The following is a 57,671-nucleotide window of genomic DNA, read 5'->3' as shown; positions in this document are numbered from 1 at the left end:
AAATTTCTGGTTAACATCCTTTTGTAAGCTATCAAATTTCTGGTTAACATCCTGTTGCAAGATGTCGATTTTTTGGTTAACCTCCTTGATGCTGTCTTTGATTTCCTTGAGGACGGATTCAAGACTATAAGTAACGGTTTCGTTAGACATTTTGGTAACATCCCTGGGAGTAATGATAGTATAATAATTTTATTTTAATCCTAAATCTGGTTATTAAAGACTGATTACCTATTGCCTAGGATTTAGTATTAAGTAGGTAGGCGTTAAAAATTATTAGATGCCCCCCTTATTAAGGGGGGATTAAGGGGGGATCGAACCTAAAATCCATTTTTAATTTAATTATAACCAGCTACTTATGCTAATATTTCTAAGGATTGCCAGAAAAGAAAGAGCGCCACGCTGCCGTTCCGATCGCTCCTCCTAAAAGAATAATTAACGTCCAAACTTGATTTTTTTGGGTTCCTTCCACCTTTTCTAGTCTTCTATCCATCCCATCGACTTTCTCAGTTAGTTTTGCCTGTCCTACCTCTAGCTTAGTTAGCCGTTCGTCGATTTTGTCAAATTTCTGGTTAAAATCCTTTTGTAGACTATCAAATTTCTGGTTAAAATCCTTTTGTAAGCTGTCAAATTTCTGGTTAACATCCTGTTGGAAGGTATCGATTTTTTGGTTAACTTCCTTGATGCTGTCTTTGATTTCCTTGAGGACAGATTCAAGACTATAAGTAACGGTTTCGTTAGACATTTTGGTAAAATCCCTGGGAGTAATGATAGTACAATAATTTTATTTTAATCCTAAATCCGGTTATTAAAAACTGATTATTTATTCTCCGTATAATACTAAATCTGGTTATTAAAAACTGATTATTTATTTCTCCTTTTGCCTTTTGCATGAGTAGAAAACGGGTTTCTCCGAGAAACCCGTTTTCTGTGGGTTACTCAAAGGATTGGGATTGAGCCGTGCTTTTATGATCAATCATAAACAAAACCCCCCACCAATGGGCGGGGGGTTTTTTAGTTACCTAATTCAAGGTTTAGCCGAACTTGCCGGCAGTGGAAGCGATCAAGAAGGCGGCGTAGGTGAAGATATAGCCAACGGTGAAGTGAGCTAAACCAACCAAACGAGCCTGAACGATCGAGAGAGCCACGGGTTTGTCTTTCCAACGAACGAGGTTCGCCAGAGGAGTGCGTTCGTGGGCCCAAACGATAGTTTCGATCAACTCTTGCCAGTAACCACGCCAAGAGATCAGGAACATGAAACCGGTTGCCCAAACGAGGTGTCCAAAGAGGAACATCCAGGCCCAGACAGAAAGGTTGTTAACACCGTAGGGGTTGTAACCGTTGATTAACTGAGCCGAGTTAGCCCAGAGGTAATCGCGGAACCAGCCCATCAGGTAGGTGGAGTTTTCGTTAAACTGAGCCACGTTACCCGACCAGACACCGAGGTGTTTCCAGTGCCAGTAGAAGGTTAACCAACCCAAGGTGTTCAACATCCAGAACATGGCTAGGTAGAAGGAATCCCAAGCAGAGATGTCGCAAGTACCGCCACGGCCGGGACCGTCGCAAGGGAAGGAATACCCGAAGTCTTTTTTATCGGGCATTAATTTGGAACCACGAGCGTCTAAAGCACCTTTAACCAGGATTAGAACGGTGGTGTGTAAACCAAGAGCGATCGCATGGTGAACGAGGAAGTCGCCAGGACCGATGGTTAAGAAGAGGGAGTTAGTGCCGCTATTGATCGCGTCTAGCCAACCGGGTAACCAAACATCACCGTAGTTAGGATAGGCGGTGTAAGCGATACTATCGGGGTTAGACAACAGTACGTTCATGCCGTACAGGGTTTTACCCGAAGCTGCTTGCACGAATTGAGCGAACACAGGTTCGATCAGGATTTGTTTTTCGGGAGTACCGAAAGCGACGACCACATCGTTATGAACGTAGAGGCCGAGGGTGTGGAAACCTAAGAAAAGGGAAACCCAGCTTAGGTGAGAGATGATCGCTTCTTTATGCTCCAGCATCCGCGCCAGCACGTTATCTTTGTTCGCTTCGGGATCATAGTCACGCACGAAGAAGATAGCACCGTGAGCGAAAGCACCCACCGCTAGGAAACCAGCGATGTATTGGTGGTGGGTATAAAGAGCCGCTTGGGTAGTGTAGTCCTTAGCGATAAAGGCATAAGGGGGTAGCGCGTACATATGCTGCGCCACCAGAGAGGTGATCACGCCTAAAGAAGCCAGGGCCAAACCGAGTTGGAAGTGGAGAGAGTTGTTAACCGTGTCATAAAGATTTTTGTGACCGGCTCCTAACTTACCACTGGGGGGTCTGTGGGCATTGAGGATGTCCTTGATGCTGTGACCGATGCCCCAGTTGGTGCGGTACATATGACCAGCCACAATGAAGATCACAGCGATCGCCAAGTGGTGGTGAGCCATATCGGTTAACCAGAGGGACTCGGTTTGGGGATGGAAACCACCTAAGAAGGTGAGAATCGCAGTTCCCGCGCCTTGGGCGGTACCGAAAATGTGGTTAGCAGTGTCGGGGTTTTCCGCATACACACCCCAGTCACCGGTGAAGAAGGGTAGTAAACCCGCCGGGTGGGGGGGAGTGGAGAGGAAGTTGTCCCAACCAACGTGCTGACCGCGGGATTCGGGGATAGCAACGTGAACGAGGTGTCCGGTCCAAGCCAGAGAGCTAACACCGAACAGAGCGGCGAGGTGGTGGTTCAGGCGAGATTCAGCGTTTTTGAACCAAGCGAGGCTAGGACGGAACTTAGGTTGTAAGTGTAACCAGCCAGCAAAGAGGAAAATCGCCGAGAGAATCAGCAGGAACACCGCACCTTGGTATAGGTCTTGGTTGGAGGTCATACCGATGGTGTAGAACCAGTGGTAAACCCCGGAATAGGCGATGTTAACCGGATTAGAAGCGCCAGCTTGGGTGAAGGCATCTACCGCGCCTTTACCGAACTGGGGATCCCAAATCGCGTGGGCGATGGGACGGATGTTTAAGGGATCTTTGATCCACTGCTCGAAGTTACCTTGCCAAGCGACGTGGAATATCGTACCGGAAGTCCACAGGAAAATGATTGCAATGTGGCCGAAGTGCGACGCGAAAATCTTTTGGTAGAGATTCTCTTCCGTCATGCCATCATGACTTTCAAAATCGTGGGCTGTGGCGATCCCGTACCAAATCCGACGGGTGGTCGGATCTTGGGCTAGATCTTGGCTAAATTTAGGGAATTTAGTTGCCATAGCTGTTTAGGAAATTCTCCTCTCTAAATAACTGAGGCTCTTACACGAGTGCTGGTTATTTCCTTTTTTAAATTCACCCACTGTAATAGGAAACGCTTACAGTGGTATCGGTCAATCGACGCTGGTTCAGCCTAGTCTTGCCAATCCCCGGGGGACTGGCAAGCCCTTATAGGCAAGTTTAGCCAATCGAGAGACTTCTGGCCAAGAAGAATGCCCAAGTGGTGACAATACCGCCTAAGAGGTAGTGAGCCACACCAACGGCACGACCTTGAATGATGCTCAGGGCGCGAGGTTGGATAGCGGGGGCAACTCTTAACTTGTTGTGCGCCCAGACGATCGACTCGATTAATTCTTGCCAGTAGCCGCGACCACTGAACAGGAACATCAAGCTAAACGCGAAGACGAAGTGACCGGCTAGGAACATGATTCCGTAGGCAGACAGGGCAGAGCCATAGGAGTTAATCACTTGAGCTGCTTGCGCCCAGAGGAAATCGCGTAACCAACCGTTGATGGTGATGGCACTTTGAGCGAAGTTACCGAGGGTAACGTGGGTGACAGTGCCATCGGGGGCGACGGTTCCCCAGACATCGGACTGCATTTTCCAGCTAAAGTGGAAGATTACGACCGAGAGGGAGTTGTACATCCAGAACAGGCCGAGGAAGACGTGATCCCAACCCGAAACTTGGCAGGTACCGCCGCGACCGGGACCATCGCAGGGGAAACGGAAACCGAGATTCGCTTTATCGGGAATCAGACGGGAACCGCGAGCGTAGAGAACCCCTTTGAGGAGAATCAACACGGTTACATGGATGGTGAAGGCGTGGATGTGATGCACGAGGAAATCGGCAGTACCGAGAGTGATCGGCATCATGGCCACTTTGCCACCCACTGCTACTACGTCGCCACCGAAAGCATAACTAGCGGTAGTGAGAGCGTTAGGAGCGGTGTTGCCGGGGGCTAGGGTGTGGAGACTTTGTACCCATTGGGCAAAGATGGGTTGTAGTTGAATTCCCGTATCCGAGAACATATCTTGGGGACGACCAAAAGCCCGCATGGTGTCGTTGTGAATGTATAAACCGAAGCTATGGAAGCCGAGGAAAATACATACCCAGTTCAGGTGGGAGATAATTGCGTCGCGATGACGGATCACCCGATCGAGCAGGTTATCGACGTTTTTGGCCGGATCGTAGTCGCGTACCATGAAGATCGCTCCGTGCGCTCCCGCACCGACGATTAAGAAGCCACCGATCCAAGTGTGGTGAGTGAACAAGGATAGTTGGGTGGCGTAGTCCGTCGCCTGATAGGGATAGGGCGGCATGGCGTACATATGGTGGGCCACGATGATGGTTAGCGAACCTAAGAGAGCAAGGTTAATCGCTAACTGGGCGTGCCAAGAGGTGGTCAGGATTTCGTACAGTCCTTTGTGACCTTGACCGGTGAAGGGACCTTTGTGGTTTTCGAGGATTTCCTTCATGCTGTGACCGATACCCCAGTTGGTACGGTACATATGACCAGCAATGATGAATAATACAGCGATCGCCAAGTGATGGTGAGCGGTATCGGAAAGCCAGAGACCACCGGTCACGGGGTTCAAGCCACCTTTGAAGGTGAGGAAATCCGAGTAAGCACCCCAGTTAAGGGTAAAGAAGGGGGTCAAACCCTGGGCGAAGCTGGGATATAAATCCGCCATCTTGCTCGGTTCGAGAATGAACTCGTGGGGCAAGGGGATGTCTTGGGGAGCTACTCCAGCATCGAGGAGTTTGTTCACCGGTAAAGAAACGTGAATCTGATGACCGGCCCAACCTAGGGAACCTAAGCCGAGTAAACCCGCCAAGTGGTGGTTCATCATCGATTCCACGTTTTGGAACCATTCCAGTTTCGGTGCGCTTTTGTGGTAATGGAACCAACCGGCAAACAGCATCAGGCCCGCCATAACTAAACCACCGATAGCGGTGCAGTATAGCTGATAGCTGTTGGTGAACCCGGAAGCCCGCCAGAGGTAGAACAGACCAGAGGTGATCTGAATACCGTGGAAGCCGCCGCCCACATCGCCGTTGAGGATGCCTTGACCGACGATCGGCCAGACCACTTGGGCGCTGGGTTTGATGGCCAGCGGGTTGGTTAACCAAGCTTCATAGTTAGAAAATTTCGCGCCGTGGAAGTACATTCCACTCAGCCAAACGAAGACAACGGCGAGATGTCCGAAGTGGGCGCTGAAGATTTTCCGAGAAATATCTTCTAGATCGCTGGTTTGACTATCAAAATCGTGGACGTTGGCGTGTAGGTTCCAAATCCAGGTGGTGGTTTTGGGTCCTTTGGCTAAAGTGCGATCAAAATGCCCCGGTTGCCCCCACTTCTCAAAGGAAGTAGGTACTGGGTCTTTATCTACAATCACTTTAGCTACCGCCTCTTTGGGGGGGAGTGCCATGAGGATTCTCCTCTCTCGACAATAGACTTAGCGTTTTATTTGAGGATAGATTTTTTAACCTAAAAAAGGCAAGTTGAAATCTGACCCACCTTTTGTTAATGTCGCTTGACTTTCCTCTTGGGTGAGATTCCAGTCGAAAGCATCAATAGTAGATGATAAGTCTTTGTTCTCTTGTCTGTTCGTTATGCTTAACAATAATTAAAATTCTCTTAATCCTTGATAGGAGAGACGTTTTCTGCTATGGACGGTCTTAGTCAGTGTCTGACTGGTGATTTTTCTTTACAAAAGTTTATCAATTGTCGCTCCGGAAGCCAATTTCCCCTTTTTCTCCCTCACCAGACCATATAGAAAATTCAATAGATAGATTCTCAAAAAACAATCAAACAATTCTGTAAAATTGAGGCCATAACCTCATCTTCTCGCGCTTTTGCTGACACCGGAGCATTCAATGACTCTAGCAAAAATCAATGGTTTGTATAGATTTTGGCCTTGGCTCTAGGAGGAACGTGCTATCCCTACTACATAAATTAATCCCAGTCAAAACCCTTCATATATGTCTTGTGATTGGTTTACTGACCACCCTGTTAACTGCCTGTGGCGATCGCCTGACGGCTACCAATCTCCCCAGTTCCGAAACCCCTCATCTTCCCGTCGTTCGAGGCCGCATTTCTGAGGTGGCCCCCCCGGTCCTAATTCAGGAACTGCGCCCCAGTTTAGAGCGTTACGCTCCCCAAGTAACGATTCTCAGTCCTCTGGCCGAACAAGTTTTCGATGACACTCAGGTGACAGTTAAACTACAAGTGTCGGATCTGCCAATTTTCCAAGACGATACCCTGAAATTAGGACCCCACTTGAGCCTAATTGTCGATAATGAACCGGCAGCAGCCATTTACGACCTCAAGCAACCGATTATCCTAGAAAATCTTGCCCCCGGTACTCACACCCTGCGCGTCTTGGCCCTGCGTCCTTGGCAGGAAAGTTTTAAAAATGATGGGGCATTTGCTGAAACAACCTTTCATATTCTGACAAAAACAGGCAAAAATGACCCCGATAACAACTTACCCCTATTAACCTACAGTAGTCCGCAGGGAATCTACGGTGCAGAACCGATCCTGCTCGATTTTTATCTGAGTAATGCTCCTCTACGTCTGTCCAATACTGCCAACGGGGATAATAATCTTCAAAATTGGCGCATTCGTGTCACTGTCAACGGTGAAAGTTTTCTGCTTGATACTTGGGAACCAATCTATCTCAAGGGTTTTGCCAAGGGCAATAACTGGGTACAACTAGAATTCATCGATGGTAAGGGAAATAAAGTCGAAAACGAGTTTAATACCAGCGTGCGCGTGATTAGCTTTGATCCCTCTTACCAAGACGGCCTCAGTCAATTGGTCCGCGGCGATTTATCCCCTACAATTGCCCGTAGCATTGTTGATCCCAACTATAAAACCATTCCCCGTCTAGAGGAAGAAACCCCCGTTATTGAGCCAGAAACCCCTATAGTTGAGGAAGAAGAAACCTCTATAGTTGAGGAAACCCCTGTAGTTGAGGAAAGCCCTATAGTTGAGGAAGAAACCCCTATAGTTGAGGAAAGCCCTGTTATTGAGCCAGAAAGCCCTATAGTTGAGGAAAACCCTGTTATTGAGTCAGAAAGCCCAATCGTGGAAGAAAAACCAGTGGAGACAGAAACAATCGAAAAGGTCGAGGAAACCCCTGAAGCGATCGAATCTCCCCTAACCACCATACCAGAGACAAAAGAGATTAACGAACCTGCCCCCGGTATTCAGCCTCCGCTAGAAGTGGAACCTATTCCCGAACCCCAGAACAATAGCGAGCAAAAAATCAGCATTTTTGATCGCGTTCAACAAACCTTCAATCGCTTCCAGTTGGCCTCTTCCTCAGCAGAAAAAGATATCGAACTACCCACCCTCGATCCTCAATTATTCAGCAATGTCGAGCGGTCTTAGAGCCTAGCTTAATCCAGTTTTCAGGGGAAGTGGGGAGGTGGGGAGGTAGGGAGCGGGAGAATGGGGGAATTTCAACTAACACCCTAAAACCCCAACACCCTAAAACCCCAACCTCCAACCCCTCGATCGAGAAATTATTAAACAAATATTTCGCAATATAGACAAAATCAGGAACTAAGTTATAATCTAAAACGTCTATAGAGAATTTACTAACTTTTTGCTTGAGGTAATTGTGTTTAACAAAATTTCCCTTGTCGCTGGTTTTGCCGGTTTAGTTGCCCTAACTACCGTTGGCGCTGTACCCGCACAAGCAGGACCACAAAATAACGAAATCTTGATCAGTCAACTGCGCGGCCATGACACCTACAGAGGTGAGCCGCAACTCAACCCCGGTGACTATATACTCGGTCGCGTCCGGGGAACCGTGGGTGGCATTATGTCCATCCAATTGATCAGACTTGTAACAGTGGATGGCAAAGAAATTTTCAACGGCGACTTTGCTGACGGAACCACCGCTCGTATTGTTGGGGATGGCACTGGTGGTGACGATGTACTATTGCAAGTGGTAGATGGCAAGTTAATTTATGTGGGTAAAGCTCATCCCTATTGGGTTTCCCGCTTGAAACTAAAATCAGAAATCGCCGTCAGTACCACTCGCTCGCAACTTTTAAGAGAACTTAACCAAAAAGAATCCGCTTGGGGACTTCCCGCTTTACCCCCGGAAACCAGAACCTTTACTGAAGTTGCTCCTCAACCCGCTCCCGAGCCTAGTGTATCTCCTATCCGCGGACTTTGGTAGTGGGAAGACATCAGCAGAAAATCTCTTGTCTTGAGACTGAGAAGGGTGAAAACTTTCCTCACAATCTAACCAATTTGGACTAAATAAATCCCTCTTTTTCAGATAAAAGGGGGATTATTATTGCTCTCTTAGGTTTGGTGGGTAAAATGTATTCTAAGATACAGTCCTGCTGGCGAGGGAGTGGAAGGAACCACTCCAGACACAGAGGACACAAAGATTGATCGCTTCTATAGTAAGTTAAGCTGATCACACAAAGAATAAGAGAGCCATGACCGAATCCAGATAGGGAAATTTCCCGATATTCACTCCAGTTCAAAAGACTGATTATTAAATTTTAGTGTCCGACAATTCTCCGTCACCGTCCGCACCACATCATCCGGCACACCATCAGGAATGTCAGCTTCAATCTCCAGTGTTACCTTAACCCTGGCCCCACTGAGTCGGGTGAGATGCTGGATGATCTCATTGGCGATCGCTGGAGCGTCTCGATTGATCCGCAGGGGATCGATCTCAACACTGCCGTAAAACCTCCGCAGAACCAGCTTTTTCTCAACCAGATCACCGGGAGTCTCTGTCACAGTTAATCCAACACCAGAGGGTAAAGATGGCGGCCGATCACGGTCACTAGAGATAACGGGATCAGTCTCGGCAGCGGTCGGGGGGTTAGCTGGTTTCTCGGCCTCTAGCTGCCCCATAGCTACATCAGGCTTAACCAGAAGGCTGTGACTGCTGATACTCGGGTTAATATCCCGAAGGATGACAAGACCAGTATATCTTTGCTTCGCCTCATCCCAGCCCTCTGCATAACCGAAGTTCTCCTGTACGAGCGTAGAACGAACCCCCTCCCGCACAGTTTGAAGTAGAACATCCTGGTTCTTGAGACGGGGCAAGTAAAGATACTGCGCTAGGTACTCCCACAGACGTTTCAGATCGATGTGGTTAGTTGAACGCCACAGGTATTTGTCGAGGGCTTCCCTCCGCAGGTTGTCACCAGAGTAATGGGTAATCAGTTGCTCCTGATGAACCAGTTTGCGGCTGGCTCGATCGATAGGCGAATCGTCCCCCTGAGCGTTGGTATCAGTCCAGTGGATGCCTTTCTGGGGGTCGGGTTGCTCTGGAACCAGCAGCCACTTATAGGTTTGGTTGAGGATCAGGCTTACCTCCTTGTCGGCTTGATCGCGCTTAGTGATCGCCTGTTTATTCTGAGAAACATCGAGATTGAGGGTTTCCTTATCCGCCACAATTGAATTCCAGGCAAGATATCCGGCGACGTTCTTCTCTAAGTTTTCCAAGTTCGACTTGTCAGCGGCAACAAATACAAGCGTATTCTTGTAATAGCGGGGGCTACCCCCTCTCTGATTGAGAATTTCCGCCACTAAACGCCGAGCGGGGCTATCTTCGGCGGATTTGCTGTGGGGTTGCCCAGTACCGAGAACTACAAGCCGCACCCCCAGATGAGGATCATCGGGAATATCAGCAGTTGATTCTGGGGCAATATGAATCGCTCCAAACTCGCCCCGCTGCTGGTCGGCCTTCAAGCGCCGGACGATTTCTTCTGTCACTTTATACCGCTCCTCAAAGAGCAGGTTTGCCCGATCTTGGGCTGTGCGGGTGACGTTGGGCTGATTGGAAATCCAGTAGCGGTTGCCATCGATGTAGAGGTAGGTGGCCCGATCTGTTAGCCGCCGTAGGGCATCACCAAAAGTGGCTACAGTCTCCCCCGGCTGCACGCAACCGAGTTTGATCCTCTTATCTTCTAGTCCTCGGTTAGCAGCCCGAATCGTGGGGGCCGAGCCAAGGTAAATAGTGCGCGTAACCCGACGGCAAGCAGAATAGCGTCCCAGGTTGGAATTTTGGCGATCGATGTCGAGGGGCAGAGAATTGGGGCCATCTACATCTTTTTCGATGATCGGAACCCAATTATCATCTAAGTAGCGGGTTAACTCCGACTGAACCTGAGCATCATCCATCGGGACGTGGGAGGGCATGATCAACAAGCTCTTGTCCTCTCGCTCCCAAAGGGAATGGATGACCTTGGCCATGAGTCGCAAAACACCCCTGGTGCGCTGGAATTTATCGAGGGTTGACCAGTCGGAGTAGAGGCGATCAAAAAATTCTGGGTGAATGGGATAGGCTTCCCGCAGGCGGCGTCTGTAGTCAGCCTCCAGGCATTCGCTAGGAAATTCCTGGGCCTGGGTGCGATACATCTCGGAGAAAGCTTTAATCACCGCATCCCGTGCGACAAATAGTTGCGGGTCAGTAGTGGTTTGAAAGAGACGGCGGCGGACGATCTCGAAACTCTCCTCGGCACTAGCGGGTCGCCAAGGGGATTGGATGCGCCCGATCGCATTTTTAAGGCGGTCTAGAGCCTCTGTACCCCGTTCTCCTCCGGTTTCAACATCTGTAGTCCGTACTTCTCCGGTTTTTTCGTCAACGGTTTCCGAAGCGGGGATACTCACAGCCAAAAGCGTCTGCTGGGCATTTTTTGCCGACTCGCTCAGGGTTTGGGCAAAAGTAAACTGGGTGTCAAAACTACCGCCAGCAATATCGTTCTTGTCGTGCAATTGCCTGGCATAGGCAACCCATTCGTCGATCAAGATCAAACAGGGTGAAAAACGATTAAACAATATTTTGAGTGCGTCTCCCGGATTAGTGGAAGTTTCATCGGCGTTGCGAACCAGAGCGTAGCCCTCAGCGCCGCCGAGTTGCCAAGCTATTTCTCCCCACAGGGTCTTGATTTCTGGGCGATTTTGCTTGTTGTGTTCCGGTTTGTAGGGGGGAATGCCACTAGGCTGGACTTTAGTGCCGACCAGAACAGCAATGTTGACATTTTCGGGGGGTTTTTTAATGTTCAGAGCTTGGAAGATCGACTCCATACCGGGAAGATCTTCGATCGCCAAAGCATTGCACAGATGGTAGAGGGCCAGCATGGCGTGGGTTTTTCCGCCACCGAAGTTAGTTTGCAGTTCAATCACCGGCTCTCCGCCATTACCACTCAGACGCAGCAGGGCATTGGTGAGGAGTTGCTTGAGTCCTTCGGTGAGGTAGGTGCGGCGGAAAAATTCCGTCGGGTCGCGGTATTCGTCAGAGCCTTCATCGAGATAGACTTGCCAGAGGTCGGCGGCAAATTCGGCCTGTTGGAAGCGTCCAGAAGCCACATCGGGGTGGGGGGTGGCGATTTCCCGCCAGGGTTTCAATCCCGACATCGGTTGTCCTTCCGTAGGTGCGATCGCTTGGCGCCTTGTCTCTCGCCGGGCCTGTTCTTCAAAGCGAAGTCTGAGGATTTCTTGCTTCTGCTTCTCCACCTCTTGGGTGTCGGCGGAAACCGAACTCAGTAGGCGAGAGATGCTATCAAAAGCCCGGTAAGCATCGTCGAGGCTGAAAGCATCGTTATGGGCCCAGGCGTTGCGGACATCTCTTAGTTCACTGGCCAGAGAGCGATCGCTTCTGCCTAGGGTTTTCTTAAAAACTTCATTCCACTGCTCCCAGAGGACAATTAGTAGGGCCGAAACGTCTTCCTTGAGGACGGCATCACCTGTCCTGCGGATCGTGTAGCTCTCAGGGAGGCAACTTAAGGCCACGGCCACCCACTTCTGGCCGTAGCTTGCTTTCATTTCTCGTTCTATGAAGGGGTATAGTCCCTCTCTGAGGAAATCTAGGGCGCGTCCGACTCGTTCACGATTGCTGATTGCCATGGGATTTGATGAGGAGTTATTTTTATAATGCCTCAATTTGGGAGAGATAACCACACGAAGGGGGATTTTGAACCACAAAGAACACGAAGGGGGATTTTGAACCACAAAGGCACAAAGAACACGAAGGGGGATTTACCACAAAGGCACAAAGGTCACAAAGTTTGGGGAACCACAAAGGCACAAAGGTCACGAAGGGGGATTAACCACAAAGGCACAAAGGTCACGGAGGGTTAGGTACTTGTGCTTGAGTGGTCTGTGGGGAGACGATTTCACCACAAAGAAACTCTATGCTGATTCCGTAGATGGTTAGGGCTTCGTAAAACTCGGCCCAGTCTGAATCCACAGCGTTGATAATGGGAGGGCAATCTTGTGCGGCGAGGGCAACAGCGACAAATTTTCGGTCTGATGGGTCGAATTTTTTTAATTGAGGATCATCAGGAAATTCTTGAAAGCTATTATCTTCTGAAGGATGAATCTTGACTTGTTGACAACGTTGAGAGTTTGTCTGATTAGTCAATACCCATTTGAGAAATGCGTCTCCTATTCCTGGTTGTCCTGTTTGATTTACTTTGTTTCTATATTCTTTTAAGATTAGCCATTGATTGTCTATCACAATGATTCCATTTTCTTTTATGTCTCTTAAATATTGTCCTGTCCTTAACTGACATTTAGGAGTAACTTGAGGACAATCTCTACCGTTAGCGGCGATTAAGACGTTTGTATCAATAATGACTTTCATGGGTTTATTCACTAACTATCTGACGTTTTATAGCAGCTTCGGTCATGGCAAATAAATCTCCTATTTCATCACCAAAGAAATTTTCTGGCCAGTTGGCAATATTTCCAAAGTCGTCGATTTCTAAGGTGGTTAAACTAGAGCTTCCATCTTGCTTGGAATTACAGAAGTAAAGTTTAATGTCTTGAGGGCTTAATCCGTCTTTTTCTTCAGCAATACGACGCTGAAGACGACGCAGTAAATGTTCGCTATGACTCTCGACAATGATTTGAATTTTGCGAGTTTTAATAGCATCAATAAATACATCGGCAAGTCCAGCCTGTACGGAAGGATGCAGATGAATTTCTGGCTGTTCTAAAATGATTGTTGAGCCTTCTGGCGCATAATAACACAGAACCAAAACAGGTAAAACCTGAGAAACACCAAAGCCGACATCTGTTATTAAAACTTTTGCTGTATCGGGAAATCTTTGTACCAAAACTTCATAGTCTTTGCGATCTTTTGCAATTGCTTGCACCTGAAAACTATGAATTAGAGCTAATTCTTTTAGCCAGTAAGCAATGGTCTCTTGAATGGTTGATTGTTGAGAAGCTAGTAAGGCCGGAATAGCTAATTCTCCCCTACGACCAACATCTCGCGGTTTTTCTCCGGCCCAAGAGTAAATTCTTTTGGGGTATTCTCTCAGGGGACCAAGATAATAGATACTCTCAAATGCTTTTTCATAGGCTAGGGAAAAATCCGATAAAAAGCCTGTATTTTGAAAATAACTAATTGCTTGGTCAGGAAAACCATAGTTTTTTATTGGAACTGGGAGAGGCCAAGCTCTCCCCCTACTTCTTTTCGGTTGATATCCTTCTGATTGTAGTTCATATTCACAGGAGTCTTTTTCGGCATTTTTCTTGAATTTAAAGCTTATATTTTCTGAATTATAGTTAAAATTATAGCAAAAGTTTTCTAAAAATATTTGATTATCATTTAGCTTTATTTCTGAATAAAATTCCAGAGAGTTTAAGGAAAAAAGTACATCTTCTTGAGAGCTTTCGGGATTAAAAATATTTAATTCTTCTGATAAATCCCATTCTAATTTAAAAGAGATTACACTGGGGATAATGTGATTATAAGCAATATCATACAATGTCCCTAACTCAACATAACTTCTTTCATCCCCTGTGTTTAAGACCCTTTGGCGATCGCTGGACTCCACAGTTTGCTTGAGAAGTAAAAAGAATTGAATAATGCTGGATTTTCCAGAGCTATTATTACCAAAAAATCCTGTAAGAGAAGCTAAGGAAATGTCTCCTGTATCTTGCCATGATTTAAAGTTTTTAAACTTGATTGTTTTAAACATAATTACAATTTGAGATTAGAAACTTGTGGGGATTTGGGAGAGGGGGGATTTTGAACCACAAAGGCACAAAGGTCACAAAGTTTGGGGAACTACAAAGGCACAAAGGTCACAAAGTTTGGGGAACCACAAAGGCACAAAGGTCACAAAGTTTGGGGAACCACAAAGGCACAAAGGTCACAAAGTTTGGGGAACCACAAAGGCACAAAGGTCACAAAGTTTGGGGAACCACAAAGGCACGGAGGTCACAAAGATTAGGTAGATGGTGTCCATAGCTCAATGTTTTTAAACCAAGTTAAGTCTCTGTAATCGAGAGTCCAGATTAGGGCGTTAAATTTTTGAGCAATGACTACCACTGAAGCATCTTCTAGACTACCCTGCCAATTGGTCATTTGTATGACTAAATCAAATGTAGTCTGCATGGTTTCCATTTCAAGCGGCACGATTGTGGTCTCTTCTTTAATTATAGTTAATGCCTTTTGCGCTACTTGTGGACATTGTTCCCTAGCTACGAATTTATAAACCTCGAACAAGATGGGTAAAGGGGTTAAAACTGCGCCAAATTCCTGCGGTAGTTGTGCAAACCCCTTTATCGCTTCCTTGTGGTAATTATCTTGGCTCGATAACAGGGCAATAAGTGGCCCGGCATCAAGGACTAATCGTCTCATGTCAAATAATCTTCGTTAACGGAGGCATCTGGTGGGGCATTCTCGACAATTCCCGCTAGTTCTAGAAGTCTAGAGGTATCTTTGGGAATTAGTTTGATTTCTAGGGCTTCTTGAACTACACTTAACGGGGTTTCTTCGGGATGCTCTTTTAAGTAGTTATTGAGACGTTTTGCTAAGTTATCGGGAACTTCAATGGTTAGTTTCATGGGGGTTACTACTTGATTTTAAAACTCTGTGTTCTCTGTGTCTCTGTGGTTTAAATTCACCACAAAGGCACAAAGGTCACAAAGAAAAGGATAGTTGTTCGGGAGAGGGTTTATATTCGTTGGCTAGGCGGGTGATTTCTGGCCAAGAGGTGACGAGGCTATTGTAAGCTATGGCTTCTTGGGTCCAACCTTTTCTGTCACAGAGGCTATAAAGTCTATAGGCGAGTTCTTTGGCTAAATCGGCTTTGTTTCCTAGTTTAGCCAAGAGTTCTGCGGCTCCGGTTTCGCCGTTTTTATCGAGGGTATGGATGAGGTATTGGGTGATTTCCCAGATGGGTGTCCGCTCATCTTTTTCTGGCTTCCAATCGGTTTTAAGATCTTCGCGCTTGAGTAGTCGCACTTTACCTGCTTTTGCTTCTAGTATGCCAGCTTCAACCATGCCCTGAATACTGGTGTTTTTGGCTTTGGAGAGGGTTTCTGCATTGCCATATAGTGCTTCGTTGAATTGGTACTGCTCGAACCAAGTCAGCGCCCAACGGGTATCACTATCAAATTCTCCTTCTTGTTCGGTGAGAAATTCGTCGAGAATCTGGTTAATCAGTTGCAGGGCGGTGCGAACACCCATGGAAGTGCCGTTAGATTCGAGGATAGCGGCGTATTTGGAGTAGATTGCCATCCCGGGCCCAATACTGGCTTGGGCGAGGTCAACGGGGGCAATATTGCCCTGTTGCAGCAGTTTTAGGGCTTGGGGAAGGTCGCGCTTCAGTTCGTTGAGGAATTGCCGGCGGCTGGCTTTGGGCGCGTCGGCGGGACGGGGACGACACACGAGAACTATAGATGAGGCGAGGGCGTTGCTGTTTTGTCCACGCATCCTTCTTGCAAGCTCTGTCCGTATTGGCCATGTGCCATCGATCATGAAATTGGACTGCATTAAGCCTTCTAACATGGTTTCCCAGCCTGTTGAAGCTAGACCAAGCTGCTGTTCTTCTTGGTCGTCGCTATCTTCTTTACTTTCTGCCTGTTTAAAAGCGTAATAAACCGTCAAAGGATAGGCTGGATCAGATGACCTATATAGCTTGTTGAACGTTGCACCTAATCCTTGTTCAAAAAATAATTTTGCCCTTTCTTTACCACCATGCCGATAGGGATCAGCTACCAATTCCGATTTTTTAGGAACAAGTACGGTAGATAAGAGTTTTGGATACAGATACACTAAGGTACTTCGCAACCAAACATAGAGAAAGTCGGACAAATCAGAGTATGGCACAGCATCATAGTAGGGAGGATCTGTCGAAAAGAGGAAGGACGCATCAGGTTCCAATTGAGCAGCGTCAATTTGCAATACTTCTCCACTAGCATTCAAACAGTTGTTAGAATCTAAAATGTGATAAATAGTTTCAATACCGCCGAAAAAATTGCCACTAGATTCAGAAAATGGATTGCTTTCTGCAAAATCCCAGGTCATCGAAATGGCTTGCCTAGTAAAGGTGTTTCTTGCGTGTTCACGGTTATTGGCCCAAGTAGCAATAGTAGAATTGCGATCTGCAAGTTTATCCACTCCAAAAGCCAAATAAGTCGCCACCGCATCCGCATAAGCCGTCGCACCTATTCCCCCATCATTAAGAGGTAAATCATCATCAGGGATTCCTGCGGCTACTGCATCAGCTTTAATCTTTTCTCTAGTTTCACTTACTAAATCGCTAAAAGTAGTGAGGGCGACGAGTTGACGGGGAGTGAATAAATCGGCGTGTTTCGTCATGCCATAAATTACTGGAGTAACATGACGAGAATTAAATACCAATTCACTTTCTGGTTTCCATTCAGGCTGTGCTTTTTTAGCGATATATTCCTGTTCCTCATCAGGAGAAAGATAAACCCTTCCCCCTTGTCCTTCAGCGACAATAGCCATTAACTGAGCATCCATCCGGCCTGCCTTACCTTCCCTACGGATATGATCCAAGAGAACAGGAGTATTACAAGCGATACAAACTGCACCCTTGCGGTTTACCGTCCCATCTGGGGCCGTACCCTTACCCGTCTTCACCTCAAAGCGGATTTTGGGTGGCACCCCAGAGACACCAAAATCATCCCCCTTTGTGTCCTCTGTGCCTTTGTGGTTAAAATCCCCCTCAGTGTTAACATCTCCCACAAAAGGCTCAACCCAAGCCTCCTTACCCTTCTTCGTCGAAAGCTGAAAACTGCGGACCAGAGGCATCTGACAGCCACAGGCCGGATTAGGACACTTCACCGTCCTGGCCCAAAGCCAAGCAATCACCTTAGTGTCCTTTGTGCCTTTGTGGTTGGTTTCCACCATCGGATAAAGATAGCCAATCCTTTTAAAAGCCTCATCCCGCATCCACTGACCGTAATAGCGCACATCTGCGGCCAATCCCTGGGACCCTTCCCAGGAAGAAATCTTTTGTTTTTGGCGAGAATCGGGATTAACCGGCGGTTTATCCTTAAACTTGGGCGGAATCTCGATCAAAGCCTTAGTAATCAACACCGCCACGGGATTGAGGTCACTACCGTGGGCCTGCAACCCCAAGCGCTGGGCCTCCAAAGGAATGGAACCACCACCACAAAACGGGTCATAGGCGGGGGGGGCATATTTAGCGATATAATCCCGTATAGCATCAGGTTTAGTGGGAGGTTCTTCCCCACGTTCCCAAGCTAAACAGCGAGCAATTTCTCGCTGTGCTTCTAGCAATACTCCTGAATTAGGCTGGTTAATCTCATCCCAAGATACCAACCCTCTAACCACCTGCTTAGTATTACCTTTTTTGTCCTTTTCAAGCTCAATCCTACCCAAAATATCAAACAATCGCTGCCGTTCCCGATTCTGTGCTTCTTCCGTGGGAAATTTCTCTGGCCAACTGGAAGGATCATCCACCAAAGAAGCCCATAAAACCGCCCGACAAGCCGCTAAAGGTCGCCTGGCCCACCAAAGATGTAGAGTAGAGGGATGACCATGGCGAATCGACTTTTCCCGTGCCGATTCGACGTTAATGGCTTCTAGGGGTAGGGCCACTTCAATGAGTTTTTTACGGTAGGTCATGGGAGATAAAAGAACCACAAAGGCACAAAGGACACGAAGATTGAGGAACCACAAAGGCACAAAGGACACAAAGATTAATTGTTGACAAGGCGTTTGATGCCTTGTTTGAGAACGGGAACGTTAAAATTAATCAGTAATCCTAGCCAAAGCCGGCGTAATTTGAGATAGGTTAACAACTGGGCCTCGTGAATGGGGGTAAGTTGTTCAACGGTTTTCAGTTCGACAATAACCAGATTTTCCACCAATAGATCGAGACGATAACCACAATCAAGTTTAACACCGCGATAAATCACTGATTGAGGAACTTGACGCTCCACCGCTATCCCCCTATCCAATAACTCGTACTCTAAACAGGCCTCATAGGCCGACTCCAATAGTCCTGGCCCCAACTCCCGATGAACAGCGATCGCCGCCCCAATAATCTCCTTAGATAAATCATTAGCCCTCTCATCCATAACCTTAGTGTCCTTTGTGCCTTTGTGGTTAATCCCCTTAGTGTCCTTTGTGCCTTTGTGGTTCTTCTATCTTCGTGTCCTTCGTGCCTTTGTGGTTCTTCTATCTTCGTGTCCTTCGTGCCTTTGTGGTTAATCCCCTTCGTGTCCTTTGTGCCTTTGTGGTTAATCCCCTTCGTGACCTTTGTGCCTTTGTGGTTAATCCCCTTAGTGTCCTTCGTGCCTTTGTGGTTAATCCCCTTAGTGTCCTTTGTGCCTTTGTGGTTAATCCCCTTAGTGTCCTTCGTGCCTTTGTGGTTAATCCCCTTAGTGTCCTTCGTGCCTTTGTGGTTAATCCCCTTAGTGTCCTTTGTGCCTTTGTGGTTAATCCCCTTAGTGTCCTTTGTGCCTTTGTGGTTCAATCATATCCCCCCTGTCCCATAACTCTCCCCAATTATAATTAACACTACACGCCCCAAAATCCGGTTCTCTCTGGAATGGCCGGCGCACATATCTGACCTGAACCTCCTCTGAGGGAGAAACCGAAACCAAGGCCAGCAGAAAATCCTCTGGCTTGTTAAAGGATGCAAGGATCTCGTTCTTGGTGACAGTCACCGTCTCTGCTCCTTCTACTCTACCCTTGACTTCGATAAACCGTAAGCGGCCTGTTCCGGTCCTGCGCGATTCGATGTCATAGCCGCACTTCTCGGCACTCACATCCCGCGGTTCATACCCCAAAGCCTTCTCAGCCGCCATGACTGCCGCCATTGCCAGCTGCTCGACGCGCTTTGTCTCCCGGGCAAACATTGGCTTGCCTAAAAGTCGCCCTAACAGGCCCCCCGGTACGATGAGGGCTGCTCCCACCACCACCGGCGGCGATGGGGATAAATGACGCTCCTGCTCCAATTCAGACAAGCGCTTTTGCAACCGCGTTTGTAGTTCATCGGCCCGCATCTGGGCTTTGTTGGAATTGATCCGCGCATTTGTCTTCCCCGCTTCTTCCTGTAGGCGCAACTGGGCCGCCCGATGGTCCCAGTAGTTGATCTCCTTGGTCAGGCGGTCTTTAACTGCTATAAGGGTCTTTTCAATTAACTCTTCCTTGCGCTGCCGTACCTCCTGAAGATGGGAAGAGACGAGGTTAGCGATCGCATAATTGCGGGCCCGGCTCTCAATCTCATTACCGATAGGGAGAGAATCAAGGATCGGCCCTAGGATCGCCCGCTCCTCCTCCTGCAAAGGACGATAATCTAGATAAGGGGCATACCCAGCATCCTTCTCTCCCTGTCTCTGTGGTGCAAACAGAGGAATTTCCACATACTGCATTCGCCGCGACACCACCCGCCGTCTGCCATCGGGATTTAGCCGAGCGTCTTGAATGGCGTGTTCTAAGTACACCAGCGCCCGAATTTCCTCCCTCGGATCACTGTCATCAACTAGGATAGCCCCCCGTCTGAGTAATTCCCGATGCCGTTCCAAGACAAGATCGATAGTGGCATCTAACAGGGGATGGCCGGGACAGACAAAGGTAGCAACGGGTTTACCCGGAACACTAATCAGGTCTTTATCAAAACAGATGCGCTCATAGCGTTTGAGAATTGGCTCTCCTATCCCGAAAAAGCGGTCTCTGTTACGGATAACGGCGGGGACGTTGGTAATCTCGTATCGCTTTGGCTCTCGCTGGCGTAGGGTGCCGCCTAAGCGTTGGAAGGCTTCGAGGAAAAATGCGGCAATGAAGTGCGGCTGTAACCGTCTGGCTTCGGCTCGCTCCATATCTTCTCGAATTTTCTGAACCTTGGAAGCATCGATCGAATCCCGTGCTAGGGCGCGTTCTTCCAGCAATTCCCTTAGTCTCTCTTGATCGAGCTTTTCAGAGATGACCTGGTTTGAGCTTGCTTTTATATCTGGGTGATCGCCGTAACGGATGGCTTGGATGAGAAGTTCGCGCAATTCTTTTCCCGCAATGGCTTTACCTAATACGTCGAACACCCGTCCGCCTAAAGCTTTTTGTTCGGCTTCGAGTTTTTCGAGGAGCGTCCGATACACATCTCCCTCGCGGGTTTCGTGAGCCACCAAATTCCAGAGATGACAAACCTCGGTCTGTCCAATCCGGTGAATACGACCGAATCGCTGTTCTAGACGGTTTGGGTTCCAGGGTAGGTCATAATTGACCATGAGATGCGCTCGTTGCAGGTTGATCCCCTCTCCGGCGGCATCGGTGGCCAGAAGTACCTGTACTCCTACGTCTTGCTTGAAGCCTTCTTCGGCTTTTTTGCGGTCTTCCCGACCCATGCCACCGTGAATGGTGACAACAGTTTCTGGGTTGCCAAGGAGTGTACTGATCCGCTCTTTCAGGTAGTTGAGGGTGTCTCTGTGTTCGGTGAAGACGACTATTTTGCGGCGGTATCCTCCTGCATCGAACATCTCTGCTTCATCCTGGAGAAGATGGGAAAACTCTTCCCACTTACGGTCTTTTCCGCTCCGTCGAACGGTATTGGCTAGGTCTTCAAGCTTTTTCAGCAGGGCGATTTCAATCTGTAGTTCGGCAATGGTACGCGATGCTGTGGCCTGATCGACCACCTCCTCGACCGTAGCCTCCCGCTCGCTGCTATCGGTATCCTCAAAGTCGTCATCGATGTCGTCTTGGTCAAGGACGGTAGCAAATTCTATCTCCAGCGACTGGCCTCGCTTGAGCAGTTCTTCTTCTCGGAGTCGCTTTTGTAGCCGTTCTCGTCGTCGTTTCAAGGATTGATAGATGGCTTCCGGAGAGGAGGCGAGGCGGCGTTGCAAAATGGTGAGGGCAAAGCCGACTGTCCCCTTGCGCCCGTCGTTGGCCAGGGCTTCGGCTCGGTCAAATTCTTCGCGTACATACTCGGTGACTCGACTGTAGAGGATCGCTTCTTGGTCGGAGAGGGGGTAACTGACCGTGTGAGCGATTCTTTCGGGGAAAAGTGGCTTGCCGTCAAACTTAAGCAGTTCCTCTTTGACCATGCGGCGCATCAGGTCGGAAGTATCTGATACATGAACTCCGTCCCGGAATCGCCCCTCAAAGCGATCGCCATCGAGTAGAGCTAGGAATAACTGAAAGTCTTCTTCTTTGCCGTTGTGGGGAGTAGCGGTCATCAGCAGGAAGTGGCGGGTAATGCTAGAGAGGAGTTTGCCTAATTTGTAACGCTTTGTTTCCCTAATTTCCCCACCAAAGAAAGAAGCGGACATCTTGTGGGCCTCATCGCAGATGACCAGATCCCAATCAGTCTGCTGGAGTTTCTTCTGGAGGTCGTCATTACGGCTGAGTTTATCAAGCCTAGCAATGACCAGACCCATTTCGGCGAGCGCGTTGCCGGTGCGGGCCGTTTCGAGGCGGTCGTTGGTGAGGATATCGAAGGGAAGGTGAAATTTGTTATGTAGTTCATCTTGCCACTGCACTGCGAGGCTGCCTGGACAGACGATTAAGCAGCGCGCTAAGTCACCTCGAATCAGGAGTTCTCGAATTAACAATCCCGCCATGATGGTTTTCCCGGCCCCGGGGTCATCGGCCAACAAAAAGCGTAGGGGTTGGCGATCGAGCATCTCACCGTAAACAGCAGTGATTTGATGAGGGAGTGGTTCCACCAGAGAGGTATGGACGGCTAGAAGCGGGTCAAACAGGTAGGCCAACCGGATGCGATGGGCTTCGGAAACTAGGCGCAGCAAAGCTCCGTCGCCATCGAAACCCCACGGTCTTCCTTCGGTGAGAATCTCTAGGGTTGGCTCTCGGTATCGAAAGAGCAGTTCTGTGTAGGGTTGTCCGTTGGTATCTTTGTAGGTCAGTTCTACCGCGTCGCTGCCATGCCACTTGGCCTCGATGACGGTAATGCTTTGATTGGGCAGAATGCCGTTGACAATAGAGCCGCTCGTTAGTTCCTCAAGTTTAGTCATGATCGCCTAAAGACCGATGTCTAGGAATAATTGCATTTCAGCCCATATCCTCGTCAAAACATCGGTAAGGGCATGATCGCTATCTAATTCGATTAACTGCACCCAAGGACGAGAAAAAGCATAATAGCGACTATTTTCTAGGGGAATCACCTCATCGGCACGACCATGAATAATCAAGGTGGGAAGCTGCCTGATTAACTTGTCTTGGGGATAATTGGCTAAATCTTCGATAAATTTGTAATAGATTGGCAGATAACGGCGATAACCGTAGTGATAAACCGATAAACTCCCAGATTTTTGCCAATTGGCTAGGGTTTCTGCTTCCAATTGTCCTAACCAAATCGGACCGAAATTAAAAGCGGGAGCTAATAAAACGAGCCTTTGCACCTGAAAATAAGTTTCTGCCAGCCAAGCTGCCGTTAAACCGCCAAAACTGGAACCAATCAGAGTAACAGGAAGCTGAGATTGTTCAATCAATTGGCCGACTTGAACAATCTGACGAGTGAGAGTTAAGCTAGAAAAATCATCACCGTTAAGATCGGGAATTTCCATTGCTAAACCCCTCTTTTGCCAACAATGTCTCAAAAATTGCGCTTTTGTTGATTGGGGGCCAGAAGCAAAACCGTGTAGATAAATATATCTGTTCTCAAGGACTGCCATTCTAGAACCAATCAGATTTCCTCATCTTGCTCTTTGGCAGCACTGGGAGAAGAATTATAAATAGCATCTAACTGTTGACGAGCATCTTCAACAGTGAGAGAACGAATCACTAACAGGGGTTCATTAATCGGTTGTCCAGTCTCGTCCAAAAGTTCCGGATGGGAAGTCATGGGATAACCGTAGGGATTATAGGAATTAGCCGATTTAGCAGGACGTTTCTGGGAATCCATGCTGACAGTAATCAGACTCCGAATTAAATTATTAATGGTCAAAAAAGCGATAACTGTGAAGGCGAGGATATAGAGCAGATGTAACATTGGCCGAGTCTCCCATGAATTATGTGTGAATATTCCTAATTGCCAAAACTTTATGCTAAAAATTCGCTTAACTCTCTAGCTTACCAAAAAGTTTCAGGTTAAGCGTCAGTTTGAGGAGATTGATATTCTCCCCAACCCTGTAATCGACGACGACGACTGCTGACACCCCAACACTCTGCCACCAACTGATGCCAAGGCAACAACATCTTAGCCTCGATACCCACCTGACCACCCGTGGTTTTAAAGAGTAAATAAGCCGTGGCCACCTCCTGTTGGGCGTTTTTGACTCTTGCTAATAAATCGTCTTGTTCCTCAATGCTGAGAAAGGATAATCTCTCGGATTCGAGGAGGAGACGGGAACGGGAAAACCAATGGGTGAAATCCTCTAGTAGAGGTTCCAAGATAGTTTTCAGGAGTTCGTTTTCGGTGGGTTGCGAAGGAAACATTATTTTTATAATGACGATTTTGCTTACCTTAATCTTAGCGTTATTTATATTTCTTAACATTATGACGGGAAAACTTTAAGATTTGCCCCGGCTGTAGGCGGCACTAAAGAAATCCAGTTCACAACTAAGGGCATAACGATAGGATAAAGAGATATTTTCCGTCATCAGGGCGTATTTATCCGCTAATTCCTCTAACTGGCTTGCTAAAGCTGCGAATTCATCCCCACTATAACTATCAATCCAAGCTTGATAGGGATTCTCAGAAATCGGCTCTAGGGCTAATTGTTGGCCTAGATAAGCATAAAGACGCATACAGGGACTCATCACCACGGCAATCGCACCGATGTCACCCATCCAAGCGGTAGCGAGAAGAAAATCCCGATAGCGACGGGTGGCATTAGCGGGCTGAACCTTTCTCAGGTCAACCCCCCACTGTAAAGCGTAATTTTCGTGTAATTCTAATTCCGTTAATACCCCTGCCGCTAACCGATGAAAGCTAGTAAATCCCTGCCAATCGGGAGCTTTAGCGGCGGCGATACTGTAAGCACGGGCGAAAGATTCCAGAAAAAAAGCATCTTGACCGACATAAAAAGCGAAACAGTCCCGTTTAAGCTCTCCTGTGGCGATACCTCGCACAAAAGGGTGTTCTAGACAAGCTTGCACTAGATCTTGATGGCTGTGCCAAAGTTGCTGACTAAGCATAGGAAAATACTAATTAGGTGGACGTGGGAATTATGAATTATGAATTATGAATTATGAATTATGAATTAGACATCTTCAAAAATTATAACCCAGTCACAGCTTGCTTTTAGCCTATATACTAATTAAGTAGTTCGATAGCTGAAATGTATATCTATCGTTGCTAATTCAATTTCACTGAAAAAATATGAGGCAATTAAAATAATTTTTATTCGGGTAGATTCCTTAACTAGAAAGACTTTTGGTCTTGAGATAATATTAGGTCGAGGTCTATTGGGAAGGGGTGAGTGTTTAAGGTTGGTTAACTAGAGTTCGGCATCTCACAGGGTGACAGAGAGCCTGAGTTGTCACAGTTTCAATTCCTTAACCCAAACTGACGCTAACCCTGTTACAATACAGATAACTGACTAAATTGGAATTAAAGACTATGCGACTTAAGCGATGGGAGTCCCCCCGCCGTCAGGGACGTAACGACAAAGGCAAGGGTGGTTCGGCCCGACAGCGACAACTGAAAAAACAATTTAAAATGTTGTCCAAAAAACTAAAAGGGGGAGAGAGTAACATCTCTCCTCTTTTTTTGTCCCCAGCAATCGCCGCTAAAAAATCTTCCTTTGGGAAACTCTCAGTCTTCTGAAACAGTCCCAGACTTGAGCCACTTTCAGATTAGGAAAAAAAATGAAGCGTACACTTGCCGTCATGACGATGACAGTAGCTTTAACCCTCACCAGTAACCATTCTAGCCTTGCCGGAGCAATCTTCGATCGCATTCAAAAAACTGGGGTAATTACTGCCGGCGCTCGTAAAGATGCTATTCCCTTTGGTTTTGTCAACTCCCAGGGCAAGTGGGTGGGTTACAGCCTTGATATGTTAGAGTTAATTCGCAAAGAAACCGAGCGGAAGTTAGGAAAACCAATTAAGTTAAAAATTGTTGAGATTACTCCCCAAAATCGTTTTGAAAAGTTAAAAACAGGGGTGATAGATATAGAATGTGGCTCCACTACTTTTACTTGGAAAAGAGAAAATGAAGTGGATTTTTCCGTTAGTTATTTTGCCAGTGGCACTCAATTACTCACCCGCAAAGGTAGTAATCTCGATGACATCGGTAGCTTGGCAGGCAGACGCATTGGAGTGATTGCCAATACTACTAATGAAGCGGTGATTAAAACCCAACAACCCGCCGCTATTTTGGTCAAAGTTAAAAATCGTGGCGAGGGTTTACAAAAACTAGAAACGGGAGAAATTGACGGTTTTGCCAGCGATGGCATTACCCTAGAAGGTTTAAGGAAAAGTGCTAAAAATCCCAATAATTTAGCCATAGTTCCCTCCTATCCCTACGCCTACGAATCCTATGCCTGTACTTTACCCGAAAATGATTCTAAATGGCGCGATACAGTGAATTATACTCTATTAAAATTCATGGAAGGGATCGTTAGTGACCAACAACAAGCGGTGACAATTTATGAACGTTGGTTTGGTGAAGATGGTGTTGTTCCCTATTCCCGAGAAACTATTAATGATTATTTTCAAGGTATTGTCAACACCTACGAATGGATTCCTTTAACTGTATTTCCCTAAAATTAAGACCTTTTTAGGGAAAGGTTCAAAAAGGCACTCTTGCAAGTGGGAATTATGAATGGGGAAGTAGGGGAATGGGGAAGTGGGTTTTTAAAGTTGGATTTGATTAATAAAGGTAAAAAATAAACCCCCTCAACTGTTAGTTAGCAAAAATTAAGTAGGTAGGTGTTAAAAGTTGTCAGACACCCCCCTTATTAAGGGGGGATTAAAGGGGGGACTAAGGGGGGATCGGCACCCCCCTTATCAAGGGGGGCAGGGGGGATCAGAGGCAAAATCTATCTTCAATTTAATTATAACTACTTACTTAAATAAGAAGATTTTGAAGGCTTTAGTTATTGGTTTTCATCAATTTCTTGCGCTGTTTTTAATATGTCTAAATACAATATTTGATTAACACGGAAACCTGCTTTAAAAATCAAATCATCCATTAACGGCTGAATAGTAGGAATTAATCTTCTTCTTTTGGCAATTAATAAAATACCTAAAATTCCAATAACATTCAATCCTAAACTAATTGCTTTCTTTCTGCCAGGGTTCTCGTCTATAATTACTCTATCAGCATTTGAAGAAATCGCTAAAGCTATCGTTTCTGATTCTCCTCGGTGTAATTCCTTCTGTAATTCTTCTAATAATAACCGATTCTCTAACTCTCGCTTTTCTATCCAGGATAGGGTTTGAACTTCAATAGTGCCAGGAACTGAATAACCTAATCCTGTCATTTCTTCATAAACAGCCACTGGAATAATAATTGTTCCATAGATATCATGGAGCAAGTTAAGATAGCCGATAGCAGCTAAACTGGTAATCGGAGAGGTGTTACTAACAACAATCACAGATCACCTAAGGTTTTTAAGGTTTGTAATTCTTGTTGCCAATCTACACTATCATAATTTACACAAATATTCCTCTTGGCGACTTCTTGACGAAATTCAATTAAAGATAAGTTGGCAAAATCAGCCGCTTTTGCGCTACTGATATGATAATCTCTAAACATAATGATTGCCAGTTCTAGTTGCAACAGTTGCTCGTTTTTTCCTGTTGCTTGTATAATTTCGTTGGGAATCACAATAGTCATTAAAATTTACGATATTTGTATGAACCGCCCCCATTGTATCACAAAAAAATACTTGTGATCGATTAATTAATAAAAATTAATGAATAGAAACATGGACAAAAAATAAACCCTCAACTGACTGAATGAAGGGGCATTTATCGTATTTTGTGGGCAATTTAGCCTACTTTTGTGGTTTAGTTTTCGTCGGATTTAGAGGATTTTAGTTTGCGTTTCAGGGTTGAAGCTGCGCCTAATGCACCAAAGGAGCCAATAGCTAAAAGTCCAGCAGTTGAGGAGGGTTCAGGAACTAGCTTTAGGTTTTCAACAGGAACACACGGGGTCAAACACCCCATATATGTAAACTGATTAGAAAGTAGATCTTTAGCATAAAGTAGCCGATATTCTTCTCCACCTTCTATGTAGGCTAATCCCCCTGCACTAAAAGCGCCTACACCTCCTACAGGAACAATATTTGCCGGATTAAACAGATTATCATTCGTTAATCCTGAAGTTAATAAAGTGGTAGAGCCAGTGCCTTGGGGGACCAGAGCAGTTATAGGCTCTGTACCCTGTGTTCCAGTTATGGATAAAACTTTATATCCGGTAAAGCCCGGAACGACCAAAGATGTAGATAAAGTATCTTCGGTAATAACTGTCGCCTTAACAGGTGTGGGAAGAAGTGTAGTGTCAGGGGCAGGCAGTAGGTTTGTATCTATATCGAAGGATAAACTCCATGTGAGAGTTCCAGCCGAAGCAGGATTTACTCCAAAGCCAATCATTGTAGTCGTTGCAGCCGCTCCAAGAGCTAAGGCTAAAGTCCAATTTTTCATTTTTTTATTCCTGAGTAGTGTTTTTTGTGTGTAAGTTTGTAGTCTTAGCTTTGAGGCTATTAGCCTACTTTTGTCGTTTCTTTGCTAGGTCAGGCAACACCTTAACCCAACTCCAAAGGGAGACAACGGGAGTGTACACATTCTCTCCCCCACAACTGTATTAAAATATACAGTTTAATAAATCTTTACATTTCTCTCCTCAACTAGGAATTCAGATTTTGGTTTTTTTTTTGATTGTACTGATAGCGATCGCCACCCTCGCCGCTAGGTCAAGCAACAGCCCAACCCAAGGGGAAAGGGGGACGACGACAGCTTTGGGGAATCTATCTTGAGAATGATTTGAAATATGCTAAGTTGAGATACGATGTCACGATCGCATCTAACCAGTACCATGAGTGAAATTAGTGTCGGGGGAAAAGTCCGTCTGATTGCCATTCCCCCTTACCTGAAAACCGCCGATCCCATGCCTATGTTACGGCAGCCGGAGCTGCTCAATATCGACGATATAGGCACGGTAATCGATCGCCGGCCGGGGGGTTATTGGGGTGTAAAATTCGATCGAGGCTCATTTCTGCTCGATAGCAAATATTTAGAAGCTATTTAAACCAGTTAAGTGCATCACGGTCAAGACAACTTTGATAAATGACAAGCAAATCTAAAGAGTTAATTTATGTCCAATACTTTTCTATCGATCATTATCCCGATGCGCGAGGGATTTAGCGAACATTGGCTAGGAGAATTATTGAAAGTCAAGGGAGATATAGAATTTATTTTAGTTCATCCTCCTGGGGTCAAACCTTCGCCGGTGAATGATCCACGCATGAAACAGATTGTCTGTGCTTTACGAGGTGAAATTATTCAAAGAAGTACAGGATTTTTAAATGCCAGAGGCACTTATATTCTCACAATCAATTGCGATGAATATTTACACCCTGAGATCGTCACCTTAGTTAAAGACTATTTTGAACGCTTCCCCAATAGTTGGGTATTGCGATTAGCCAGACGTGGATTTCCCTACGGTGAACGAGAAAAATTGGAGAGTCCTTGGCCAACAATTCCCGATGTAAAAAGTTTAGCTATCTGTAGCAGAAGAGAGAATAATAGTAACTTATTTAAAGAGAATAATTATTTATTAGAAGTACCGATCGCTCCTTTAGATAATCCTTTTAATCCTAGCGCCCTGATCGGTAAACGTCGAGATCACAAGGGTCCTCACGTGGAAAACTTTGATAAAAAAGTTTGGAAAAACGAACTGGTACAACCGGCAGTTAAAGAGATTACCGCTTCCATGAACGTCACTGGACCGATTAAATATATTCCCTTTTGGTGTTTAGATAGATTACTGGGTTTATATATTCAGGCAAAGTTTTTTGAGCAAGGTAAAACTATCGGTCATTGGCTGCCAGAAATAGCCGAACAACTGCGGATTGAAGATAATCCTCCTGAGTATAAAAGAACTAAACGTTTTTACTTTATTGCCGAGGTGATTCTCCTGAGAAATTTCCCTAAATACGGTTATCTTTGGAATTTAATTCTCGCTCAAGCGACGGAAGTACCCGGACGAGCTATCGATTCCCTAAAACGCAAAATTTTGCCAGAAAAACCTTTTATATCCAAGTGATCGGTAATCCAGAATAATAACCTAAATTTATGGAACTATGCTCTGTTTCCCAATCTAACACCTGTTCCACACGCTGATAAATTGCCGCAGCTTCCTCACTAGAATTGCCGATACAAGTTAACCCTAATTTACCAAATTCTGACAGCGCACCCATGAGATGAAAAACTGTTCCCGTTTTACTGCTACTATCAAAATGCAGGCGATGTTTAGCAATAATATCCATTAAATCATCGGGAAGTAAACCTTTGTATTGGGGTTTATGGAGATTATCGGAGGCAATATAGTATTTTTCCTGGTGAGGTTGACTGAAAAATAATCCAGTTTCTTGATCGTATTTACCATTAGTTAAAAGCTTCAAAGTCATAAAAGGATGGGTGGTTCCTCCTTTTCGCAGATTAATTTCGATCGCCTGTAAATCCCAGACTAAAGTTTCTGTATTTTTCACCGCAACGAAATCAACTCCATAGCGTTCAATTGCCCCCTTGGCTGCCAGAATTTCCCCTATTTTTAGGCCTAATTCCTGTAATTGTAGGCGATAATTTTCATCGGCAGGAAAATGACAACCTAGATAAATTTGACCATCGGGACCGCCTAAAATTTGATCGTGAGTGGAAATAATATTCACTTCTCCCGTCGGTGTAATATAACCCTGCACACTCGGCGATCGCTTTTCTTCTCCTTCAATAAAAGCTTCGACAATTGCCCCTAATTCAGCAATTTTACTGGAAAAACTCTCCCAAGTTTCATCGCTTGCTTGAAAACTCATCTTCTCTAATTGTTTGGCCAAGAGATTCATTTTCTCGCTTAAATCTAGACTGTTACTATCAACAATTCCCCCTAAAGGACGTAAATCTAAAACCGCATTTCCTTCTCCCGATAACCCCTCATTTAACTTCACTACCATGCGTTTTAATTGCGGTTGACGAGACCACAAACTAGCGGCTTCATATAACAAATCCTTGACCGTATTTACCTGTAAACTACCGTCAGGATGGGGAATATTGCCTTGACCAAAAATCTCGCGACTGCCACTTTTAGAACCCCAATACAATAAATCTGGACTACAGGCAAATAAAGGAATATCTAATTGTAAAGACAATTCTCGCTCTAAATTAGTAGAATTAAAACAAACCATGTAGGCACGATCTCGACGCAACGCTTGCCGGATTCTTGCTACTAAGCGCGGTCTGTCCAGAATTTTTTGGGTTAAAGGTTGAAAAGAGTTATCGTGAGTTGTCAGTAATAACAGACGATTATTAGCATGGGAAAAAGGAATCCCAGGCAACAATTGCAGGTAATAATCAATCACCATCCGCGCCAGTGGCTGCGCTGTTACATAGATTAAACGGGTTTTCGGATGTCGCAACCGAATCAGAGAAAATAATAATCTTTCTTCGTAATGTAAAAAACCCGCTACTTTTTGACCGACTCTCTGATCGATACTAAAAGAAGGGACAACTAGGATATCATAATCCCATTCATCGGATTCGGGAACGTTTTCTCCCTGCCAAATCTCTTTTAATTTTTCTTGTAATTCTTGATACCGCAGACGCTTTCCTAGCATCAAATCTCTATCTAACAGCATGGTTTGTCCCACCTCTGTGGTTGCAGACACCTGTATCTTATCGATTTTTAGGCCCTGTCGTCTCCAGTGCCTTTCTTTTCTTAATATTCCCCCAGTCCCTCCGATCGTTGCCCTTAAAAAGGGATACAGTGGACTCTGTATCCCCTTTAATCACCTGAGATTGCCTTTAACCTAGCGGGTGGAATAAGAGATCGGGATAAAAGCGATTAAATTCGATTAAAATCCCGGCGGTGAAAGTCAGCAGCGCCATAATTAACACGGGTGCGGACGAGAGAAATTTAGTAAGTCCTTCCATCTGAGTTCTCCTAGGGAATAAAAAGTCAAGGGTTTGACACAAAAATTAACGAGGGGAAACGGTAATTTCCGAATCCTTAACGGTTAATTTACCGGAAGTGGCTTCTTGTAAAGCCGCCAACGGCCAGAGGAACCCCGTTAACATTTTGCTCAAAGCGAGGGGAACATCGATGATGATTTCCTTCATTTCGGCATCTTTACTGTCGCGTACGGCGATTAAATAGGCCCGACCAACCCAACCGATCCAACCGGCAATGTACAGGAATAGGATGCTAGGGATAAAGAAATCGCCCATGTGGTCCCAACGACCATCAACAATTAGGTGTGGATAGCCTTCCGGTCCACAGAGAGCTTGGGAGTAGGTTTGAGCGCGTTTGGCTCCCGATTCGGGGTCGGGAGTGGTGTTGCGGAAACTCTTCGCTTTTTGTAGGAAAGCGGGATTTTCGCTACAAGGGGTCAGATTGGACAAATCAGCCGACGCTGGAGCGGCAAAGGTGAACCAGAGAGATAGCACCAGGGCCAGAGCGAACAATTTTCGCATAAATTGTTTCCTTTTGTTACGAAATATGAAGTTCTTTGTTCAAAAAGCGAACAATTTGATCGTACACGGAAAAAATCTTACTCCGATGAGGGGTACGAGTAAAGTTTCTATTACAAAACTATACGCAACGCTTTAGACCCCTGTGATATGAACCACCACTTGTCTTTGGTGACGACTCTGACGATGTTCCCAGAGATAGATACCTTGCCAGATCCCTAAAACTAATTTACCTCTAGCGATCGGGATTTGTTCCGATGTCCGGGTTAGGACCGAGCGAATGTGAGCGGGCATATCGTCTGGCCCTTCGGTAGAGTGATAGTAGAGACTGCTATCTTCCGGGACTAACTTGGCGAAGAAATTGGCCAAATCGGTGAGAACATCGGGATCGGCATTTTCTTGGATCAGCAAAGAAGCGGAGGTGTGACAGACAAATATACTGCATAATCCCGTCGTTATGCCCGATTCAGCCACGATCGCTTCTATGGGGGCAGTCAGAGGATGGAAATTCTTGGGACTGGTGGTAATCGTCAGGGATTTTTGATATTGACGCATGGAAACCGAATCAGGGAGAAATGGGTGTAGGGGGGATTGTCCTGGAGAGCAAAGGTTGTCCCGCTTGCAAGAGATCGTGAAGGTTCACCACTGCACCGATAACAGCGATCGCTGGGGACTCAAAGCCGGTGGCTTCGATCTGGTCCATAATCGTGGTGAAAGTACCGATTAACTGCTGTTGCTGCGGTGTTGTTCCCCAGCGAATCAGGGCGATCGGTGTTTCTGGACTTCTGCCCGCCTTGGTCAACTCGCCGATAATATAGGGTAAATTATGCACACCCATGTAAACAACAATTGTTTCTGCGCCATGGGCGATCGCTGACCAGTTAACTTGAGGACGATATTTACCCGCCATCTCGTGGCCGGTGACGAAGGTAACGGAAGAACTATAATCGCGATGGGTGAGGGGAATACCGGCGTAGGCAGGCACGGCAATTCCTGAAGTGATCCCCGGCACGATCTCGACGCTAATTCCGGCCGCGATCAGATCGAGCATTTCTTCACCCCCGCGACCGAAAACAAAGGGATCCCCTCCTTTAAGACGAACAACCACGGCATTAGTCTGGGCCTTCTCGATCAGTAAAGCGGTGATTTCCTCCTGTACCAGAGAATGACGACCGCGACGCTTACCCGCATGGATTTGTTCGGCCCTGGGGTTAATCATGGCTAGAATCGAGGGGCTAACTAGGGCATCATAGAGGACAACATCGGCATTTTCTAAGAGAACTTTCGCTTTTAAGGTCAACAAACCGGGATCTCCGGGACCCGCACCGACGAGATAGACCTTACCGCAACTTTCTGATTGATTCATAGATACTGGGGAGAAGATTCTTGCTTCGATCGAATGCGCTTGATCCCTACTTTATTGTGACTGGAGCAAAATTTGGTATTTTTGACTACAGTTACTCGGCGATCATGCGCTTTCTTCATGAAGAATTATGATCTTAACATTACTTAACCTTTTATCTAGCGATCGCTCTGATCCTAAATCTTGTTTAACAGGTATGGGGGAGAGCGGGTTTTTAAGGTTGGATTGGGAGTTAATCATACTATTAAAAACCGATTCAGTATAACGGTGAAGTTAGGCAATTGGTACGACTTGGAGGCGTAACCCAAGTGATTGTAAGACCTTAAGAACTGTGGCAAACTCTGGATTGCCTTCGATTGACAAAGCTTTATAGAGACTTTCACGCCCCAACCCTGTTTCACGGGCAATATGTGTCATCCCTTTAGATCGAGCAATATCACCTAATGCTGCTACCACTAAGCTTGGATCGCCATCTTCAAGAGCTGCTTCAAGATATGCAGCTATATCTTCTTTTGTTTCGAGATGTTCTGCCGCATCCCAAGGATAGGTTTGGATAGTAGCCATGAAAATCTCCTATAAGTCTTGTGCTAAATTTAATGCTGTTTTGATGTCCCGTTCTTGAGTTTGCTTATCTCCTGCTGCCAAGAGGATGATCAAGGTCTCGCCTCGCTGAATGAAATACACCCGATAGCCTTGGCCATAATCGATCCGCAGTTCCGATACACCTTTTCCTACTGGTTTAACATCGCCTGGATTGCCCATAGACAGGCGACGAACACGAATGTCTATACGTGCTTTTGCTTGGCGATCCCGCAAATTGCTAAACCACTGAGAGTAGGTTTCGGTCTGGCGAATTTCAATCATGCCCTAAGTGTATCCTATGGGATACAGAAGGACAAGCAATAAAAATAAGGTGCGTTACATTTTATTCATTAACGCACCCTACAAGATCGGCGATCGCACTAATCAATGTGCATGGTGCGTTCCCCAAAAATCGATCGCTGGAGCGGTAGAAGTTGCATTAGGGAACGCACCCTACAGCGATAGCGTACTGCTACGCAGTGCCTTCGGCATCGCACTTCAAACTAACTTGCCCTTGCAGAATCACCGCAACTAAACTAAACTTAGTTTGTAGATTTGGTTTTTTAAGAGCATGGAAACTGTAAACATTCATCAGGCTAAAACAAACCTTTCTCGGCTATTGTCCCGTGTGGAACTCGGAGAGGAAATCGTTATTTCAAACCGAGGTATTCCAATTGCTAAACTTGTTCCATTTCGGACATCTTTAGATCGACGGTCTAGTTTAGGACAAGATCGAGGGATGTTTACCGTACCAGATGATTTTAATGCTCCTTTACCAGAAGATATTTTGGTAGCATTTGAGGGTGGTGCGGAGTGAGACTTTTACTGGATACACAATGCTGGCTGTGGTGGTTTGCCCAACCAGACAAGTTAAGTGAGAATGTAATTGAACAAATTGCCAACGAAAGCAATGAAGTGTGGTTTTCTGTTGCCAGTGTTTGGGAGATGGGAATTAAAGTCTCAATCGGTAAATTACCACTGCCAGAGCAAATAGATAATTATGTCTCTACTCGAATGACCCAACTAGGAGCTAGATCGTTAGAGATCAATGCTTCTCATGCTTTGCGGGCGGCTGCATTGCCTTTACATCATCGTGATCCTTTTGACCGAATGCTGATTGCACAAGCTCAGGTAGAAGATATGATACTTGTGAGTGCGGATTCAACATTTAATCAATATGAAGTATCTTTGCTTTGGGCAGCTAGTTCTTAGTCATAAACACAGAATTTCAGCTGCTTTCTAGATATTCGTGAACCAAATTCTGTGTAGTTGCAATTATTAACTCGCACATTTTTCCAACTAATTGACTGTCATTTCTGGAAGACTCCAAAGTGACTTGACACTGACCTGCACAAGAGCCTTCAATTTCACAGCCTTTGCAGAAATCGTTCTTACAGCTTCAATCAATAGGCATGGTGCGTTCCCCAAAAATCGATCGCTGGAGCGGTAGAAGTTGCCTTAGGGAACGCACCCTACCAGATCGGCGTGCTGCTACGCAGTGCCTTCGGCATCGCACTTAATTAAGGATAAAAACTAGGCTTTAACTTTTAAAGGAAATCTCTCAGGATTTTTAATAATTTCTTTGCTTAAATCTACATCTAAATCTGGCCAATAAAAATGATTAGGAAAAGGCTCTTGTATATTTAAAATTTGTCTAATAGTGACATCTTGAAACCAAGGAAAATCTTGATAAGAAAGAAACATTTCTTCATTGTTTGCCAGAATCCATATTCCATGAGAAGAAATATGAGTTACTTCAGCTTGAGAAGTGTTTTGTCCAAGCATTTCTAAGTTCATTTTGTCGTTCCTCAATAATAGTTTCTATCGCTTGAAGTTGTTTTCGAGATAGGTTATGATTACGAGCTAATTCAATTTGTGGTTCCAGCCAAAATTTAGCTTCTCCTTCTGCACAATGAACATGAACGTGCATTCTTGTTTCTTCGCGGGAAAAGAAAAAGAAGCGATAGCCATCTTCTCGGAAAACAGTTGGACTCATCAGAAATATAATCAGGATGATTGATGCTTACCCTTCGTTTATTATAGCAAATCCCCCTCAACTGGTCTAAAACTAAGGGGGAATGAGTTATAAAAAAAGGCAATTTAACCGATGTTAGTGGGTTCTTTTTCGATCGATCGCTGGAGCGGTAGAAGTTACATTGGGGAACGTACCAGACAAGATCGGCGATCGCACTACAGTTGCATAACGGAATAATTTGATCGCATCTCCACCAATTAAATAAACCACGATCGCCCACCTAAACTATAGCGTTTCCTACGCTAGTGAGGTACACCTGTTTTTCTTACCTTTTGCCTCTTGCCTTTTGCCTAAAACCCATAACTTTTGTACCTCAGCAGACTGAAAAACGCTATATATCATCTAATCTGTCTGAGGTTTTCTTAGATAAGCAGCTAGTTCTTCAGAAATTACGAAACGAGGAGCATCATTATAGGTGATTTCATAAACTAACGCCTGATTCTCCAAAATTCTCAGCTTATTTCTAAGGTAAGCATGATCCTCAAAGTAATATTTGAGAGTGAAGTTATTGGTATCTTCACAATACATTACACCCTTATTCATAATGATAAACTCACGAGCAAATGGACAGTTTTGTAGATCACTTCTCATATCTGCTAGAAGTTCGGGAATTAGACTCTCAATATTTAGAAATACACTTTCCGAGGGCTGTGGCAGTAGAAAGCTCGGTTTAGCAATATTTTTGTGCGGAACTGCGAGTTTCAAAAGAGCTTTGTTAATTGATTCAAGTGCTGTTACTATTTTTGCTGAAGCGTCATTTGTTGTAAGTGTAACAGGTGGTACTGAACCAGAAATTCCTAATCTAGTATTGTAATTATAAGAGTGGCCAGAAAGATCCTTATACTCTACTTCAAGTAGTACATTTTCTCCAAAAAGCTTATCTGCTTGAGAGTGAGTCGCCACGTCAAAAAAGAATGGATTATCTTGATCAATAACAGATATTTGGAGGGGAAATAAATTTCCTAAATTACTCATCATTTTGGGCAAGGGCGAAATATTAACCTTGACTTCAATTGCGGGGGCATCTGTAAGTGAAAGAATTCCAAGTTGAATAGCCTGCTCTTTTTCTGGTTTAAGTCTAAATAAGTGTGTTAAACGTGGTTTGGAGAAATGTCTTTTAGCCCAGATTGCATCAACAATAAAATGCTTGGCTTTGACTGTATGAGCACCTGCTCGAATGTAATAGCAATTATCATAAGCCATGTGTGGCCCAGCGTGGCTCTCATAAACGGCAACAAGCAAAACAGCCGAATCGGACTGAATGACTCCTCGTCCTACTGAATCAGATATTATTTTAATCTCATATTTAGGAACTGGTTCTACTTGATTAACAATCTGATCAGCCCAGTCGCGTAAATCTTGTCTTCCAACTTTTAGATGTAGGCCATTATCAGCATTACCATGAGAGTCCACACCAGCAATAAAACACCCACCTCCAGAATTTGCAAAGGCAGATACCGCACAGCTTAGTTTCTTCTTGAGGTCTTCTGGAGGAGTGCGACTTGATTTGAATTCAAAGTTATCATCCTCTGCGGATGGAAGCTGAGTGAGATCAAAATTTCCTAGGTCAATTTTCATAAGATGTGAAAAGGCGGACAAGTAGTGTAAAAAATGTTTGGCTTCTTATCAATCAAATTATACTATTGGCGGATGTAAACTCGATCCCCCTACGACAAAACTCTGCATTGAAAAACCAATTGCTTTGGCTTTGTGGTCTAACTACATATTATAGGTCAACTTTCTGTATAAAACTCTCTGGGGTAACGATATGGGTCAACTTTCCGTATATCACCCCATTTAGGTGCAATTGCCAGAACTTTTCCCTATATCACACCCAAAAGCCTGTTAGTCAGATTAGCATCTTGCCAAAAACCTTGTGTAACTAAATTCCTGACAATTAGGCTCATTCTAACGATGATTCCTATATCTGACCGCACCCCTTGACAAAAACTGACAATTATTCGACCTTTAGCGATCGCTATCGGGGGATAGTTGTTTTTTGTTACAGCAGTGTGGTTCAGCCTAACTGATGGCTATATTTCCAGATTATCGCCCGCAGCAAACCAATCTTGAGCGAGAAATCGAGGGATGTATCCATTGATGGATAAGGGGTTTTTGCTATTGCAGTAGATATGTCTGGGGTCAGTTGAGATAGACAAAAATAGTCAAAATATTTATAATAGAAGATTGGACTAAAATTTTCTGTGATTTGCCCATGTTATTGTCTTGCGCCACCGGTAGCGAACAATTTTTAGGTAGTGAAGCGATCGCATCTTACGCCACAGCTAAGGCCGTGATCCTGCCGATTCCCTACGAGGCCACCACCACCTATCGCAAGGGTTGTGAAACCGGGCCGGCGGCGGTGATTACTGCTTCCCAACAATTGGAAGCCTATGACGAGGAACTTAAGAGGGAAACCTGTTTAGAAGTGGGCATCTATACCCATGATGCGATCGCCGATACCCGTCAGCAACCGCAATTGTCCGCCGAGGAGATGTTAGCCGTCACCACAGCTACAGTTTCCCGTCTAATTGCCGATGATAAATTTGTCGTCGCCGTCGGGGGTGAACACGCTATCACTACGGGAGTAGTACAAGCTTATCGACAAGCTTTATCGGAACCTTTTACGGTGGTTCAAATTGATGCCCATGGCGATATGCGTTTTGAGTACGAAGGATCGCACCATAACCACGCCTGTGTGATGCGTCGGGTGTTAGAAATGGGTTTACCGACCTTACCCGTGGGAATTCGGGCTATTTGTCGAGAAGAAGCCGAATTAATCGCTAAACAGCAGATTCCTGTGATTTGGGATCGAGATATCGCTAGGGATGCGGAGTTATGCTGCTTTCGCCAACACAACTTTCAGGAGCCTGCAACTTCAATCACTTCTCCTGGAGAGACTTTATCTAATACGCTACAGGCATCTGGCATTAGGGGAAGTAAGTCAGAAAGTTTGTTGCTGGTTGCTACAAGAACAATAACTGCCACTCCAGCTTGCTGTAAATTTTGCTGATAACGCAAATTTTGATCTGTAGTGAGGAGAATCGTGAAACCCTCCTGAATCATCAGCCTCAGCAACTCACCGTTCTTTTTCCCTGACCATCCCATCTCAACAACTGTACATACCTCGTAATCGGCAAGCTCACGCTTTAACGGGCGTGGGGCGCATTCATCAAGCAGGATTCGCATAGGCTGTCAACATTTCCTTTGCTAATTCAAGGGCTGAGATCGCCTGTTCTCGACTGACACTGGGAAAATGGTCTAGAAATACCTCTAATGAATCACCAGCCTCAAGATAATCAAGTAGGGTTCTCATCGGCACACGAGTTCCTACAAAAACAGGGGTTCCCCCTAGAATGTCGGGATCACTGTGAACAACACGGGATATTAATGCCATAACAAATATATCCAACTGGCTACTAGCTTTTACAGTCATTGTATCCTAAAGTCATTTGTCGGCTCTATACAAGGTGAGGCTCAGGCATGGGACACTTCACTTGACTACTCTGCCTACATCTTGCCGCTAGACCCAAACTAACTTTTGGATACCATGCACAGTTGGCATTCATACCTTGATTCTGCAACGCCTAGACTTACAACTTCAATCAATAGGTATGGTGCGTTCCCCAAAAATCGATCTGTGGAGCGGTAGAAATTGCATTAGGGAACGCACCCTACAGCTCAAACCTAATTCTTTACACTTGACCATATTACGAAAAGAACAATGATATCAACAAATATATGCAGAACCCAGGAAGGTAGCAATGTTGATGATGAATACGATAACTCCTTTTTGAGCAAAGCACTTTCAAATTCCGTTTTCTTCGCAAGTGCATTAAGTTCACTTTCTACTGCGATTACTCTCTTTGTTGCAGCACGTATTCCATAGAAATTTGCAATAAAAAACCCAATGCAAACAATTGTTGCTACTAGAGCTTGGCTATATGAAAGTGAAAAGTCTTTTTTGGAAGAAACCAGCCAACCAATAATTGCGACGACAGCAACTGTATAAAAATTCCAATAAGAACTTACTCGTGACTCCAGCTTATCAGCAACCTCAATGATATCCTTAATCTTTTGATCCATGTCTTAACTCTCTACGTCTCACAGTTAGATTTTCGGCTGCGCCCTCAGCAAGGGTTGAGCGGCATAACGTTCCCGCTCACCAGACGCAGATAACCTTTGCTACCTAGCCGATCGCCTTGCCGTTCCAGTGTATATTGTTAGCCAGATTAGCATCTTGCCAAAAACCTTGTTTAACTAAATTCCTGACAATTTAGGCCTATTCTAGCGATGATTCCTATATCTGACCGCACCTCTTGATAAAAATTGATAATTATTCGACCTTTAGCGATCGCTCTCAGGGGATAATTGTTTTTTGTTACAGCAGTGTGGAGCAGCCTAACTGATGGCTATATGTCCAGATTATCGCCCGCAGCAAACCAATCTTGAGCGAGAAATCGAGGGATTTATCTATTGATGGATAAGGGTTTTTGGCTATTGTAGTAGATACGTTTGGAGTCAGTTGAGATAGACAAAAATAGTCAAAATATTTATAATGGAGGATTAGACTAAAATTTTCTGTGATTTGCCCATGTTATTGTCTTGCGCCACCGGTAGCGAACAGTTTTTAGGGAGTGAAGCGATCGCATCTTACGCCACAGCTAAGGCCGTGATCCTGCCGATTCCCTACGAGGCCACCACCACCTATCGCAAGGGTTGTGAAACCGGGCCGGCGGCGGTGATTACCGCTTCCCAACAATTGGAAGCCTATGACGAGGAACTCAAGAGGGAAACCTGTTTAGAAGTGGGCATCTATACCCATGATGCGATCGCAGATACCCGTCAGCAACCGCAATTGTCCGCCGAGGAGATGTTAGCCGTCACCACAGCTACAGTTTCCCGTCTAATTGCCGATGATAAATTTGTCGTCGCCGTCGGGGGTGAACACGCTATCACCACGGGAGTAGTACAAGCTTACCAACAAGCTTTATCGGAACCTTTTACTGTGGTTCAAATTGATGCCCATGGCGATATGCGTTTTGAGTACGAAGGATCGCACCATAACCACGCCTGTGTGATGCGTCGGGTGTTAGAAATGGGTTTACTGACCTTACCCGTGGGAATTCGGGCTATTTGTCGAGAAGAAGCGGAATTAATCGCTAAACAGCAGATTCCTGTGATTTGGGATCGAGATATCGCCGGTGATCCGAATTGGATCGAAAAAGCGATCGCCAAAATTACCACCGAGAAGGTATTTTTAACCATAGACGTGGATGGCATAGATCCGGCTTTAATTCCGGGGGTGGGAACACCTGAACCGGGGGGGTTAAGTTGGCATCAAACCCTAAACTTTCTCCGTCGTCTTTTCCAAACTCATCAGGTGATTGGCTGCGATGTGATGGAATTAGCCCCGATTAGTGATTCGGTGGTCTCGGAATTTACCACTGCCAAGCTAATTTATAAGTTAATTGGCTATCAATTTACTGCCTAGGGGCTTGCCTAATTAGGAGCAATCGTGTTATAATAACAATTCGTGCGGACGTATAGCTCAGTTGGTTAGAGTACATCGTTGACATCGATGGGGTCACTGGTTCGAATCCAGTTACGTCCATAAGGTATAATCTTGATTTCTAATGATAGGATCAACGATCGAAGCTCTCCAGAGAAACCCTATGACTAGCTTACTGCGCGACTTTTGGTATGTGGCCACACCGGCAAATAAACTGAAACCCGGTCAGCTAATGGCAAAAAAAATGCTAGGTGAACCGATTGTTGTCGGGAGGAGAGAGGATGGAGAAGTGTTCGCATTGCGGGATATTTGCCCCCATCGTGGCATTCCGCTGCACCATGGCTGGATTGAAGGGGATGGGGTGTACTGTTGCTATCATGGCTGGAAATTTAATACTAGCGATGGCGTTTGTTCTGAGATCCCCTCATTAACGGAACACGATCGCCTTGATATTAGCAGAATTTGTGTCACCAGTTATCCCTGTCGTGAAATACAAGGTCATATCTGGGTGTTTATTCCAGCAGACTCAAAAAGAGAAATTAATCGAGAAAATCTGCCTCCTGTGCCGACTATTGCCGATTTTGGCAAACTTACCCCCAAAATAGCCGAAACTATCACTTTTGACTGCAATATTGACCATGCGGTGGTGGGATTGATGGATCCGGCCCACGGTCCCTACGTTCATACTTCTTGGTGGTGGCGCAGCGGTCCGCGCAAATTTCGGGTCAAGGAAAAACAATACGAACCTGTTCCCCTCGGTTTTCGTCTTGCTCCCTATGATATGCCTGTAAGTGCGAAACCCTATAAAATTTTGGGTAATAAAGTATCGATTGAAATTGTTTTTGAATTGCCCTCGGTGCGTACAGAAATACTACGAGGCGATCGCCATTTAGCTTGTGCTTTTACGGCAATTACTCCCATCGATGAAAATCACTGCGAAGTCCATCAAAGTTTATACTATACGATTCCTTGGTTGGCATTTTTAACCCCTCTTTTGCGTTATTTAACTCTACAATTCCTCAAACAGGATCGCGATGTGGTAATTAAACAACAGGAAGGACTTAGTTATCATCCAGCTTTGATGTTAATTGATGATGCCGATACCCAGGCCAAATGGTATTATCGCCTCAAGCAAGAATACGAGAAATCTCAAGCAGAAAAACGTGATTTTGTCAACCCCATTAAAGCACAGATTTTACGATGGCGCAGTTAGAATTAAGTAGCTGGTTATAATTAAATTAAAAATGGATTTTAGGTTCGATCCCCCCTGCCCCCCTTGATAAGGGGGGTGTCTGATAATTTTTAACGCCTACCTACTTAGATCATTTTATTTAGGTTCTCACTAAGGATTTATTGACACTTGTTTCAATTTGATAAATAGAGGAAAGGACGCTACCTTGATGATTATTGACTAGATCGTATTTGACTTCTTGTAAATAATTAAAAATGGCATCCCGCAGAATCGGTTTTTCAATGTTTACCGTGTGCTGATAGTCCCATAAATCCCAAACTATCAAACCAATTCCCACGATTGGATCGATTAATTCTGCCCCAAAACTACTCGCTACTGCTCCACCGGTTTTAGTGGCAATTTTCGCCCCCGTTTTTCCCGCTAGGGACAAATAAACTGTGCTGCCCACTTTCATCACTGGGATGAGAGATTTAACTCCCAAAGCAGTGGCACCACCGACTAAAAGTTTGATTGATGTGTTAGAAATATTGCCCTCGGTATCTTGAATTGTTACGGCTATATCGCTAAGATAACGATCCCATTTGCCTTGGGGAATTTGATAACTGGCCTGAATATTCTCTAATTCATTGCTTAAATTACTGACATATAAATTAACGGCATCCCTAGTAATTCTCTCTAGACGCAATTGGGCCTCTTGGGGACGAATTACCCGTTTAGTAAACTCGGTTTGAATAGTTTTGGTCAAATTTTCTGCCACCACCTGTTCCGGGGGTGGATTATCTGTATTGACCCAGTGAGCGATCGAGGAGTATAATCCACTTAGAAAGGCCTTGCCCTCAAATTGTTTTTGATTGAAATAGTTAAAATACCAAGGCAAAAAACCCTGATCTACTCTTGTCATCAACTCCTCCACCCATCCCTCAATTTCTCCTAGGGCAAAGGTTTGAGAATTTGCTCTCGCTGTCTGTAAAGCTTGGCTAATTTCTCGATCGATTTGACTGTTCGATTTTTGGGGTATAGTGATGGGAATCTCTAGGTTAGTTTCGGTAGCAACCCTAGTTTTTAACGGTTCATTGCCGGCAGTTCCTAGCCAAATTTTCCCTAAGAGAGGCACGATAACCACTAGAACAACTATAGCCCAAATTAACGGGGTTATCGCCTTAATCAGTTGACTGATTGCCTGAATGCGGTTAGTTTTTTCACTATACTGAGGTGGCTCAATATTTTCTTGTGAATCTGGCCTGGAGTTCATCAGCTAACCTACTTAAAATTATTAGATCATTGTTCTCAAAAAACCGCAGAAACCCCAAATTTCTCAGCAGTAACCTGTAGAGGCCATTATCGGGCAAAAGACAGCCAATACCCGATAAATATCGGCAATTTCAGCGAATTTCTGCCTTCATCCGCTCAAGGGTTTGCTGCATTTGGTCGAACATCATTTGGGGAGTCATACCAAATTGACCTAATTGGGTTTTTAGCTGTTCTACGGTCATTTGGGCGGAGAAATCCTCAGATAACTCAAAACGCTTCATAAATATTTTGTAGCGTTCCATTAACTCTTCCATCCTATCGATAAAGATGATTTTACCCTCTCGATCGAATTTCCCGTACTCGCTGCCTAGTTGTGTGAGAGACTGGTAATCTTCAAATAGCTGTCTAGCTTCCTGTTGAACCACTTCTGAGTCAAAGAATCCCATAATCTTAAAACGGCTTATCGTCGATAGTTATTCTCCATCCTATTTTATTTTAGCTGGGGAAAAAGTCTAGCTCCAGCCGATTTACGGATTACCGTATTGGGGAAATCGAGAAGATCACAAACGGCCCCCGTCGCAGTTTAACCCTTGCCCCAGGGAGTTTAACATAAAAAGTGAAAAATCAAAAATTGTCCTTTAACTGCCCTACAGTGGCTATTTTGATCAATTTGGGCTGCGGCCCTTATAATTTGCCAAAACGACGATGACGACCCTGATAATCTTTTAAAGCGCGGTGAAATTGCACTCGATCAAAATCGGGCCAGAGGGTGTCAGTAACGTAGATTTCCGCGTAGGCCATTTGCCAGAGTAAAAAATTACTAATTCGCATTTCCCCACTACTGCGAATTAACAGGTCTGGGTTAGGAATCCCAGCAGTATAAAGATACTGTTCAAAGAGAGATTCATCGATCGCTTCTGGGGAGATTAAACCCTGTTGCACCTGACGAGCGATCGCCTGACAAGCTTGTACGATTTCCTCTCGGCCACCATAATTAGTAGCTACCGTAAATTGAATACCGGAATTTTTGCTAGTTTCTGCTTGAGATTTAGCAATTTCCCTTCTTAAAGACTCTGGCAAGGCTGATAAATTACCAATAAAGCGAATTTTAACATTTTCCTGCATCATTTCCTCTAATTCGCGCCGCAAAACCCGCTCGAATAGAGTCATTAAAAACTCTACTTCCTCGAGGGGACGACCCCAATTTTCCGTAGAAAAAGCATAAGCGGTTAAAGCGGGAATCCCCCAGTCACGACAACAGCGCAGCAAGTCCTTTAGTGCATCTACTCCCCGTTGATGGCCCATAATCCGCGGTAAACCACGACTTTTCGCCCAACGACCGTTCCCATCCATAATCACTGCGACGTGCTGAGGCAAACGGTTTTTATCTAAATCCGTAGGTAATTCTGGTGACAAGCTCGGTTTAAGAGTCATTTTCTATCTTTGGGGGTTGCGCTGGGCGAACGGGAGAACTTTTCTAAGATTAGACGACCTTTTAAGCCAATTGTACGCCCTAAACGTCCCCAACTCGGTGCGACCACTTCCCCCTCTCCCGACGGAGAAAACTTCGCTTCGAGAAGCTCTTTTAGTTTACTACTGGTTAAGGGCCGATCCAAATTCCCCCCCGACGCGAGGGAAATCGAGCCAGTTTCCTCAGAAACCACAATACATAAACAATTATCTAGCCTTTCGGTAATCCCCATGGCCGCCCGATGACGGGTGCCTAATTGCCTAGAGGTACTGCGCTCCGATAAGGGTAGAATAACACCAGCGGCCACCACTCGATCGCCCCGAATAAATACGGCCCCATCGTGCAGTAAAGTTTTAGTTTGAAAAATAGTTTGAATTAATTCCTTAGATACTTGGCCATTGAGCGTCACCCCCGGATTGACAAACACCTTGGTGTCGAGATTGCCACTGGTTTCTAATACCATCAGCGCACCGGTGCGATTTTGAGATAGATCCTTCACCGCGTCCACTAACTCATCAATGACATTATCGGTCTTGGGAGTGGGGGAACTTTTTTTAAATAATTCCCACACTTGACCTTTGCCCAATAATTCTAAAAAACGGCGGAATTCCGACTGAAAAATCACAGCGATGGCCACCGCTGCCCCTAAAATCAATTTTTCTAGGACTAACCCCAGCAAGCGCAATCCTAGGGCATCGCTAATCACCGAGGCCAGCATTAAGTAGATTAGTCCTCGCACCATCCAAAAGGTACGCCGCTCGCCGATAATTAGCAGCAGCATATAGGTAAGGAGGAGAACTAACCCAAAGTCTAGGACTGACAGACCATGGCTGAGAATCCAGGACAATAACCGGCGAGGGTCCAGAAAAAAACCCGACATGGGGGACGATAGCGATGAGGTTTATATCAAGGAGAGTCGATTGGGTAAGCGGTCTTGACGCAGCAAATCCGCCAGATTTTCCCGTTCAAGGATCAGATTAGCTTCTCCGTTGTGGACAATTACCGCCGCCGGACGGGGTAAGCGGTTGTAATTAGAAGCCATACTGTAGTTATAGGCCCCCGTGGCTAAAACCACTAAAATATCCCCCGGGTTGGTTTTCGGTAGCGTAATATCCTTAATTAGAATATCCCCAGATTCACAATGTTTTCCAGCTATTGTCACCAATTCCTGACATTCTTGACTCATTTTATTGGCGACCACGGCCCGGTAAACCGATTGATAGGTAATCGGTCGGGGATTATCGGACATTCCGCCATCGACGGCGATATAGGTGCGGATTTCAGGGATTTCTTTGCGATTACCCACTGTATAGGCCGTTACGCAAGCGGTGGCAATCAGAGAGCGTCCCGGTTCGGCAATGAGCAGGGGATAAGCGATACCTCTTTCCTGACAAGCTTTAGCCACTGCTAAGGACACCGCTTGCACCCATTCCTCGATACTTGGGGGGTCATCACTTTCCAGGTAGCGAATCCCTAAACCACCACCGACGTTTAATTGCTCTAGGGGTAATCCCCGTTCTAAACCTAATTTAAACCAATCTGCCAGCACAGCGGCTAAGTCTTGGTGGGGTTGACGTTCAAAAATCTGGGAACCGATGTGAGCGTGTAAACCCAGACAATTCAGCACCGGATGAGCTAAAACATAGTCAAATACCGTTTCGATTTGATGGGGGTCAAAACCAAATTTACTGTCTAAGTGACCCGTGCGAATATATTCGTGGGTGTGGCACTCGATGCCGGGGGTTAACCGCAACAGCATCGGAATAGGGGTATCAGGGCGGTTTTCGCCTAATTTAACCAGATTTTCTAACTCTAGCCAGTTATCAACGATAATAATGCAGTTATGCTCGATCGCATATTCTAACTCGGCGATCGATTTGTTATTACCATGAAAGTATATCGGCACATCGGTTTTATTGATCTGGTCTAAAGCGGTTAACACCGTGTGAATTTCTCCGGCCGACACCACATCGAAACCTAATCCCTCCCTAGCGACCACGGCCGATACGGCCAGGCAATTCCACGCTTTCGAGGCATAAATTACCCTAGATTCTCCGGGATAATGTGTCTGGAAACCTTGCAGATATTGACGACAGGCAGTGCGGAGGGTGACTTCATCGACAATATACAGGGGTGAACCGAAACGTTCCACTAGGGTGGTCACATCACAACCACCGATTTCTAGACAATCGCGGTTATTAACCTTGGCTGTCAGGGGGAACAGGGTTTGATTCGGGGATAGACAATCTTGATAGGCTAAATATTTTTGTCCGGAATTGCTGATTTTAGGTTCGGTTGATAGCATGAGCGGTGTTTTTTGTCAAGAAATCGATAATTTTTGTTACAATCTCTGCCCATCACCGATTCAGTCAAGGGAAATTTGACCGTCGGTGATCTAGATAAGCAAAATAGTTCTCTCTTTCACTTTACGACAAGTTCTAACTTTTCTCTGATAAGTAGGGTTTGTGGTTCTTCAACCTTCGTGACCTTTGTGCCTTTGTGGTTAATTGCCTTTGTGTCCTTTGTGCCTTTGTGGTTCTTCAACCTTCGTGACCTTTGTGCCTTTGTGGTTCAATAATATCTCCTCTCCCCTCTCCCTACTTCCCCCCGCAACGGATCGACTGAGCGTTCGACAAAAGCTCACGCCGAAGTCTTCGCCGAACGTCGCGCACGAGTTGGTCTCCCCTCTCCCTAATTCATAATTCATAATTCATAATTCATAATTCCCACTCCCCTATACCTTCTAAACAGGATTTAGTATTACTTAACAGAGCCAAATTCAGCAAGGGAATACACATATTGTCCCAAAAACTGTTTTTGCGGGGTTTGATTTTATGGCTTTTTGTCAAGGGGGAATTGCAGGTATGGCGGCTGGGGCGATAATTAGTTTACCATTAGTGAAAACTTTGAATGGTCATGATTATGATGAAATTATTAGAATGTGTAGTCATTTTTGCCAGTTTACTGAATGTTACGCCAGGTATGGCCAATCATTTCCCCCTACAAGTTGTTCAAGCTCCCAGTGGCTCTTCGATTCAAGGTTATTGTTTTTCGGTTGCTACTAATGATGGTCTGGATTCTACGGCGAGGATTTATATTCAGGGAAATCAAGTCACGGGTCGGGTAGAAGCTACGATTCAGAACGAACAAGAATCTTATTATACTTCCTATAATCAAACCTTACAAGGAACAAAAAAGGGGAATCAGTTAAACTTAAATATCACGACAAAAATTGAGTTAGACACCCAAAAAACTCAAGAAATCTGGACGTTAACTTCAGATTATTTGAATACGGGACGAGTGGTTTATCAAAAACAACCTTGTTTAGTTTCTCAAATCCGGTTTGCACCCGGAACTAATAGCGCCACTGTTAATCAATCGGTTGTGCGAGGGAGTCGAAATATTTATTTATTAAGAGCCAATCAAGGACAGAGAATGGATGTTAAAATTACATCGTTAGAAAATAATGCCGTATTTGATGTGATTGCACCGAATGGGGAAATATTGAAAACAGAAGCTACCCAATCTAGTTTAAAATTACCTGCTACTGGAAATTATGAAATAATTGTAGGGGGAACTCGCGGCAATGCCACCTATAAATTAAATGTTAAAATTCAATAAATAGTAGTAGGGTGGGCAATGCTCACCTGACGATACTTTATCCAAATAGGAACCAGAGATACTGTCCAGGTCGGGGATGTAAGACCAAAAACTGGGTGTAAGTCCGTTTTGAGGCAATCCCCCGTGAAATAGGAAGTAGTTCACCTTGACTGGAATGTATAATCCCCATTTCTCCACACAGATACATAGGGTTTGCGGCAAAAAGTTTTTCGTGGGGGTAGGGTGTAGGGTGTAGGGTGTGGGGTGTGGGGTTTTACCCATTTTTAGGTGGTCAATTACCTAATTTTCAGAGAAAAAGTAACTGAATTTTTCCCCGATCACTCCAATGGTCGGCACTTTTTGGGGGGAAAAAAGTCTAAAAACCTTATCCAACAAGGTTTTTAGATTTATTCAGCAGAACCTACATAGAGAGCGTTTCTCATAAATATGAAGTATAAGCTAATTCGGTATCGACGATCGACTCCCACCTGACCATTAAGATAACTGTGATCAGTAATTATGGGAAAATAAATCTCCATACCTATTTCCTCGTGGCACAATAGAGACAAAGTATAAAAAACTTAACAATAAGGAGAGGTTCGATGGTTGCTACACCAGTCAAAACAAAACGTCTCACCGTGCAGGTGGCCGATCTCACCGCAGACACTACCGCTATTCGTTCCCTCGATTGGGAGCGCGATCGCTTCGATATTGAATTCGGATTACAAAACGGTACGACTTATAACTCCTATCTGATTCGTGGGGAAAAAATCGCCCTTGTGGATACCTCTCACGAAAAATTCCGTCAACTATATTTTGATAGTCTCAACGGATTAATTAACCCCCAAGAAATCGATTATTTAATTATCAGTCATACCGAACCTGATCACAGTGGTTTAGTCAGAGATCTGCTGCAACTCGCTCCCAATATTACCGTCGTTGGGTCGAAAGTGGCAATTCAGTTTTTAGAGAATTTAGTTCATCATCCCTTTCAACGTCAACTGGTCAAAAATGGTGATCGGTTAGACCTAGGCAATGGTCACATTCTCGAATTTGTTAACGCTCCTAATTTACACTGGCCCGATACTATTTTTACCTACGATCACGGTTCGGGAATTTTATTTACCTGTGATGCTTTTGGAATGCACTACTGTTCCGATGATCTTTACGATGAGCAATTAAGTGCTATTGAACCGGATTATCGTTTCTATTATGAATGTTTAATGGCTCCTAATGCTCGTTCCGTACTAGCGGCGATGAAACGGATGGAACCCCTGGGTAATATTAATCTCGTGGCTAATGGTCATGGACCGGTATTAAAACACAATATTACCGAATTATTGACCCATTATCGTGATTGGAGTCAGGCACAAACTAAGGCAGAAAAAACCGTCGTTGTTTTCTACATTGCCGACTATGGTTATAGCGATCGCCTCTGTCAATCTATTGCCAAAGGTATTACTAAAACCGGTGTGGCTGTAGAAACTTTAGACCTGAAATCCGCCGATCCCCAAGAGGTAAAAGAATTAGCTTCTTCTGCGGTGGGAATCGTCATCGGTACTCCCCCCGTTTCTGGTATTAATGCCCAAGAAATTACGGGTAATCTAGGCACAATTCTCGCCTCGGTTAACCCCAAACAATACATCGGAATGTTTGAATCTCAAGGGGGTGATGATGAATCAATTTTACCTCTATTTAATAAGTTTCGTGAAGTTGGTTTAACCAAAGCTTTTGATCCCATTCGTAGCACAGAAACTCCTAACGAGAGTCTCTATCAACGCTGTGAAGAAGCAGGAACAGATATGGGACAACTATTAACCCAAGAGGTAAAAGTTAAACAAAGAAAATCCCTCGATACTGACCTCGATAAAGCCATCGGACGCATTAGTGGTGGCTTATATATTATTACCACCAAGAAAGGAGACAGAAGCGGTGCAATGGTCGCTTCTTGGGTGACTCAAGCAAGTTTTGATCCCCCCGGTTTTACCGTTGCTGTGGCCAAAGATCGGGCGATCGAGTCTTTAATGCAAGTGGGGGATCAATTCGTTTTAAATATTCTGGAAGAAGGCAATTATCAAACCCTGATGAAACACTTTTTAAAACGTTTCGGGCCTGGGGAAGATCGTTTTGCAGGAGTCGATACTCGTACTGCTAATAATGGTTCCCCAATTTTAGCCGATGCCCACGCTTATTTAGAATGTGAGGTAGTTAGTCGCATGGAATGTGCTGACCACTGGATTGTTTACAATAAAGTCGCCGATGGTCGCGTTTCTAAACCTGATAGTTTAACGGCCGTTCACCATCGCAAAGTCGGTAATTATTATTAGGATTTTTGCTTGATTTGACTGGTTGAGAAAATACAGATCAAGATGCTTGCTCTCAGCTTTTGAGACTGTTTAACCTCTCAACCAGTTAGTCATACTAAATCCGTTGAGTATAGGCTACATATCAGGAGAGGCAATAGGCAATAGGCAAAAGGAGCAATAGATAATCAGTTTTTAATAACCAGATTTAGTATCACATCTGATCACTGATTACTTACCCACTGATAACTGATAACTGATAACTGATAACTGATAACTGAGACTAAATCCGTTGATTATAGGCTACATATCAGGATAGCCGAACGGCAAAATGGGAATAGATAATCAGTCTTTAATAAGCGAATTTAGTACCAGACGCTTCATGAACTGGAAGTAAAAAAATTGTAGGGTTAATTCATGAATTAACCCTACACATCGTTCCCATTCAGGTGCTTCACAAATTGGAAGCAAGTTTCAAACATTGTTGGATTTGCTAATCGTGCCTAAGTTTCCATTCAGACGCTTCACGAATTGGGTAGAGTCATAAACTCTAGTTAACAAAAGTCCAGCGTCCTTCCACCTGACCGTCAAGGAGTTGATGAGTACTTAAATATTCTTCAAGAACACCTTGGCTTGAAGTAGTAACAACTTTAGCGTTAGCTATTTCTTCAGGCGTGAGATTCAAACTCTTCAGCGAATTTTGATAATGATAATCTTGCACGCAGATTACATATAAACGATCAGCCTCTACAGGTTGTTCATTAATACTGAAAGATTCAATTGCTTTCTTAGTATTGTTATAAACTACTCGAACACCTTTGCTGATTTGATAACATTGACTTTCCCCAGGCTTTCTGTTTTCTGGGCGCAGAAAATGGGTAAATACCTTTGTCAGTTGCGCTCCAGTAACTTTAATTTTATAAAGAGAACCATCATACGGATAAACCTTCTTAAGATCTTCAAGAGTGACCACAGGCCCTAATTCTTTACCTCGTATGGAACCACTACCGACAAGCACGACATCAATCGTATCTATTTCTAAGAAGATATCAGCGATTAAATTACCTAACTCAGTTTCTTGTTCGCGCACGGGATGAGTCAATTGACGATTTAAACGGCTAACAATACGATTGTACTTGCGATCTACTTGTTCTTTGTAGGTATTGATAAAATTTTGCAAATCTACGTCAGGACTAGCTACCTGATCATTAATAGGAATAAGTTCCCATTTCCATTCGACAATGCTGTTCGTATCGTCGTCTACTGTAATATCGAAACGTCCGATCTGATCAGTCCCAACGGCGGCCTGGGTGATTAAAATGTTGTTTACTTGGGCAGGCTGTTCTAAAAGTGTATGAGAATGTCCACCAATGATCATGTCCACCCCCCACTCAGGGTCTAACATAGCCGCTAACTTTTGATCCTCTTCAAAACCAATGTGAGTTAGGAGAATTGTCAAATCAATATCTTCATTTTTGTAGGTATTACAGATCTTACCAACTTCAGCCGCCGCATCTTCTAGTCCAACAAATGTACCAATGCTTTTGTCCAGCTTTAAGGCACTAAGAACCTCTTCAGTGACAATACCAATGAACATAACATCAAATCCATCTACATTGAGGATGATATAGGGGTTCATCAACCTTTTACCGTACTTTTTAATGTACAAGTTGGCATTAACAATAGGAAAGTTTGCCATTTTTTCTAAGAAGAGCAAATGAGGAAAGCCATAGTCTAATTCGTGGTTTCCTAAAGTCACTACATTAGGTGCTAGGTAATTCATGATTTCCATGGTTGATAAGCCTTTAAATTCGGTATCAATCATCGAACCTTGAAGCATATCACCTGAAATAACATAAAGTGTATTTTTTTCCGTTTGACGCACTTGATTGATATAACCAGAAAGCAATGATAACCCGCCGATCAAACCACCTTGTCCAGTTTTAGCCTCCGCTAAAAAGTCGCCGTGCATATCATTGGAATGTAAAATCGTAAACTTTTTGAGTTTTGTTGTAGTTTCAACCATGAGCCTCTCCAGTAGTTTGAGTTGATTAAATGAAAGAGATAGTTTGATTTGGGTACTGCGAACGGTTTAAAGCTTGGCTTTCTGAATACCGTCAGAAGCTTGGTCTGTGATTTCTTCTAGCCGATCCAGAAAAAGTTCAGCTTTTAGCAGTTTAGGCTCTTCGGTTTGTGTTATGCAATGGAGGGGGGTTATAAAGGATAAAACCCTTACACAGAAAGACATTGCTTCAATTTATGCCTCCTGATCGAATCATGCCAAGTAACGAAGAGCCACAGCCCATAATATAGCATGACTTGCGCCAATGTAAAAACAGGGTTAGAGCATCACTGAGGAGTTCGGGATAGTGACAGTATTCACACTGGAACCTAGCGCGTTGTCGAACAATATGGTGGAGCGATTTAGGAATGACCATTTACTCTGGCGGCAATGACAGCGTTGATGTAGCTGAAAATTTGGTCGAGTTCGCCAATCGCTTCTAGCTCAAGGACTTCCTCTGGGGTGAGATCATCAGCTTTTTTCTTGTCAAGAAGCGTCTGCATCCGATCGCCCAGTTCATCTGTAAATTTGAATAGGGTGAGATTATTAATCTGTTGTACCCGCAATCCTTTGGGAATCAGGCTAGAGGGTTTGACAAGAGCTCTCATGGTTGTAGCTGAACGTAAAGATTTTTCGATCCTAACAAATAGTTCCCGTGAAATAAATGAAAGTATTGCCCTGACACCATTCTACACCCCATTTTCTGAGGGGGGGTTAAATTATCTCCGACAAATAAAAATTATTCTCAATAAGTCAGATTATCAAGCCCCGAACTCCAGAAGTAGAAGGGCATCCGAGGGGGTCAACGAGAGAATACTGATAACTGATAACTGATAACTGTTCCTATTGACTAACACCCGCAGATTTAAGGGCTTTTTCCATCAAAATTACATGGGTACTGCTTTCCTGTCCCTGGTTGGCAGCACGACGCTGAATATAACTGCCGTCGGATTGTAATTCCCATGCTTGCCGGTTATCTGACAACATGATGCCGAGAATTTCTTCCAGTTCCTTGGCGATCGCTGGTTCAGCGATGGGTGTCACTGCTTCCACGCGACGAGTCAGGTTCCGCGTCATCCAATCGGCGCTACCAATATAAACCTCCTCCTGACCACCATTGTAGAAGTAAAAAATGCGGGAATGTTCCAAAAAGCGGCCGATAATGCTAATTACTCGGATATTTTCGCTCACTTCCGGCAATCCGGGCCGTAAACAACAGATCCCACGAATAATTAAGTCAATCTGCACGCCAGCACGAGAAGCGGCGTATAAGGCTTCTATAATCGGTTTATCGACAATAGAGTTCATTTTTGCGACAATGCGCCCCGTACCGCCATTTTTACAGTTTTTGGCCTCGCGATCGATCATTGCTAACATCCGTTTTCGCAAACTCACGGGAGCAATTAAAAGTTTGCGATAGGATTGCTGACGGGAGTATCCGGTCAGAAAGTTAAATAAATCGGTGATATCTGCCCCCAAATCCTCGCGACAGCTAAGTAAACCCAAATCAGTGTATAATTTAGCCGTTTTTGGGTTATAATTACCCGTGCCAATATGGAAATAACGACGGATTTTATCCCCTTCTTTTCTGACCACGAGAACCACTTTCGTGTGGGTTTTTAGACCAACTAAGCCATAAACAACGTGAACTCCGGCTTGTTCGAGCTTTTTCGCCCAAGTAATGTTATTTTCCTCATCAAAGCGTGCTTTTAGTTCCACTAACGCCGCTACCTGTTTACCATTTTCCGCCGCTGCAATCAGGGAATTGACAATCGGGGAATCTCCGGAAGTACGATACAAGGTCATTTTAATCGCTAAAACATGGGCATCATGGGCAGCCTGGGCGATAAACTGTTGTACTGAGGCACTAAAGGAATGGTAAGGGTGATGAACGAGAATATCGTTATTGCGAATTAAAGTAAAAATATCTTCGCCATCCTGTTCTAGGATCCCGTCTTCGTTACCGTCAACTATTTCTCGCAATCCCTGTAAAACCGGTGGGGTGACAGGATTCCAAGGCGGATCTTTCAGTTCGGGACAGGGTAAAGACAGAAAATAAAATAAATCTTTGTGTCCCAGCAGTCCATCCACATCGTAAACATCGATCTCCTCAAGTCCGAGATCGCGCATGATCCGGTTTTTAATATTGCTAGGGGTAGAACTGTGAATTTCCAGACGTACTGCCGATTTACCGATGCGGCGCTTGCGTACTTCTTCCTCGATCGCTAATAATAAATCATCGGCCTCATCTTCTTCAACGGAGATGTCAGCATTGCGCGTCACCCGAAAAGGATAACATTCTTGAATGATCATGCCGGGGAAAAGTGCCTCTAAATTGTGCATTACCACCTGTTCAAGGGGTACTCCCGTCCAAATCGAAGCTTTTCCGTCTTGGTGGCGTAATTCTTTGGATAATGCCAGAAAACGGGGGAAAACCTGCGGTACTTTTACCCTGGCAAATAATTCTTTATCGGTGTCGGGATCGCGAACGACTACGGCTAAATTGAGACTAAGATTAGAAATATAGGGAAAAGGATGACTAGGATCCACCGCTAGGGGAGTTAAAACGGGGAAAATATTTTGTTCAAAGTAATCATGGAGATAATTGCGCTGTTCTTGATGTAAATCTACATAGTTAATCAGATGAATTCCCTGTTCTACTAATAGGTTTTTCAGGGTGTGTTCAAAAAGATGATCCTGCTGTTGCACAAGGGGACGCAGACGTTTACTTATCTCGGTTAGCTGTTCCAAGGCAGTCCTGCCATCGGCACTTAAAACGGCTACATTTGCTTCTACCTGTTGTTTAAGCACTGCCACCCGTACCATAAAAAATTCGTCGAGATTGGCACAAAAAATGGCGGTAAATTTTAATCTTTCCAGTAGGGGAGTCCGAGGATCAAGTGCCTCATAAAGCACGCGACGATTAAATTCTAACCAGCTTAATTCTCGGTTAAAGTAATATTGCGAATCTTTAAGATCGATTTCAGAAGTTACGGTAGAAGCTTTAGCCATAGAGTCTAATACCTAAATAATAGATTAAACAGTTAGTAAGAAGCCACTTAAGCCTAAATTTGACTATTTTGGGCGTTTTTTTTACGCTAGACTGCCCCAGATTAACCAAAGTTACCCTGATTATCTTGGATGCTAATCCTACTGATTCTAGCCTGACCGGGGAAAAAATCAATTTATTAAAAGGTTAAGAAATCAATCCCCGCAAGGCGACAGATCAAGGTTAAATTAATCTTTCGGTGAAATTAGATTTGTTAAAGATCTAGACTTCCCCTTTGACAAAAGACCATAACCTGTGCTGTGGGAGGGATTAAGAGAATTTGTGCCGCTCGTTACTGGCTACAAATTAAGGAAACCCCTAATAAATCTAACGCTTTCTGTTGCAGAGAAATCGGTCGAGTTATCTTAGAAAAACGATAACTTCCCTCTCTAATCATACGTTCTACCCTATTCAAGCAAATCGTCTCCAAGTCCTTCAATAAAGTCCGAAAACTATGCACAGGGAGGTTGTCTTGATTCTGTGTTTTTCTCTCTTTAGATTGCACCGATTGACTGCGACTCATTTTAATCACATTCAGGGAACTATTATCAATTTCTTCATCTTCAAAGAATAAAGCAGCTAAGGACTGTTTTAAATGCCATTCCACATAATAAGCTAACATAAATAAAAAGAAAATAACGGTTAAAAACTTTTTCTACATACATGACTAGCATTTTAGCAAATAGGCTCCATTCCTGCCCATTAATAAATCCTACAACAAACATGGATACATCAAGAGATGTTAACGGGTATATCCATTGATGGACAAGGGTTTTTGGCTATTGTAGTAGATATAGGTAGTGGAAGTTCCGATAATTGGGACTTCAAGCCGAAAACTGAGATATATAAGCCCACCTTATCACCCCGACAAGTAATACTGAATGTCAAACCCCTTTACAAACCGATACAAAGTCTTTAAGATAGAGACATCATCAATCGTACCTCGATAACTTAATAGGAATCATAAACCAATGACCACCACCTTACAACAGCGCGAGAGTGCTTCCCTGTGGGAGCAGTTCTGCCAGTGGATCACCAGCACCAACAACCGTCTTTATGTCGGCTGGTTCGGTGTGATCATGATCCCCACCCTGCTCACCGCCACCACCTGCTTCATCATCGCCTTTATCGCCGCTCCTCCT

Annotated in this window: 54 protein-coding genes, 1 tRNA gene and 3 pseudogenes (1 of these 58 running past the window's edge); 16 read left to right on the top strand and 42 right to left on the bottom strand. The window is 44.8% G+C overall.

Annotation, left to right across the window (positions count from 1 at the left end):
- The 4 genes from IM450_RS05710 to psaA all read right to left on the bottom strand — a co-directional run.
- Nucleotides 1-150 carry part of the coding region annotated (locus IM450_RS05710) for a DUF4164 family protein (RefSeq protein ID WP_287664856.1) on the bottom strand (this coding region is incomplete at its 3' end). Its footprint begins 183 nt before the window's first position, so 150 of the 333 annotated nt are shown.
- A gap of 217 nt (nucleotides 151-367) precedes the next feature.
- On the bottom strand, nucleotides 368-742 hold the full coding sequence (locus tag IM450_RS05705; protein ID WP_079208252.1) for a DUF4164 family protein: 375 nt from the start codon (nucleotides 740-742) through the stop codon (nucleotides 368-370).
- Between the two features lie 289 nt (nucleotides 743-1,031).
- The gene (psaB, locus tag IM450_RS05700; protein ID WP_002770787.1) at nucleotides 1,032-3,245 is read right to left on the bottom strand and encodes a photosystem I core protein PsaB; all 2,214 of its coding nucleotides are present in this window, start codon (nucleotides 3,243-3,245) and stop codon (nucleotides 1,032-1,034) included.
- A gap of 178 nt (nucleotides 3,246-3,423) precedes the next feature.
- Complete coding sequence (psaA, locus tag IM450_RS05695; protein ID WP_002780971.1) at nucleotides 3,424-5,673, bottom strand: photosystem I core protein PsaA; 2,250 nt, start codon at nucleotides 5,671-5,673, stop codon at nucleotides 3,424-3,426.
- A gap of 467 nt (nucleotides 5,674-6,140) precedes the next feature.
- Here psaA and IM450_RS05690 point away from each other — a divergent pair, with 467 nt between their 5' ends.
- A complete protein-coding gene (locus IM450_RS05690; protein ID WP_287664852.1) occupies nucleotides 6,141-7,640 on the top strand; it encodes a hypothetical protein in 1,500 nt (499 codons plus the stop codon).
- A gap of 232 nt (nucleotides 7,641-7,872) precedes the next feature.
- Entirely contained in the window at nucleotides 7,873-8,439 is a 567-nt protein-coding gene (locus IM450_RS05685) for a hypothetical protein (protein ID WP_287664850.1), read from the top strand.
- 302 nt (nucleotides 8,440-8,741) lie between these two features.
- Here the strand turns inward: IM450_RS05685 and IM450_RS05680 are convergent, their stop codons facing one another.
- The 12 genes from IM450_RS05680 to IM450_RS05625 form a co-directional block, all read right to left on the bottom strand.
- Complete coding sequence (locus IM450_RS05680; RefSeq protein WP_287664848.1) at nucleotides 8,742-12,134, bottom strand: Swt1 family HEPN domain-containing protein; 3,393 nt, start codon at nucleotides 12,132-12,134, stop codon at nucleotides 8,742-8,744.
- Between the two features lie 220 nt (nucleotides 12,135-12,354).
- Nucleotides 12,355-12,873 carry a hypothetical protein gene (locus IM450_RS05675; RefSeq protein WP_002801404.1) on the bottom strand — a complete coding sequence of 173 codons (519 nt, stop codon included), beginning with the start codon at nucleotides 12,871-12,873 and terminating at the stop codon, nucleotides 12,355-12,357.
- Nucleotides 12,874-12,877: 4 nt separating this feature from the next.
- Complete coding sequence (locus tag IM450_RS05670; RefSeq protein ID WP_002777132.1) at nucleotides 12,878-14,218, bottom strand: AAA family ATPase; 1,341 nt, start codon at nucleotides 14,216-14,218, stop codon at nucleotides 12,878-12,880.
- Nucleotides 14,219-14,469: 251 nt separating this feature from the next.
- Complete coding sequence (locus IM450_RS05665) at nucleotides 14,470-14,883, bottom strand: type II toxin-antitoxin system VapC family toxin (RefSeq protein ID WP_002777130.1); 414 nt, start codon at nucleotides 14,881-14,883, stop codon at nucleotides 14,470-14,472.
- The gene (locus tag IM450_RS05660) at nucleotides 14,880-15,089 is read right to left on the bottom strand and encodes a hypothetical protein (protein ID WP_002754183.1); all 210 of its coding nucleotides are present in this window, start codon (nucleotides 15,087-15,089) and stop codon (nucleotides 14,880-14,882) included. Before IM450_RS05660 ends, IM450_RS05665 begins: the two co-directional genes overlap by 4 nt.
- Before the next feature lie 76 nt (nucleotides 15,090-15,165).
- Entirely contained in the window at nucleotides 15,166-18,144 is a 2,979-nt protein-coding gene (locus IM450_RS05655; protein ID WP_287664842.1) for a DUF1156 domain-containing protein, read from the bottom strand.
- 74 nt (nucleotides 18,145-18,218) lie between these two features.
- Entirely contained in the window at nucleotides 18,219-18,599 is a 381-nt protein-coding gene (locus IM450_RS05650) for a GxxExxY protein (RefSeq protein WP_002754172.1), read from the bottom strand.
- 369 nt (nucleotides 18,600-18,968) lie between these two features.
- Nucleotides 18,969-22,490, bottom strand: a complete 3,522-nt coding sequence (locus tag IM450_RS05645) for a helicase-related protein (RefSeq protein WP_287664839.1) — start codon at nucleotides 22,488-22,490, stop codon at nucleotides 18,969-18,971.
- A 6-nt stretch (nucleotides 22,491-22,496) separates the two neighbouring features.
- Nucleotides 22,497-23,150 (bottom strand): YqiA/YcfP family alpha/beta fold hydrolase, encoded by a 654-nt coding sequence (locus tag IM450_RS05640; RefSeq protein WP_043997773.1) that lies wholly within the window; start codon nucleotides 23,148-23,150, stop codon nucleotides 22,497-22,499.
- A gap of 11 nt (nucleotides 23,151-23,161) precedes the next feature.
- Nucleotides 23,162-23,467, bottom strand: a complete 306-nt coding sequence (locus tag IM450_RS05635; protein WP_002801382.1) for a DUF2973 domain-containing protein — start codon at nucleotides 23,465-23,467, stop codon at nucleotides 23,162-23,164.
- Nucleotides 23,468-23,565: 98 nt separating this feature from the next.
- Nucleotides 23,566-23,973 carry a DUF2605 domain-containing protein gene (locus tag IM450_RS05630; protein ID WP_002801381.1) on the bottom strand — a complete coding sequence of 136 codons (408 nt, stop codon included), beginning with the start codon at nucleotides 23,971-23,973 and terminating at the stop codon, nucleotides 23,566-23,568.
- 15 nt (nucleotides 23,974-23,988) lie between these two features.
- Entirely contained in the window at nucleotides 23,989-24,615 is a 627-nt protein-coding gene (locus IM450_RS05625; protein WP_002801380.1) for a TenA family protein, read from the bottom strand.
- Between the two features lie 424 nt (nucleotides 24,616-25,039).
- Between IM450_RS05625 and IM450_RS05620 the strand changes: the two genes are divergently transcribed.
- Both IM450_RS05620 and IM450_RS05615 read left to right on the top strand, forming a co-directional pair.
- Complete coding sequence (locus IM450_RS05620; RefSeq protein ID WP_002804823.1) at nucleotides 25,040-25,246, top strand: hypothetical protein; 207 nt, start codon at nucleotides 25,040-25,042, stop codon at nucleotides 25,244-25,246.
- Nucleotides 25,247-25,287: 41 nt separating this feature from the next.
- Nucleotides 25,288-26,187, top strand: a complete 900-nt coding sequence (locus tag IM450_RS05615) for an amino acid ABC transporter substrate-binding protein (RefSeq protein WP_002804821.1) — start codon at nucleotides 25,288-25,290, stop codon at nucleotides 26,185-26,187.
- Nucleotides 26,188-26,519: 332 nt separating this feature from the next.
- Here the strand turns inward: IM450_RS05615 and IM450_RS05610 are convergent, their stop codons facing one another.
- The 3 genes from IM450_RS05610 to IM450_RS05600 all read right to left on the bottom strand — a co-directional run bounded on the left by IM450_RS05610 (nucleotide 26,520) and on the right by IM450_RS05600 (nucleotide 28,071).
- Nucleotides 26,520-27,020: a DUF3368 domain-containing protein gene (locus IM450_RS05610; protein WP_004163747.1), complete on the bottom strand. Its 501-nt coding sequence runs from the start codon at nucleotides 27,018-27,020 to the stop codon at nucleotides 26,520-26,522.
- On the bottom strand, nucleotides 27,017-27,262 hold the full coding sequence (locus IM450_RS05605; protein ID WP_002770804.1) for a UPF0175 family protein: 246 nt from the start codon (nucleotides 27,260-27,262) through the stop codon (nucleotides 27,017-27,019). The genes IM450_RS05610 and IM450_RS05605 overlap by 4 nt, the downstream gene beginning before the upstream one ends.
- A 173-nt stretch (nucleotides 27,263-27,435) precedes the next feature.
- The gene (locus IM450_RS05600; RefSeq protein ID WP_287664832.1) at nucleotides 27,436-28,071 is read right to left on the bottom strand and encodes a PEP-CTERM sorting domain-containing protein; all 636 of its coding nucleotides are present in this window, start codon (nucleotides 28,069-28,071) and stop codon (nucleotides 27,436-27,438) included.
- Between the two features lie 391 nt (nucleotides 28,072-28,462).
- On the opposite strand from IM450_RS05600, the gene sipA reads away from it, so the two are divergent.
- Both sipA and IM450_RS05590 read left to right on the top strand, forming a co-directional pair.
- Nucleotides 28,463-28,675, top strand: coding sequence for a regulatory protein SipA (gene sipA, locus IM450_RS05595; RefSeq protein WP_287664860.1), 213 nt, complete (start codon nucleotides 28,463-28,465; stop codon nucleotides 28,673-28,675).
- Nucleotides 28,676-28,741: 66 nt separating this feature from the next.
- Complete coding sequence (locus IM450_RS05590) at nucleotides 28,742-29,692, top strand: transposase (RefSeq protein WP_287664829.1); 951 nt, start codon at nucleotides 28,742-28,744, stop codon at nucleotides 29,690-29,692.
- On the opposite strand, the gene IM450_RS05585 is transcribed toward IM450_RS05590, so the two are convergent.
- The 7 genes from IM450_RS05585 to IM450_RS05555 all read right to left on the bottom strand — a co-directional run bounded on the left by IM450_RS05585 (nucleotide 29,679) and on the right by IM450_RS05555 (nucleotide 34,336).
- A complete protein-coding gene (locus IM450_RS05585; RefSeq protein WP_287664858.1) occupies nucleotides 29,679-31,277 on the bottom strand; it encodes a peptide ligase PGM1-related protein in 1,599 nt (532 codons plus the stop codon). The genes IM450_RS05590 and IM450_RS05585 overlap by 14 nt on opposite strands.
- A 166-nt stretch (nucleotides 31,278-31,443) precedes the next feature.
- On the bottom strand, nucleotides 31,444-31,572 hold the full coding sequence (gene psaJ / locus IM450_RS05580) for a photosystem I reaction center subunit IX (protein WP_002738148.1): 129 nt from the start codon (nucleotides 31,570-31,572) through the stop codon (nucleotides 31,444-31,446).
- Nucleotides 31,573-31,617: 45 nt separating this feature from the next.
- Nucleotides 31,618-32,112, bottom strand: a complete 495-nt coding sequence (locus tag IM450_RS05575) for a photosystem I reaction center subunit III (protein WP_004163740.1) — start codon at nucleotides 32,110-32,112, stop codon at nucleotides 31,618-31,620.
- Between the two features lie 132 nt (nucleotides 32,113-32,244).
- Entirely contained in the window at nucleotides 32,245-32,664 is a 420-nt protein-coding gene (locus IM450_RS05570; protein ID WP_004163739.1) for a secondary thiamine-phosphate synthase enzyme YjbQ, read from the bottom strand.
- 10 nt (nucleotides 32,665-32,674) lie between these two features.
- Complete coding sequence (gene cobA / locus IM450_RS05565; protein WP_287664826.1) at nucleotides 32,675-33,475, bottom strand: uroporphyrinogen-III C-methyltransferase; 801 nt, start codon at nucleotides 33,473-33,475, stop codon at nucleotides 32,675-32,677.
- A gap of 270 nt (nucleotides 33,476-33,745) precedes the next feature.
- Nucleotides 33,746-34,036, bottom strand: coding sequence for an addiction module antidote protein (locus IM450_RS05560; protein ID WP_002757266.1), 291 nt, complete (start codon nucleotides 34,034-34,036; stop codon nucleotides 33,746-33,748).
- A 9-nt stretch (nucleotides 34,037-34,045) separates the two neighbouring features.
- Nucleotides 34,046-34,336 carry a type II toxin-antitoxin system RelE/ParE family toxin gene (locus tag IM450_RS05555; RefSeq protein WP_046661678.1) on the bottom strand — a complete coding sequence of 97 codons (291 nt, stop codon included), beginning with the start codon at nucleotides 34,334-34,336 and terminating at the stop codon, nucleotides 34,046-34,048.
- A gap of 49 nt (nucleotides 34,337-34,385) precedes the next feature.
- Between IM450_RS05555 and IM450_RS05550 the strand changes: the two genes are divergently transcribed.
- Genes IM450_RS05550 through IM450_RS05540 form a run of 3 tightly spaced genes read left to right on the top strand, consistent with a single transcriptional unit; the run spans nucleotide 34,386 to nucleotide 35,266 of the window.
- Nucleotides 34,386-34,589, top strand: coding sequence for a hypothetical protein (locus tag IM450_RS05550; RefSeq protein ID WP_287664823.1), 204 nt, complete (start codon nucleotides 34,386-34,388; stop codon nucleotides 34,587-34,589).
- A gap of 36 nt (nucleotides 34,590-34,625) precedes the next feature.
- Nucleotides 34,626-34,871 carry a type II toxin-antitoxin system Phd/YefM family antitoxin gene (locus IM450_RS05545; RefSeq protein WP_008201147.1) on the top strand — a complete coding sequence of 82 codons (246 nt, stop codon included), beginning with the start codon at nucleotides 34,626-34,628 and terminating at the stop codon, nucleotides 34,869-34,871.
- Entirely contained in the window at nucleotides 34,868-35,266 is a 399-nt protein-coding gene (locus IM450_RS05540; RefSeq protein WP_287664821.1) for a type II toxin-antitoxin system VapC family toxin, read from the top strand. The genes IM450_RS05545 and IM450_RS05540 overlap by 4 nt, the downstream gene beginning before the upstream one ends.
- A 321-nt stretch (nucleotides 35,267-35,587) precedes the next feature.
- Here IM450_RS05540 and IM450_RS05535 read toward each other — a convergent pair whose 3' ends face one another.
- The 4 genes from IM450_RS05535 to IM450_RS05520 form a co-directional block, all read right to left on the bottom strand.
- The gene (locus IM450_RS05535; protein ID WP_190722174.1) at nucleotides 35,588-35,851 is read right to left on the bottom strand and encodes a DUF2442 domain-containing protein; all 264 of its coding nucleotides are present in this window, start codon (nucleotides 35,849-35,851) and stop codon (nucleotides 35,588-35,590) included.
- Nucleotides 35,811-36,050 (bottom strand): DUF4160 domain-containing protein, encoded by a 240-nt coding sequence (locus IM450_RS05530; RefSeq protein ID WP_190721029.1) that lies wholly within the window; start codon nucleotides 36,048-36,050, stop codon nucleotides 35,811-35,813. The genes IM450_RS05535 and IM450_RS05530 overlap by 41 nt, the downstream gene beginning before the upstream one ends.
- A 114-nt stretch (nucleotides 36,051-36,164) precedes the next feature.
- Nucleotides 36,165-36,299 (bottom strand): hypothetical protein, encoded by a 135-nt coding sequence (locus tag IM450_RS05525; protein WP_277925612.1) that lies wholly within the window; start codon nucleotides 36,297-36,299, stop codon nucleotides 36,165-36,167.
- A 132-nt stretch (nucleotides 36,300-36,431) separates the two neighbouring features.
- Nucleotides 36,432-37,667, bottom strand: coding sequence for an AlbA family DNA-binding domain-containing protein (locus IM450_RS05520; protein WP_287664814.1), 1,236 nt, complete (start codon nucleotides 37,665-37,667; stop codon nucleotides 36,432-36,434).
- Nucleotides 37,668-38,304: 637 nt separating this feature from the next.
- On the opposite strand from IM450_RS05520, the pseudogene speB (IM450_RS05515) reads away from it, so the two are divergent.
- A pseudogene (gene speB / locus IM450_RS05515) lies at nucleotides 38,305-38,919 on the top strand (agmatinase); the annotation flags it as partial.
- 32 nt (nucleotides 38,920-38,951) lie between these two features.
- On the opposite strand, the gene IM450_RS05510 reads toward speB (IM450_RS05515), so the two are convergent.
- The 3 genes from IM450_RS05510 to IM450_RS05500 form a co-directional block, all read right to left on the bottom strand.
- On the bottom strand, nucleotides 38,952-39,278 hold the full coding sequence (locus tag IM450_RS05510) for a DUF5615 family PIN-like protein (RefSeq protein ID WP_287664812.1): 327 nt from the start codon (nucleotides 39,276-39,278) through the stop codon (nucleotides 38,952-38,954).
- A complete protein-coding gene (locus tag IM450_RS05505; protein ID WP_002799510.1) occupies nucleotides 39,262-39,525 on the bottom strand; it encodes a DUF433 domain-containing protein in 264 nt (87 codons plus the stop codon). Before IM450_RS05505 ends, IM450_RS05510 begins: the two co-directional genes overlap by 17 nt.
- A 251-nt stretch (nucleotides 39,526-39,776) precedes the next feature.
- Nucleotides 39,777-40,175 carry a hypothetical protein gene (locus IM450_RS05500; RefSeq protein ID WP_039899949.1) on the bottom strand — a complete coding sequence of 133 codons (399 nt, stop codon included), beginning with the start codon at nucleotides 40,173-40,175 and terminating at the stop codon, nucleotides 39,777-39,779.
- 508 nt (nucleotides 40,176-40,683) lie between these two features.
- Between IM450_RS05500 and speB (IM450_RS05495) the strand changes: the two genes are divergently transcribed.
- The 3 genes from speB (IM450_RS05495) to IM450_RS05485 all read left to right on the top strand — a co-directional run bounded on the left by speB (IM450_RS05495) (nucleotide 40,684) and on the right by IM450_RS05485 (nucleotide 42,814).
- A complete protein-coding gene (speB, locus tag IM450_RS05495; protein WP_287664808.1) occupies nucleotides 40,684-41,583 on the top strand; it encodes an agmatinase in 900 nt (299 codons plus the stop codon).
- Between the two features lie 46 nt (nucleotides 41,584-41,629).
- Nucleotides 41,630-41,703, top strand: a tRNA-Val gene (locus tag IM450_RS05490).
- Between the two features lie 61 nt (nucleotides 41,704-41,764).
- Complete coding sequence (locus IM450_RS05485) at nucleotides 41,765-42,814, top strand: aromatic ring-hydroxylating dioxygenase subunit alpha (RefSeq protein ID WP_287664805.1); 1,050 nt, start codon at nucleotides 41,765-41,767, stop codon at nucleotides 42,812-42,814.
- 118 nt (nucleotides 42,815-42,932) lie between these two features.
- Here IM450_RS05485 and IM450_RS05480 read toward each other — a convergent pair whose 3' ends face one another.
- The 5 genes from IM450_RS05480 to lysA all read right to left on the bottom strand — a co-directional run bounded on the left by IM450_RS05480 (nucleotide 42,933) and on the right by lysA (nucleotide 47,820).
- Complete coding sequence (locus IM450_RS05480; protein ID WP_287664803.1) at nucleotides 42,933-44,045, bottom strand: hypothetical protein; 1,113 nt, start codon at nucleotides 44,043-44,045, stop codon at nucleotides 42,933-42,935.
- 130 nt (nucleotides 44,046-44,175) lie between these two features.
- Entirely contained in the window at nucleotides 44,176-44,490 is a 315-nt protein-coding gene (locus tag IM450_RS05475) for a DUF1825 family protein (RefSeq protein ID WP_002738222.1), read from the bottom strand.
- Between the two features lie 238 nt (nucleotides 44,491-44,728).
- Nucleotides 44,729-45,478: a polyprenyl diphosphate synthase gene (gene uppS, locus IM450_RS05470; protein ID WP_002801365.1), complete on the bottom strand. Its 750-nt coding sequence runs from the start codon at nucleotides 45,476-45,478 to the stop codon at nucleotides 44,729-44,731.
- Nucleotides 45,475-46,395: a diadenylate cyclase CdaA gene (gene cdaA, locus IM450_RS05465; RefSeq protein WP_002801364.1), complete on the bottom strand. Its 921-nt coding sequence runs from the start codon at nucleotides 46,393-46,395 to the stop codon at nucleotides 45,475-45,477. Before cdaA ends, uppS begins: the two co-directional genes overlap by 4 nt.
- Nucleotides 46,396-46,416: 21 nt before the next feature.
- A complete protein-coding gene (gene lysA, locus IM450_RS05460; RefSeq protein WP_002801362.1) occupies nucleotides 46,417-47,820 on the bottom strand; it encodes a diaminopimelate decarboxylase in 1,404 nt (467 codons plus the stop codon).
- A gap of 605 nt (nucleotides 47,821-48,425) precedes the next feature.
- Between lysA and IM450_RS05455 the strand changes: the two genes are divergently transcribed.
- Nucleotides 48,426-49,136 (top strand): hypothetical protein, encoded by a 711-nt coding sequence (locus tag IM450_RS05455; RefSeq protein WP_287664799.1) that lies wholly within the window; start codon nucleotides 48,426-48,428, stop codon nucleotides 49,134-49,136.
- A 581-nt stretch (nucleotides 49,137-49,717) separates the two neighbouring features.
- Entirely contained in the window at nucleotides 49,718-51,442 is a 1,725-nt protein-coding gene (locus IM450_RS05450) for a diflavin flavoprotein (RefSeq protein ID WP_287664797.1), read from the top strand.
- Nucleotides 51,443-51,968: 526 nt separating this feature from the next.
- Here the strand turns inward: IM450_RS05450 and IM450_RS05445 are convergent.
- The 4 genes and pseudogenes from IM450_RS05445 to IM450_RS05430 all read right to left on the bottom strand — a co-directional run.
- The gene (locus tag IM450_RS05445) at nucleotides 51,969-53,444 is read right to left on the bottom strand and encodes a bifunctional metallophosphatase/5'-nucleotidase (protein WP_002762888.1); all 1,476 of its coding nucleotides are present in this window, start codon (nucleotides 53,442-53,444) and stop codon (nucleotides 51,969-51,971) included.
- Between the two features lie 398 nt (nucleotides 53,445-53,842).
- A complete protein-coding gene (locus IM450_RS05440; RefSeq protein ID WP_287664794.1) occupies nucleotides 53,843-54,088 on the bottom strand; it encodes a hypothetical protein in 246 nt (81 codons plus the stop codon).
- Nucleotides 54,089-54,323: 235 nt separating this feature from the next.
- Entirely contained in the window at nucleotides 54,324-56,492 is a 2,169-nt protein-coding gene (gene ppk1 / locus IM450_RS05435; protein ID WP_287664792.1) for a polyphosphate kinase 1, read from the bottom strand.
- Nucleotides 56,493-56,821: 329 nt separating this feature from the next.
- Nucleotides 56,822-57,160: pseudogene (locus IM450_RS05430) on the bottom strand (IS1634 family transposase); the annotation flags it as partial.
- Between the two features lie 340 nt (nucleotides 57,161-57,500).
- Here IM450_RS05430 and IM450_RS05425 point away from each other — a divergent pair.
- A pseudogene (locus IM450_RS05425) lies at nucleotides 57,501-57,671 on the top strand (photosystem II q(b) protein); the annotation flags it as partial.

It is taken from the genome of Microcystis sp. M083S1 (assembly GCF_020246405.1).
In the GTDB taxonomy this organism is placed as follows: Bacteria; Cyanobacteriota; Cyanobacteriia; order Cyanobacteriales; family Microcystaceae; genus Microcystis; species Microcystis aeruginosa_C.
This window is presented reverse-complemented; position numbering and strand designations above follow the sequence as displayed.

Bases quoted from the DNA above. Each gene is read 5' to 3' on its own strand.
- IM450_RS05705 (WP_079208252.1), bottom strand. From the start codon at position 742: ATGTCTAACGAAACCGTTACTTATAGTCTTGAATCTGTCCTCAAGGAA.
- psaB (WP_002770787.1), bottom strand. From the start codon at position 3,245: ATGGCAACTAAATTCCCTAAATTTAGCCAAGATCTAGCCCAAGATCCG.
- psaA (WP_002780971.1), bottom strand. From the start codon at position 5,673: ATGGCACTCCCCCCCAAAGAGGCGGTAGCTAAAGTGATTGTAGATAAA.
- IM450_RS05690 (WP_287664852.1), top strand. From the start codon at position 6,141: ATGGTTTGTATAGATTTTGGCCTTGGCTCTAGGAGGAACGTGCTATCC.
- IM450_RS05680 (WP_287664848.1), bottom strand. From the start codon at position 12,134: ATGGCAATCAGCAATCGTGAACGAGTCGGACGCGCCCTAGATTTCCTC.
- IM450_RS05675 (WP_002801404.1), bottom strand. From the start codon at position 12,873: ATGAAAGTCATTATTGATACAAACGTCTTAATCGCCGCTAACGGTAGA.
- IM450_RS05670 (WP_002777132.1), bottom strand. From the start codon at position 14,218: ATGTTTAAAACAATCAAGTTTAAAAACTTTAAATCATGGCAAGATACA.
- IM450_RS05665 (WP_002777130.1), bottom strand. From the start codon at position 14,883: ATGAGACGATTAGTCCTTGATGCCGGGCCACTTATTGCCCTGTTATCG.
- IM450_RS05660 (WP_002754183.1), bottom strand. From the start codon at position 15,089: ATGAAACTAACCATTGAAGTTCCCGATAACTTAGCAAAACGTCTCAAT.
- IM450_RS05655 (WP_287664842.1), bottom strand. From the start codon at position 18,144: ATGACCTACCGTAAAAAACTCATTGAAGTGGCCCTACCCCTAGAAGCC.
- IM450_RS05650 (WP_002754172.1), bottom strand. From the start codon at position 18,599: ATGGATGAGAGGGCTAATGATTTATCTAAGGAGATTATTGGGGCGGCG.
- IM450_RS05645 (WP_287664839.1), bottom strand. From the start codon at position 22,490: ATGACTAAACTTGAGGAACTAACGAGCGGCTCTATTGTCAACGGCATT.
- IM450_RS05640 (WP_043997773.1), bottom strand. From the start codon at position 23,150: ATGGCAGTCCTTGAGAACAGATATATTTATCTACACGGTTTTGCTTCT.
- IM450_RS05635 (WP_002801382.1), bottom strand. From the start codon at position 23,467: ATGTTACATCTGCTCTATATCCTCGCCTTCACAGTTATCGCTTTTTTG.
- IM450_RS05630 (WP_002801381.1), bottom strand. From the start codon at position 23,973: ATGTTAAGAAATATAAATAACGCTAAGATTAAGGTAAGCAAAATCGTC.
- IM450_RS05625 (WP_002801380.1), bottom strand. From the start codon at position 24,615: ATGCTTAGTCAGCAACTTTGGCACAGCCATCAAGATCTAGTGCAAGCT.
- IM450_RS05620 (WP_002804823.1), top strand. From the start codon at position 25,040: ATGCGACTTAAGCGATGGGAGTCCCCCCGCCGTCAGGGACGTAACGAC.
- IM450_RS05615 (WP_002804821.1), top strand. From the start codon at position 25,288: ATGAAGCGTACACTTGCCGTCATGACGATGACAGTAGCTTTAACCCTC.
- IM450_RS05605 (WP_002770804.1), bottom strand. From the start codon at position 27,262: ATGACTATTGTGATTCCCAACGAAATTATACAAGCAACAGGAAAAAAC.
- IM450_RS05600 (WP_287664832.1), bottom strand. From the start codon at position 28,071: ATGAAAAATTGGACTTTAGCCTTAGCTCTTGGAGCGGCTGCAACGACT.
- sipA (WP_287664860.1), top strand. From the start codon at position 28,463: ATGAGTGAAATTAGTGTCGGGGGAAAAGTCCGTCTGATTGCCATTCCC.
- IM450_RS05590 (WP_287664829.1), top strand. From the start codon at position 28,742: ATGTCCAATACTTTTCTATCGATCATTATCCCGATGCGCGAGGGATTT.
- IM450_RS05585 (WP_287664858.1), bottom strand. From the start codon at position 31,277: ATGCTGTTAGATAGAGATTTGATGCTAGGAAAGCGTCTGCGGTATCAA.
- psaJ (WP_002738148.1), bottom strand. From the start codon at position 31,572: ATGGAAGGACTTACTAAATTTCTCTCGTCCGCACCCGTGTTAATTATG.
- IM450_RS05575 (WP_004163740.1), bottom strand. From the start codon at position 32,112: ATGCGAAAATTGTTCGCTCTGGCCCTGGTGCTATCTCTCTGGTTCACC.
- IM450_RS05570 (WP_004163739.1), bottom strand. From the start codon at position 32,664: ATGCGTCAATATCAAAAATCCCTGACGATTACCACCAGTCCCAAGAAT.
- cobA (WP_287664826.1), bottom strand. From the start codon at position 33,475: ATGAATCAATCAGAAAGTTGCGGTAAGGTCTATCTCGTCGGTGCGGGT.
- IM450_RS05560 (WP_002757266.1), bottom strand. From the start codon at position 34,036: ATGGCTACTATCCAAACCTATCCTTGGGATGCGGCAGAACATCTCGAA.
- IM450_RS05555 (WP_046661678.1), bottom strand. From the start codon at position 34,336: ATGATTGAAATTCGCCAGACCGAAACCTACTCTCAGTGGTTTAGCAAT.
- IM450_RS05545 (WP_008201147.1), top strand. From the start codon at position 34,626: ATGGAAACTGTAAACATTCATCAGGCTAAAACAAACCTTTCTCGGCTA.
- IM450_RS05535 (WP_190722174.1), bottom strand. From the start codon at position 35,851: ATGAACTTAGAAATGCTTGGACAAAACACTTCTCAAGCTGAAGTAACT.
- IM450_RS05530 (WP_190721029.1), bottom strand. From the start codon at position 36,050: ATGAGTCCAACTGTTTTCCGAGAAGATGGCTATCGCTTCTTTTTCTTT.
- IM450_RS05520 (WP_287664814.1), bottom strand. From the start codon at position 37,667: ATGAAAATTGACCTAGGAAATTTTGATCTCACTCAGCTTCCATCCGCA.
- IM450_RS05510 (WP_287664812.1), bottom strand. From the start codon at position 39,278: ATGCGAATCCTGCTTGATGAATGCGCCCCACGCCCGTTAAAGCGTGAG.
- IM450_RS05505 (WP_002799510.1), bottom strand. From the start codon at position 39,525: ATGACTGTAAAAGCTAGTAGCCAGTTGGATATATTTGTTATGGCATTA.
- IM450_RS05500 (WP_039899949.1), bottom strand. From the start codon at position 40,175: ATGGATCAAAAGATTAAGGATATCATTGAGGTTGCTGATAAGCTGGAG.
- speB (WP_287664808.1), top strand. From the start codon at position 40,684: ATGTTATTGTCTTGCGCCACCGGTAGCGAACAGTTTTTAGGGAGTGAA.
- IM450_RS05485 (WP_287664805.1), top strand. From the start codon at position 41,765: ATGACTAGCTTACTGCGCGACTTTTGGTATGTGGCCACACCGGCAAAT.
- IM450_RS05480 (WP_287664803.1), bottom strand. From the start codon at position 44,045: ATGAACTCCAGGCCAGATTCACAAGAAAATATTGAGCCACCTCAGTAT.
- IM450_RS05475 (WP_002738222.1), bottom strand. From the start codon at position 44,490: ATGGGATTCTTTGACTCAGAAGTGGTTCAACAGGAAGCTAGACAGCTA.
- uppS (WP_002801365.1), bottom strand. From the start codon at position 45,478: ATGACTCTTAAACCGAGCTTGTCACCAGAATTACCTACGGATTTAGAT.
- cdaA (WP_002801364.1), bottom strand. From the start codon at position 46,395: ATGTCGGGTTTTTTTCTGGACCCTCGCCGGTTATTGTCCTGGATTCTC.
- lysA (WP_002801362.1), bottom strand. From the start codon at position 47,820: ATGCTATCAACCGAACCTAAAATCAGCAATTCCGGACAAAAATATTTA.
- IM450_RS05455 (WP_287664799.1), top strand. From the start codon at position 48,426: ATGGTCATGATTATGATGAAATTATTAGAATGTGTAGTCATTTTTGCC.
- IM450_RS05450 (WP_287664797.1), top strand. From the start codon at position 49,718: ATGGTTGCTACACCAGTCAAAACAAAACGTCTCACCGTGCAGGTGGCC.
- IM450_RS05445 (WP_002762888.1), bottom strand. From the start codon at position 53,444: ATGGTTGAAACTACAACAAAACTCAAAAAGTTTACGATTTTACATTCC.
- IM450_RS05440 (WP_287664794.1), bottom strand. From the start codon at position 54,088: ATGAGAGCTCTTGTCAAACCCTCTAGCCTGATTCCCAAAGGATTGCGG.
- ppk1 (WP_287664792.1), bottom strand. From the start codon at position 56,492: ATGGCTAAAGCTTCTACCGTAACTTCTGAAATCGATCTTAAAGATTCG.